Source organism: Streptococcus ictaluri 707-05 (assembly GCF_000188015.2).
GTDB classification, from domain to species: Bacteria; Bacillota; Bacilli; order Lactobacillales; family Streptococcaceae; genus Streptococcus; species Streptococcus ictaluri.
Genome location: NZ_AEUX02000006.1, coordinates 288,357 through 346,027, shown reverse-complemented (window position 1 = coordinate 346,027; position 57,671 = coordinate 288,357). Strand labels below are relative to the sequence as shown.

The 57,671-nt window shown below is 37.3% G+C and carries 50 protein-coding genes, 10 pseudogenes and 1 riboswitch; of the genes and pseudogenes, 47 read left to right on the top strand and 13 right to left on the bottom strand.

Going from position 1 to position 57,671, the window contains the following annotated elements; all coding sequences use genetic code 11:
• The first annotated feature begins 359 nt into the window (after nt 1-359).
• Both STRIC_RS06780 and pbp3 read left to right on the top strand, forming a co-directional pair.
• Nucleotides 360-560 (top strand): CsbD family protein, encoded by a 201-nt coding sequence (locus STRIC_RS06780; protein ID WP_008089059.1) that lies wholly within the window; start codon nt 360-362, stop codon nt 558-560.
• 144 nt (nt 561-704) lie between these two features.
• A complete protein-coding gene (gene pbp3 / locus STRIC_RS06775) occupies nt 705-1,973 on the top strand; it encodes a D-alanyl-D-alanine carboxypeptidase PBP3 (RefSeq protein WP_234944199.1) in 1,269 nt (422 codons plus the stop codon).
• A 72-nt stretch (nt 1,974-2,045) separates the two neighbouring features.
• Here pbp3 and STRIC_RS06770 read toward each other — a convergent pair whose 3' ends face one another.
• On the bottom strand, nt 2,046-2,999 hold the full coding sequence (locus tag STRIC_RS06770) for a polysaccharide deacetylase family protein (protein ID WP_008088725.1): 954 nt from the start codon (nt 2,997-2,999) through the stop codon (nt 2,046-2,048).
• Between the two features lie 228 nt (nt 3,000-3,227).
• On the opposite strand from STRIC_RS06770, the gene STRIC_RS06765 reads away from it, so the two are divergent.
• The 10 genes from STRIC_RS06765 to STRIC_RS06720 all read left to right on the top strand — a co-directional run bounded on the left by STRIC_RS06765 (nt 3,228) and on the right by STRIC_RS06720 (nt 11,627).
• Complete coding sequence (locus STRIC_RS06765) at nt 3,228-4,484, top strand: bifunctional folylpolyglutamate synthase/dihydrofolate synthase (protein WP_008088955.1); 1,257 nt, start codon at nt 3,228-3,230, stop codon at nt 4,482-4,484.
• A 43-nt stretch (nt 4,485-4,527) separates the two neighbouring features.
• On the top strand, nt 4,528-5,094 hold the full coding sequence (folE, locus tag STRIC_RS06760; RefSeq protein WP_008089444.1) for a GTP cyclohydrolase I FolE: 567 nt from the start codon (nt 4,528-4,530) through the stop codon (nt 5,092-5,094).
• Between the two features lie 10 nt (nt 5,095-5,104).
• Nucleotides 5,105-5,905, top strand: a complete 801-nt coding sequence (gene folP / locus STRIC_RS06755) for a dihydropteroate synthase (protein WP_008088715.1) — start codon at nt 5,105-5,107, stop codon at nt 5,903-5,905.
• Nucleotides 5,906-5,911: 6 nt separating this feature from the next.
• Nucleotides 5,912-6,271 (top strand): dihydroneopterin aldolase, encoded by a 360-nt coding sequence (gene folB / locus STRIC_RS06750; protein WP_008089127.1) that lies wholly within the window; start codon nt 5,912-5,914, stop codon nt 6,269-6,271.
• Entirely contained in the window at nt 6,268-6,762 is a 495-nt protein-coding gene (gene folK / locus STRIC_RS06745; RefSeq protein ID WP_008089505.1) for a 2-amino-4-hydroxy-6-hydroxymethyldihydropteridine diphosphokinase, read from the top strand. The genes folB and folK overlap by 4 nt, the downstream gene beginning before the upstream one ends.
• A 158-nt stretch (nt 6,763-6,920) precedes the next feature.
• Nucleotides 6,921-7,808 carry a UDP-N-acetylmuramate dehydrogenase gene (gene murB, locus STRIC_RS06740; protein ID WP_008088927.1) on the top strand — a complete coding sequence of 296 codons (888 nt, stop codon included), beginning with the start codon at nt 6,921-6,923 and terminating at the stop codon, nt 7,806-7,808.
• Between the two features lie 47 nt (nt 7,809-7,855).
• The gene (locus STRIC_RS06735) at nt 7,856-9,010 is read left to right on the top strand and encodes an ABC transporter ATP-binding protein (RefSeq protein WP_008089064.1); all 1,155 of its coding nucleotides are present in this window, start codon (nt 7,856-7,858) and stop codon (nt 9,008-9,010) included.
• Nucleotides 8,994-9,788: an ABC transporter permease gene (locus STRIC_RS06730; protein ID WP_008089503.1), complete on the top strand. Its 795-nt coding sequence runs from the start codon at nt 8,994-8,996 to the stop codon at nt 9,786-9,788. The genes STRIC_RS06735 and STRIC_RS06730 overlap by 17 nt, the downstream gene beginning before the upstream one ends.
• Entirely contained in the window at nt 9,785-10,561 is a 777-nt protein-coding gene (locus STRIC_RS06725; RefSeq protein WP_008088892.1) for an ABC transporter permease, read from the top strand. Before STRIC_RS06730 ends, STRIC_RS06725 begins: the two co-directional genes overlap by 4 nt.
• Nucleotides 10,554-11,627: an ABC transporter substrate-binding protein gene (locus tag STRIC_RS06720; protein ID WP_008089559.1), complete on the top strand. Its 1,074-nt coding sequence runs from the start codon at nt 10,554-10,556 to the stop codon at nt 11,625-11,627. Before STRIC_RS06725 ends, STRIC_RS06720 begins: the two co-directional genes overlap by 8 nt.
• Nucleotides 11,628-11,661: 34 nt before the next feature.
• Here STRIC_RS06720 and STRIC_RS06715 read toward each other — a convergent pair whose 3' ends face one another.
• Together STRIC_RS06715 and STRIC_RS06710 are read right to left on the bottom strand one after the other, a co-directional pair.
• Entirely contained in the window at nt 11,662-12,339 is a 678-nt protein-coding gene (locus STRIC_RS06715; protein WP_008089158.1) for a response regulator, read from the bottom strand.
• 1 nt (nt 12,340) lies between these two features.
• Nucleotides 12,341-13,810, bottom strand: coding sequence for a Spo0B domain-containing protein (locus tag STRIC_RS06710; RefSeq protein ID WP_008088690.1), 1,470 nt, complete (start codon nt 13,808-13,810; stop codon nt 12,341-12,343).
• Nucleotides 13,811-13,971: 161 nt separating this feature from the next.
• On the opposite strand from STRIC_RS06710, the pseudogene STRIC_RS06705 reads away from it, so the two are divergent.
• From STRIC_RS06705 to STRIC_RS06685, 5 pseudogenes are all read left to right on the top strand, one after another.
• Nucleotides 13,972-14,346 (top strand): annotated as a pseudogene (locus STRIC_RS06705) (2-hydroxycarboxylate transporter family protein); the annotation flags it as partial.
• Between the two features lie 77 nt (nt 14,347-14,423).
• A pseudogene (locus STRIC_RS06700) lies at nt 14,424-15,288 on the top strand (IS982 family transposase).
• Nucleotides 15,289-15,297: 9 nt separating this feature from the next.
• Nucleotides 15,298-16,275: pseudogene (locus STRIC_RS06695) on the top strand (2-hydroxycarboxylate transporter family protein); the annotation flags it as partial.
• A gap of 33 nt (nt 16,276-16,308) precedes the next feature.
• Nucleotides 16,309-17,437, top strand: a pseudogene (locus tag STRIC_RS06690) (NAD(P)-dependent malic enzyme).
• Nucleotides 17,438-17,726: 289 nt separating this feature from the next.
• Nucleotides 17,727-18,752, top strand: a pseudogene (locus STRIC_RS06685) (ClC family H(+)/Cl(-) exchange transporter); the annotation flags it as partial.
• A gap of 55 nt (nt 18,753-18,807) precedes the next feature.
• Here STRIC_RS06685 and STRIC_RS06680 read toward each other — a convergent pair.
• A pseudogene (locus STRIC_RS06680) lies at nt 18,808-19,830 on the bottom strand (IS30 family transposase).
• Nucleotides 19,831-20,163: 333 nt separating this feature from the next.
• Between STRIC_RS06680 and STRIC_RS06675 the strand changes: the two are divergent.
• From STRIC_RS06675 to radC, 3 genes are all read left to right on the top strand, one after another.
• A complete protein-coding gene (locus STRIC_RS06675) occupies nt 20,164-20,778 on the top strand; it encodes an SGNH/GDSL hydrolase family protein (protein ID WP_008089428.1) in 615 nt (204 codons plus the stop codon).
• A 125-nt stretch (nt 20,779-20,903) separates the two neighbouring features.
• Nucleotides 20,904-22,034 (top strand): AI-2E family transporter, encoded by a 1,131-nt coding sequence (locus STRIC_RS06670; RefSeq protein WP_008088790.1) that lies wholly within the window; start codon nt 20,904-20,906, stop codon nt 22,032-22,034.
• Nucleotides 22,035-22,075: 41 nt separating this feature from the next.
• Nucleotides 22,076-22,756 carry a RadC family protein gene (radC, locus tag STRIC_RS06665; RefSeq protein WP_008088756.1) on the top strand — a complete coding sequence of 227 codons (681 nt, stop codon included), beginning with the start codon at nt 22,076-22,078 and terminating at the stop codon, nt 22,754-22,756.
• 87 nt (nt 22,757-22,843) lie between these two features.
• On the opposite strand, the gene STRIC_RS06660 is transcribed toward radC, so the two are convergent.
• From STRIC_RS06660 to STRIC_RS06640, 5 genes are all read right to left on the bottom strand, one after another.
• Nucleotides 22,844-23,488, bottom strand: coding sequence for a redox-sensing transcriptional repressor Rex (locus STRIC_RS06660; RefSeq protein WP_008089027.1), 645 nt, complete (start codon nt 23,486-23,488; stop codon nt 22,844-22,846).
• A gap of 184 nt (nt 23,489-23,672) precedes the next feature.
• Nucleotides 23,673-24,020 carry a DUF1831 domain-containing protein gene (locus tag STRIC_RS06655; RefSeq protein WP_008089060.1) on the bottom strand — a complete coding sequence of 116 codons (348 nt, stop codon included), beginning with the start codon at nt 24,018-24,020 and terminating at the stop codon, nt 23,673-23,675.
• A 1-nt stretch (nt 24,021) separates the two neighbouring features.
• On the bottom strand, nt 24,022-25,146 hold the full coding sequence (locus STRIC_RS06650; RefSeq protein ID WP_008089231.1) for a cysteine desulfurase family protein: 1,125 nt from the start codon (nt 25,144-25,146) through the stop codon (nt 24,022-24,024).
• A gap of 5 nt (nt 25,147-25,151) precedes the next feature.
• A complete protein-coding gene (locus STRIC_RS06645; protein WP_008089072.1) occupies nt 25,152-26,120 on the bottom strand; it encodes a ribose-phosphate diphosphokinase in 969 nt (322 codons plus the stop codon).
• A 145-nt stretch (nt 26,121-26,265) separates the two neighbouring features.
• On the bottom strand, nt 26,266-26,835 hold the full coding sequence (locus STRIC_RS06640) for a CYTH domain-containing protein (RefSeq protein ID WP_008088802.1): 570 nt from the start codon (nt 26,833-26,835) through the stop codon (nt 26,266-26,268).
• Between the two features lie 93 nt (nt 26,836-26,928).
• On the opposite strand from STRIC_RS06640, the gene STRIC_RS06635 reads away from it, so the two are divergent.
• The 5 genes and pseudogenes from STRIC_RS06635 to STRIC_RS06620 all read left to right on the top strand — a co-directional run bounded on the left by STRIC_RS06635 (nt 26,929) and on the right by STRIC_RS06620 (nt 31,155).
• The gene (locus STRIC_RS06635) at nt 26,929-27,600 is read left to right on the top strand and encodes a GTP pyrophosphokinase (protein WP_008088705.1); all 672 of its coding nucleotides are present in this window, start codon (nt 26,929-26,931) and stop codon (nt 27,598-27,600) included.
• Nucleotides 27,575-28,411, top strand: a complete 837-nt coding sequence (locus STRIC_RS06630; protein ID WP_008089052.1) for an NAD kinase — start codon at nt 27,575-27,577, stop codon at nt 28,409-28,411. Before STRIC_RS06635 ends, STRIC_RS06630 begins: the two co-directional genes overlap by 26 nt.
• Nucleotides 28,408-29,310, top strand: a pseudogene (locus STRIC_RS11855) (RluA family pseudouridine synthase); the annotation flags it as partial. The gene STRIC_RS06630 and the pseudogene STRIC_RS11855, both read left to right, overlap by 4 nt.
• 6 nt (nt 29,311-29,316) lie before the next feature.
• Complete coding sequence (gene pta / locus STRIC_RS06625) at nt 29,317-30,312, top strand: phosphate acetyltransferase (protein WP_040832239.1); 996 nt, start codon at nt 29,317-29,319, stop codon at nt 30,310-30,312.
• Between the two features lie 78 nt (nt 30,313-30,390).
• Complete coding sequence (locus tag STRIC_RS06620) at nt 30,391-31,155, top strand: SDR family NAD(P)-dependent oxidoreductase (RefSeq protein WP_008089264.1); 765 nt, start codon at nt 30,391-30,393, stop codon at nt 31,153-31,155.
• A 34-nt stretch (nt 31,156-31,189) separates the two neighbouring features.
• Here the strand turns inward: STRIC_RS06620 and STRIC_RS06615 are convergent, their stop codons facing one another.
• The gene (locus tag STRIC_RS06615; protein ID WP_008089054.1) at nt 31,190-31,873 is read right to left on the bottom strand and encodes a hypothetical protein; all 684 of its coding nucleotides are present in this window, start codon (nt 31,871-31,873) and stop codon (nt 31,190-31,192) included.
• Between the two features lie 224 nt (nt 31,874-32,097).
• On the opposite strand from STRIC_RS06615, the gene STRIC_RS06610 reads away from it, so the two are divergent.
• The 6 genes and pseudogenes from STRIC_RS06610 to STRIC_RS06585 all read left to right on the top strand — a co-directional run bounded on the left by STRIC_RS06610 (nt 32,098) and on the right by STRIC_RS06585 (nt 38,055).
• Nucleotides 32,098-32,535, top strand: coding sequence for a MarR family winged helix-turn-helix transcriptional regulator (locus tag STRIC_RS06610; protein WP_008089447.1), 438 nt, complete (start codon nt 32,098-32,100; stop codon nt 32,533-32,535).
• Complete coding sequence (locus tag STRIC_RS06605; RefSeq protein WP_008089252.1) at nt 32,535-33,263, top strand: ABC transporter ATP-binding protein; 729 nt, start codon at nt 32,535-32,537, stop codon at nt 33,261-33,263. The genes STRIC_RS06610 and STRIC_RS06605 overlap by 1 nt, the downstream gene beginning before the upstream one ends.
• Nucleotides 33,256-34,784 (top strand): annotated as a pseudogene (locus tag STRIC_RS06600) (ABC transporter permease/substrate-binding protein). The gene STRIC_RS06605 and the pseudogene STRIC_RS06600 overlap by 8 nt, the downstream one beginning before the upstream one ends.
• A gap of 202 nt (nt 34,785-34,986) precedes the next feature.
• Nucleotides 34,987-35,970: a GMP reductase gene (guaC, locus tag STRIC_RS06595; protein ID WP_008088870.1), complete on the top strand. Its 984-nt coding sequence runs from the start codon at nt 34,987-34,989 to the stop codon at nt 35,968-35,970.
• A 55-nt stretch (nt 35,971-36,025) separates the two neighbouring features.
• Nucleotides 36,026-36,121, top strand: a riboswitch (purine riboswitch).
• Nucleotides 36,122-36,199: 78 nt separating this feature from the next.
• Nucleotides 36,200-36,781, top strand: a complete 582-nt coding sequence (locus tag STRIC_RS06590; protein ID WP_008088736.1) for a xanthine phosphoribosyltransferase — start codon at nt 36,200-36,202, stop codon at nt 36,779-36,781.
• A pseudogene (locus STRIC_RS06585) lies at nt 36,781-38,055 on the top strand (nucleobase:cation symporter-2 family protein). The gene STRIC_RS06590 and the pseudogene STRIC_RS06585 overlap by 1 nt, the downstream one beginning before the upstream one ends.
• Before the next feature lie 78 nt (nt 38,056-38,133).
• On the opposite strand, the gene STRIC_RS06580 reads toward STRIC_RS06585, so the two are convergent.
• Both STRIC_RS06580 and STRIC_RS06575 read right to left on the bottom strand, forming a co-directional pair.
• Entirely contained in the window at nt 38,134-39,072 is a 939-nt protein-coding gene (locus tag STRIC_RS06580; protein WP_008089042.1) for an FAD:protein FMN transferase, read from the bottom strand.
• A 52-nt stretch (nt 39,073-39,124) separates the two neighbouring features.
• Nucleotides 39,125-39,310 carry a 4-oxalocrotonate tautomerase gene (locus STRIC_RS06575; RefSeq protein WP_008088682.1) on the bottom strand — a complete coding sequence of 62 codons (186 nt, stop codon included), beginning with the start codon at nt 39,308-39,310 and terminating at the stop codon, nt 39,125-39,127.
• A gap of 202 nt (nt 39,311-39,512) precedes the next feature.
• Between STRIC_RS06575 and STRIC_RS06570 the strand changes: the two genes are divergently transcribed.
• The 11 genes and pseudogenes from STRIC_RS06570 to STRIC_RS06520 all read left to right on the top strand — a co-directional run bounded on the left by STRIC_RS06570 (nt 39,513) and on the right by STRIC_RS06520 (nt 51,217).
• Nucleotides 39,513-40,106, top strand: coding sequence for a thymidine kinase (locus STRIC_RS06570; RefSeq protein WP_008088952.1), 594 nt, complete (start codon nt 39,513-39,515; stop codon nt 40,104-40,106).
• Nucleotides 40,107-40,136: 30 nt separating this feature from the next.
• Nucleotides 40,137-41,216: a peptide chain release factor 1 gene (gene prfA, locus STRIC_RS06565; protein ID WP_008088722.1), complete on the top strand. Its 1,080-nt coding sequence runs from the start codon at nt 40,137-40,139 to the stop codon at nt 41,214-41,216.
• Complete coding sequence (gene prmC, locus STRIC_RS06560; protein WP_008088836.1) at nt 41,216-42,046, top strand: peptide chain release factor N(5)-glutamine methyltransferase; 831 nt, start codon at nt 41,216-41,218, stop codon at nt 42,044-42,046. Before prfA ends, prmC begins: the two co-directional genes overlap by 1 nt.
• Nucleotides 42,039-42,632: an L-threonylcarbamoyladenylate synthase gene (locus STRIC_RS06555; protein WP_008088872.1), complete on the top strand. Its 594-nt coding sequence runs from the start codon at nt 42,039-42,041 to the stop codon at nt 42,630-42,632. Before prmC ends, STRIC_RS06555 begins: the two co-directional genes overlap by 8 nt.
• 53 nt (nt 42,633-42,685) lie before the next feature.
• Complete coding sequence (gene glyA / locus STRIC_RS06550; protein WP_040832237.1) at nt 42,686-43,945, top strand: serine hydroxymethyltransferase; 1,260 nt, start codon at nt 42,686-42,688, stop codon at nt 43,943-43,945.
• Between the two features lie 3 nt (nt 43,946-43,948).
• Nucleotides 43,949-44,926, top strand: a complete 978-nt coding sequence (locus STRIC_RS06545; protein ID WP_008089392.1) for a nucleoid-associated protein — start codon at nt 43,949-43,951, stop codon at nt 44,924-44,926.
• Nucleotides 44,923-45,525, top strand: coding sequence for a lysozyme family protein (locus STRIC_RS06540; RefSeq protein ID WP_008089285.1), 603 nt, complete (start codon nt 44,923-44,925; stop codon nt 45,523-45,525). Before STRIC_RS06545 ends, STRIC_RS06540 begins: the two co-directional genes overlap by 4 nt.
• Before the next feature lie 9 nt (nt 45,526-45,534).
• Entirely contained in the window at nt 45,535-47,259 is a 1,725-nt protein-coding gene (locus tag STRIC_RS06535) for an ABC transporter ATP-binding protein (protein WP_008089107.1), read from the top strand.
• Nucleotides 47,259-48,986, top strand: a complete 1,728-nt coding sequence (locus STRIC_RS06530; RefSeq protein WP_008089044.1) for an ABC transporter ATP-binding protein — start codon at nt 47,259-47,261, stop codon at nt 48,984-48,986. Before STRIC_RS06535 ends, STRIC_RS06530 begins: the two co-directional genes overlap by 1 nt.
• Nucleotides 48,987-49,228: 242 nt before the next feature.
• Nucleotides 49,229-50,596 carry a H2O-forming NADH oxidase gene (gene nox / locus STRIC_RS06525; protein ID WP_040832110.1) on the top strand — a complete coding sequence of 456 codons (1,368 nt, stop codon included), beginning with the start codon at nt 49,229-49,231 and terminating at the stop codon, nt 50,594-50,596.
• 113 nt (nt 50,597-50,709) lie between these two features.
• Nucleotides 50,710-51,217, top strand: a pseudogene (locus STRIC_RS06520) (dihydrofolate reductase family protein).
• Nucleotides 51,218-51,230: 13 nt separating this feature from the next.
• Here the strand turns inward: STRIC_RS06520 and STRIC_RS06515 are convergent.
• Nucleotides 51,231-52,214, bottom strand: coding sequence for an L-lactate dehydrogenase (locus tag STRIC_RS06515; protein WP_008089442.1), 984 nt, complete (start codon nt 52,212-52,214; stop codon nt 51,231-51,233).
• Nucleotides 52,215-52,404: 190 nt separating this feature from the next.
• Here STRIC_RS06515 and gyrA point away from each other — a divergent pair, with 190 nt between their 5' ends.
• From gyrA to STRIC_RS06490, 5 genes are all read left to right on the top strand, one after another.
• Complete coding sequence (gyrA, locus tag STRIC_RS06510) at nt 52,405-54,909, top strand: DNA gyrase subunit A (protein WP_008089421.1); 2,505 nt, start codon at nt 52,405-52,407, stop codon at nt 54,907-54,909.
• 4 nt (nt 54,910-54,913) lie between these two features.
• Nucleotides 54,914-55,663, top strand: a complete 750-nt coding sequence (locus STRIC_RS06505; RefSeq protein ID WP_008089295.1) for a class A sortase — start codon at nt 54,914-54,916, stop codon at nt 55,661-55,663.
• Between the two features lie 85 nt (nt 55,664-55,748).
• On the top strand, nt 55,749-56,162 hold the full coding sequence (gloA2, locus tag STRIC_RS06500) for an SMU1112c/YaeR family gloxylase I-like metalloprotein (protein ID WP_008088782.1): 414 nt from the start codon (nt 55,749-55,751) through the stop codon (nt 56,160-56,162).
• Between the two features lie 98 nt (nt 56,163-56,260).
• Nucleotides 56,261-57,196, top strand: a complete 936-nt coding sequence (locus STRIC_RS06495) for a metal ABC transporter solute-binding protein, Zn/Mn family (RefSeq protein ID WP_008088674.1) — start codon at nt 56,261-56,263, stop codon at nt 57,194-57,196.
• Nucleotides 57,193-57,642 carry a pneumococcal-type histidine triad protein gene (locus STRIC_RS06490; RefSeq protein ID WP_008088998.1) on the top strand — a complete coding sequence of 150 codons (450 nt, stop codon included), beginning with the start codon at nt 57,193-57,195 and terminating at the stop codon, nt 57,640-57,642. The genes STRIC_RS06495 and STRIC_RS06490 overlap by 4 nt, the downstream gene beginning before the upstream one ends.
• Nucleotides 57,643-57,671 lie beyond the last annotated feature (29 nt).

Sequence of the window (57,671 nt, the reverse complement as noted above, 5' to 3'; positions counted from 1 at the left end):
TTAAGAAAATTATAACCCTTTGTTTTGAATATCTATTTATTATTTATCGTTTAAATTAAGGAGGCTGCTTTAAAAGCTTTATCATTAGCCTTCAATGTTTATCACTGGCAAAAAGATGAACTGGAGGTCTATGTCTACAACTATAAGGCTTTCTCCCTTTATCAAAAAATTGGTTTTACAATAGAGGGTAAACGAAGAAATGCCTGTTTTTTAAATGGTTCTTATCATGACTCTTGTTTGATGGGAATACTACGTCAAGAATTTCAGCCTCACTTAGAGTGAGTTTTGGGATTCTATTTTCCTTTTACTTGCTATGTTTTTTCTTAAGTGCTAGTATAAAAGAAAAAGGAGGTTTTCTTATGTCAGAAGAAAAACTAAAAGCAAAGCTCGCGCAAGTCAAAGGTGGTCTTAAAGAAGGTGCAGGCAAGGTTTCGGGTGATAAAGAACTTGAAGCTAAAGGTTTTATGGAAAAAACGCTTGCTAAGGGAAAAGAACTGGCTGAGGAAGCTAAAGAAGCAGTAGAGGACGCTTTTGATCATGTCAAAGATAAAATGAAGTAAGTTTTCTTCATTACATCTATCAACCCCATATTTTCCTAAAATGGAAAGTATGGGGTTTTAGTTATTTTTTGAATATAGTAACATAGTGCTGTCTAGGAAAATATTGTTTTAACAATTGCAGCTGAATTTGATATAATACTTCTTATGAAAAGAGTATGGATGCAAGGATTTTTAGTCAATAAATTACTATGTTTAGGTATGGTCTTAGTTTTATCGTTTGGATTTATGCCAAAGGTAGGTGCTGATGAGTTTCAAGTCGGTGCTAAGCATGTTATTGCCGTAGAGGTAGGGACAGGAAGAGTGCTTTATGAAAAAGAAGCACAAAAAAGAGCTGCTATTGCCTCTTTAACAAAATTATTGACGGCTTATCTCGTATTGGAGAAAGTGGCTTCAGGCGACGTTCAGTTGACTGATTCGGTTACCATCTCTGATTACGCCTATGGATTAACTTCTGATGCTAGCTTAAGTAATGTTCCCTTTGAAAAACGTGACTATGTCTTGAAGGATCTTTTGGCAGCTTGTCTGGTTGCCAGTTCTAATAGTGCGGCAATTGCGCTTGCTGATCATGTCTCTGGAAGTGAAGCAGCCTTTGTGAATCAAATGAAAGAGCAATTAGTAAAATGGCATATAGAAGATTTTAAACTGGTTAATGCCTCGGGTTTGCCAAATGAGCTACTGGGGTCTTCCGTTTATCCTGGTTCTGGTCCTGATGATGAAAATGAGTTAAGTGCAGAAGCGGTGGCTTTGATTGCCATGCATCTTGTAGAAAATTTTCCAGAAGTGCTTGAAATTACTAAACAAGCACAGATTGATTTTGACGGGACAACAGTTAAGTCCTTTAATCAATTGTTGCCTGGAATGCCACATGCTAGATCCTCAGTGGATGGCTTGAAAACTGGTACAACAGAAAAAGCGGGGCACTGTTTGGTAGCTAGCTCTGTTGAAAATGGCATGCGAGTCATCACTGTGCTAATGAATACAGACCATTCTGAACAAAATTCTGCTGCTCGTTTTGAAGAAACAGATAAGCTTCTTAACTATATTAAAGAGGAGTACAGGACTTATCAGTTAGTAACTAAAAATAAGGCGCTTTCTCAAAAAGAATTAGCTGTCATTGATGGCAAAAAAGACCATGTATCACTGATTCCCCAAAAGGATTTTAAGGTAGTCGTTCAAAAAGGAGAGAAGCTTCCAAAGATAACTGATATGAATTTGTCGTCAAAATCTATTCAGGCTCCTGTGACAAAAGGTCAGCTTGTTTCTTCTCTTTTGCCACTAAAACACCAGGATGTTAGTGTTAGATTTCTAAAAGAAGGAGAAGCTATCCCACTTAAGGCAAAAGAAGCTATCGCTGTAAAACCATCTCTTGTGCAATCCTGGTGGGAATATATCATGGAATGGTTTAAGGCATGATTTTAATGACATCAAAAAACTCAAGTTTATCCACTTTGTTAAAGGTAGCAAAGGGGTAACTTGAGTTTTTCTTTATTGGTGAGACATAGCTGATAGTAAAGCTTCGGCAGTGGTTGTTGGAAGAATTCTAAGTCGATTTAAAGAAAGAAGACCATCTTGAGCACTTGCCAAGCCTTCATTGGTGGTGACACCAAGCTTATAGTTGAGCTCTTGTGCAATGGTAAGGGTATTGTCATTATAGCGACCGGCAGGATAAGCGATGGCAATCGTTTCTTGTTGTAAGGACTTATCGAGGTAGTCTTTCGAATCTTTCATTTCAGCTTTTTGTTGATCAAGACTTGATTGTGATAAGTCAGGATGGTTGACCGTATGGTCTTGGAAGGACATACCAAAAGCTTTCATCTCTTTCATTTGTTCTAGCGTCAAATTGGCAGGGCTAGCGGCTTCCGTTAATCCAGTAATGACATTATTGGTGGCCTTGGCTTTGTATTTTTTAAGCAGTGGAAAGGCGACATTATAAAAGTCAATCATGCTATCATCAAAGGTTAGCCAAACCACTTTTTGTGCGGGTAGTTCATTTTGGCTAAGTGCTCGGTAAGCTTCCTCTGGCGTTAAGAAATAGTAACCTGCCTCTGTCATTGCTTTAAGCTGACTTTCAAAAAGGGCAGGATCTACGATTAAATTAGCGCTAGCAGCCTCTTCTGGTGCCATGACATGCACAGCATGATACATTAAAATGGGGATGTGAACGGCTTGCTCTTGCTTAGCCCATTGAAGGCTTTCTTCTTTTTTGGTAATGTCTTTTTGTTCAGCTGTAACCTTTGGTTTAGTCGTTTTTTTAGGAGAGGACTTGGAAGCAAAGGCTGTTTGTAACGTGTTTTGCGAAAAATTGGGAAGGCTAAAATGGCGATGTCCCTGATATAAAAAGATAATTGTTCCAATTCCCATAGCACAAGCTAAAAGCAGTAAGGAATTGAGAATAGTGAAGAATTTTCTTTTGTGGCGTCGTTTGCTTCGTTCTTTCATCGGATACTCCTTATGTTTTTCTCACTCTATTGTAACACTTTTTCTAAAGAGTTTAGCTTTCTGGCTAAAAATTTCCCTAATAAGTCCATTAGAAATAAGTAGCTATTTCGTTTAAACTGGTAACGTCAGTAAATTTTTGAGGGGTTAAAAATCCATCTAAGGGTGGCTTCCTAGCTTTTACTTTAGGTGGAATGTGGTATACTAGTTATAGATTTTGTGAGGTGACTAATGACTTATCAAGAGATGCTAGACTGGATTCACGGACAGTTGAGATTTGGGATTAAACCAGGGCTTGAGCGCATGCTTTGGGTCCTTGATCAACTAGGAAATCCTCAAGAAAAACTCAAAGCTATTCATGTTGTTGGAACCAATGGTAAGGGTTCGACAGTTAATAATTTACAACATATTTTTTCGGAAGCTGGTTATGAAGTAGGGACTTTTACATCACCCTATATTATGGATTTTAGAGAGCGCATTAGTGTCAATGGTGATATGATTTCAAAAGAAGCTATTGTCAGTGCTGCTAATCGGATTCGACCTTTAGTTGAACGCCTCACTATTGAAACAGATTTTGGCCAGGCGACAGAATTTGAAATCATTACCTTAATCATGTTTCTTTATTTTGGTGAGATGCATCCTGTTGATATTGCTGTGATTGAAGCGGGACTTGGTGGATTGTACGACTCTACCAATGTTTTTCAGGCTATGGCAGTGGTATGTCCTTCAATAGGACTTGATCACCAAACCATTTTAGGTGATACTTATGCTGAGATTGCAGCACAAAAAGCAGGGGTTTTAAAAGGCCAAGAAGCTTTAATTATAGCTGTTCAGGAAGAAAGTACAAGAGCTGTTTTTCATGACAAGGCTTCTGAAGTTGGGGCTAATCTATGGGAATGGCAAGAAGCTTTTGATTTAACCAAAAGTGGTGAAAGTTATCAGTTTACCAGTTCCTTAGGTGATATTAGTGAGCTTCAGTTGGCAATGCCAGGTCAACATCAAGAGTCCAACGCAGCGCTAGCTATTATGACTAGTCTCTTGCTAAAAAAAGAGTACCCTAAGCTATCTAAAGAAGCGATAACAATTGGTTTATCAAAGAGCTACTGGATGGGCCGTACCGAATTACTTGCCCCAAATCTCATGATTGATGGGGCTCACAATAAGGAAAGTGTAGCAGCTTTGGTGGCACTGTTAAAAAGTAAATACGCCAACAAGAAAAAACACATTCTTTTTGGAGCCATTGATACCAAACCTATTGCTGATATGTTATCACAGTTAGAAGAGATTGGAGAGCTTGAAGTGACCAGTTTCCATTATCCTAATGCTTATCCAATAGCAAAATACCCTGATCGTTATAGAAAACTTGACGATTTTAGATCCTTTATTGCTAGAGCAGCGGATGCAGATGAAGATGATTTTTTCATCATCACGGGTTCACTTTATTTCATCTCAGAGGTGAGACAGTATTGGAAAAAGGAACACCTGTAATTGTCCTTGTTTAAAGTAGTAGAAAAAAAGAAGAGGAAGACCATTGTCTATTAACAAAGAAAAAGCAGAAGCAGCCATTTATCAGTTTTTAGAAGCCATTGGAGAAAATCCTGATCGTGAAGGTTTACTGGACACACCTAAGCGTGTTGCCAAGATGTATGCCGAAATGTTTTCAGGACTTGAAAAAGATCCCAAGGAAGAATTTACAGCTGTTTTTACAGAGCACCATGAGGATGTGGTTATTGTCAAGGACATTCCTTTTTATTCCATGTGTGAACATCATCTAGTTCCTTTTTATGGCAAAGCACATATCGCTTATTTACCAAGTGATGGACGAGTGACTGGTTTAAGTAAACTAGCAAGAGCTGTAGAGGTTGCCAGTAAAAAGCCGCAACTGCAAGAACGTTTAACGTCTCAAGTGGCCGATGCTCTGGTAGAGGCGCTTAATCCCAAAGGAGTGTTTGTGATGATTGAAGCTGAGCACATGTGTATGACCATGAGGGGAATCAAAAAACCTGGAAGCAAGACCATTACAACTACAGCTAGGGGTCTCTATAAAGAAAATAGAGAAGAACGTCGTGACATTATGGATTTAATCCTTCATCGTTAGGAGAAATAGTATGCAAATTGGAAAACACGTTATTGATGGTAATGCTGCCATTATGGGTATTTTAAATGTGACTCCCGATTCTTTTTCAGATGGGGGATCATACTTGTCTATCGAGAAAGCTCTAGATCAAGTAGAAAAAATGATTTCCCAAGGTGCTAAAATCATTGATGTTGGCGGAGAATCAACACGACCGGGACATCAATTTGTCGACGTGGAAGAAGAAATTAAGCGCGTCGTTCCTGTTATTAAAGCCATCAAAGAAAAGTATGATGTTTTAGTCAGTATTGATAGCTATAAAACCCCAACAGCAAGAGCTGCTTTAGAAGCTGGCGCAGATATTTTAAATGATGTTTGGGCAGGCTTATATGATGGAGATATGTTAGCTTTAGCTGCACAATATCAAGTTCCTATTATCTTAATGCACAATCAAGAAGAAGAAGTCTATACAAATGTTACTCAAGATGTTTGTCGTTTCTTAAAAGAAAGAACTGAGGCAGCACTTGAAGCAGGAGTTGCTAAGGAAAATATTTGGATTGATCCTGGTTTTGGTTTTGCTAAAAATGTCGCTCAAAATATGGCTCTTTTGAAAGGCCTTGACCAAGTTTGTCAGTTAGGCTATCCGGTTTTATTTGGGATTTCAAGAAAGCGTGTTGTTGATGCACTTTTAGGGGGACAGACTAAGGCAAAAGATCGAGACGGTGCCACTGCAGCTTTGTCTGCTTACGCTATTAATAAGGGCTGTCAAATAGTCAGGGTTCATAATGTTGCTGCCAATAAAGAGATTGTAGCTGTTTTGGGTCAATTAATGTGAGGAAAAATGGATAAGATACTCTTAGAAAATTGTCGTTTTTATGGTTATCACGGTGCTTTCCAGGAAGAGCAACGTTTGGGTCAAATTTTTCGAGTGGATTTAGAATTATCGGTTGATTTGAAGGCAGCCTCTCTTTCTGATCAACTAGAGGATACGGTTCATTACGGAATGGTCTTTGAAACCGTTAGAGACTTGGTTGAGACTAAGAAATTTACTTTAATTGAACGCTTAGCAGGAGCTATTTGCGAGGCTTTGTTCCAAGAATTTCCGCCCATTCAAGCCATTAAGGTTGCTGTCAAAAAGGAAAATCCACCTATTGCAGGCCATTATAAGGCTGTCGGTATTGAATTGGAGAGAAAACGATGACTAGTGTTTACCTCAGTTTAGGAGCAAATATGGGGGATAGGGAGGCTTATTTTAAAAAAGCTATCCAAGAACTATCACAAATCAGAGAGACAGAGTTGATAAAGCAATCCTCTTTGTATGAAACAGCTGCTTGGGGCAAAGAAGATCAGGCTGATTTTCTTAACATGGCTTGTCAGTTAGAAACATCTTTAAGTCCAGATGCTTTATTAGAAGCTACGCAAGCTATCGAAAGAGATTTGGGTCGGGTTCGTCATGAAAAATGGGGACCAAGAACCATTGATATTGATATTTTACTTTTTGGTGATAGGATTGAGCAGATTGAGAGCCTCACGATTCCTCATCCTTATATGACGCAGCGGTCATTTGTACTGATTCCGCTTTTAGAAATCAATCCGAAACTGACTTTGCCCCCACTTATGACTGAGCTTTCCTTATATTTGAAGGATTTAAATCAGAGTGACGTCAAATGGTACAAGAAGGCATTTGACTAAGTCTTTTTCTATGATTTTTATCTAGAATTTCTCATTAAGTAAAAAGCCAATTAAGGAATTTTAGTTAGATAAGTTTTGTCAAAATTTGATATAATGATATTGGCTCTTTGCCGATTTTTTTGACTCGTATGAGAAGTGATATAAGAAAGAAGACTATTATGATTGCTGAACTTGAAGGGATTGATATTCGTGACAATGAACCCCTAAAACATTACACCTATACTAAGGTAGGTGGCCCAGCTGATTTTCTAGCATTTCCTAGAAATCAGTATGAATTGTCGCGTTTGGTTCATTATGCTAATAATCATCAAATCCCATGGATGGTACTTGGTAATGCCAGTAACCTGATTGTTAGAGATGGGGGAATTCGGGGCTTTGTCATTATGTTTGACAAGCTAAAAACCGTTCGCCTTAATGGCTATACCTTGGAAGCAGAAGCTGGTGCTAATCTGATTGAGACCACTAAAATTGCACGCTTTCATAGTCTAACAGGTTTTGAATTTGCTTGTGGGATTCCAGGAAGTATTGGCGGAGCTGTTTTTATGAATGCTGGTGCTTACGGTGGTGAAATCTCTCATATCTTTTTATCAGCTAAAATACTGACTCCAAAAGGAGAGATCAAAACCGTTTCGGCAAGAGAAATGGCCTTTGGCTATCGTCATTCTGCTATTCAGACCAGTGGTGATATTGTGATTTCAGCCAAGTTTGCTTTAAAACCTGGCAATTATGACAGTATTTGTCAAGAAATGAATCGCTTAAATCATTTGCGCCAACTCAAGCAACCTTTGGAATTTCCATCTTGTGGTTCTGTTTTCAAACGCCCACCAGGTTATTTTGCTGGCCAATTAATTATGGAAGCTGACCTTAAAGGATTCCGAATTGGTGGGGTTGAGGTCTCGCAAAAGCATGCTGGTTTTATGATTAACGTAGCAGATGGTTCTGCTCAAGATTATGAAAACTTGATTGCCCATGTGGTGACAACTGTAGAAGATCATTCTGGTGTTAGGCTTGAACCAGAAGTACGTATTATTGGAGAAAGCCTGTAATTAATCTGTTATCAAAAAAAGAAAATACCGTGGAGGATTTATGACAATTGACTAAGCCAATTATCACATTTAACAATGTTTCAAAGACATTTGAAGATAGCGACACACAAGTTTTAAAAAATATCAATTTTGAACTTGAAGAAGGTAAATTTTATACATTATTAGGGGCTTCAGGTTCTGGAAAATCAACCATTTTAAATATTATGGCTGGTTTATTAGATGCTAGTAGTGGTGATATTTATTTGGATGGTGAACGTATTAATGACTTGCCAATCAACAAGCGTGATATTCATACCGTATTCCAAAATTACGCCCTTTTCCCGCATATGACTGTTTTTGAGAATGTAGCCTTCTCTTTAAAATTAAAAAAAGTTGATAAAAAGACCATTGCTGAGCGTGTTAAAGAAGCCTTGAAAATGGTGCAGTTAGAAGGTTATGAAAAACGTTCTATTCAAAAATTATCAGGTGGACAGCGTCAGCGCGTTGCTATTGCCCGTGCTATCATCAATCAACCGAGAGTTGTCTTGTTAGATGAACCTTTATCGGCTTTAGACTTGAAGTTGAGAACGGAAATGCAATATGAGCTGCGTGAATTGCAACAACGTTTAGGGATTACTTTTGTCTTTGTCACCCATGATCAAGAAGAAGCACTTGCTATGAGTGACTGGATTTTTGTTATGAATGAAGGTGAAATTGTGCAGTCAGGAACGCCAGTAGATATTTACGACGAACCTATTAACCATTTTGTAGCCAACTTTATTGGTGAGTCTAATATCCTTAACGGAACCATGATTGAAGACTACCTTGTTTCTTTCAATGGCAAGACCTTTGAATCCGTAGATGGTGGGATGCGTCCTAATGAACCTGTTGAAATTGTCATTCGCCCTGAAGATTTGCAAATTACTCTACCTGAAGAAGGTAAGTTGCAAGTTAAGGTAGATACGCAACTTTTCAGAGGTGTTCACTATGAGATTATTGCCTATGATGAGCTAGGTAACGAATGGATGATTCACTCTACTCGTAAGGCTATCGAAGGTGAGGTTATTGGCTTAGACTTCACACCAGAAGACATTCATATCATGCGTCTCAACGAAACTGAGGAAGAATTTGACGCACGTATTGAAGAGTATGTGGAAATTGATAATCCAGAAGATGGTTTGATCAATGCCATTGAGGAGGAGCGTAATGAAGAAAACCTCTAGTCTCTTTTCTATCCCTTACTTTTTATGGATTGTCTTTTTTGTCATCGCACCCGTTGCTCTTTTGTTTTACAAATCCTTTTTTGATATTGAAGGGCATTTTACACTAGCCAATTATGAGACTTTTTTTAGTTCATGGACTTATTTGCGAATGAGCTTTAATTCGATTTTGTATGCGGGGATTGTTACCCTGGTGACCTTACTTATTTCATACCCTACGGCACTGATTTTAACGCGTTTGAAGCATAAGCAGCTTTGGTTGATGTTAATTATTTTACCAACGTGGGTTAATCTCTTGTTAAAAGCTTACGCTTTTATGGGGATTTTTGGTCAGCATGGTGGGATTAATAGTTTCTTGACCTTTATGGGCTTAGGACCACAACAAATTCTTTTTACCGATTTTTCCTTTATTTTTGTGGCTTCTTATATTGAGCTGCCTTTTATGATTTTACCTATTTTTAATGCTCTGGATGATATTGATGGCAATGTTATCAATGCAAGTAGAGATCTAGGAGCTAATGAATTTCAAGCTTTTTCTAAGGTGATTTTTCCCTTATCCTTAAATGGTGTTAGAGCTGGTGTTCAAGCTGTCTTTATTCCAAGTTTGAGTTTATTCATGTTGACACGACTTATTGGAGGAAATCGAGTGATCACACTTGGTACAGCCATTGAACAACACTTTTTAACCACTCAAAACTGGGGAATGGGATCAACCATTGGTGTTGTCTTAATTCTTACCATGGTTGCGATTATGTGGCTAACAAAGGAGAGAAGTAAATGAAAAAATTTGCCAACCTTTACTTAGCAGCGGTCTTTATTTTGCTCTATGTGCCGATTTTCTATCTCATTGTTTATTCCTTTAACAAAGGTGGTGATATGAATGGCTTTACCGGCTTGACTTTAGCTCATTATAAGAGCATGTTTGAAGATAGTCGTTTGATGGCTATCTTATTAGAGACATTTATCCTTGCTTTTAGTAGTGCTTTAATAGCAACAGTTATTGGAACTTTTGGAGCTATTTTTATTCATCAATCGAGAGAAAAATACCAAAACGCTATTTTGTCGACCAATAATGTCTTAATGGTATCACCTGATGTGATGATTGGTGCCTCATTCTTGATTTTGTTCACGTCATTGAAATTTCAACTAGGTATGTTTTCAGTCTTGTTGAGCCATATTGCTTTTTCCATTCCTATTGTGGTATTGATGGTTCTTCCAAGTTTAAAGGAAATGAATCAAGATATGGTTAATGCAGCTTATGATTTAGGGGCTAACCATATTCAAATGTTGAAAGAAGTGATGCTGCCCTATTTGATACCAGGAATTATTGCTGGCTATTTTATGGCATTCACCTATTCTTTGGATGATTTTGCAGTTACCTTTTTCTTAACAGGGAATGGCTTTACCACTCTTTCAGTTGAGATTTATTCGCGTGCTCGTCAGGGGATTTCCTTGGAAATTAATGCCCTTTCGACCATAGTTTTCCTATTCTCAATCGGCTTAGTGATTGGCTACTATTATATATCACAGGATAAGGAGGAAAAACATGCGTAAGTTATATTCCTTTTTAGCAGGTGTCATTGGTATTGTCCTTGTTTTAACAAGCCTTTCCTTTGTTTTACAAAAACAATCGGGCTCTGCAAGTCAGTCTGAAAAGTTAGTTATTTATAACTGGGGAGATTATATTGATCCTGCCCTATTAAAAAAATTCACTAAAGAAACTGGCATCGAAGTTCAATATGAGACTTTTGATTCCAATGAAGCCATGTACACTAAAATCAAACAGGGAGGCACAACTTACGATATTGCTGTTCCTAGTGATTACACTATTGATAAGATGATTAAGGAAAATCTTCTAGTCAAATTAGACAAGTCAAAATTAGTTGGCATGGATCAAATTGGAAAAGAATTTTTAGGAAAAAGTTTTGATCCCAAAAATGATTATTCCATCCCTTATTTCTGGGGGACAGTGGGGATTGTTTATAATGATAAATTAGTAGACAAAGCTCCCTTACATTGGGAAGATTTGTGGCGTCCAGAGTATAAAAACCAAATCATGTTAATTGATGGGGCGCGTGAAATGCTAGGAGTTGGTTTAACCACTTTAGGTCACAGTGTTAACTCTAAGAATCTAGACCATTTACAGGCTGCAGAGAAAAAATTGCAAGCATTGACGCCAAATGTTAAAGCCATTGTAGCTGATGAGATGAAAGGTTATATGATTCAAGAGGATGCAGCTATTGGTATTACCTTCTCTGGTGAAGCAAGTGAGATGATTGATAGTAATGAGCATTTGCATTATGTTGTCCCATCAGAAGGATCCAATCTTTGGTTTGATAATTTGGTTTTACCAAAAACAATGAAGCATGAAAAAGAGGCTTATGCTTTTATCAACTTTATTAATAAAGCTGAAAATGCTGCGCAAAATGCTGAATATATTGGCTATGCGACACCAAATCAAAAAGCCAAGGCCTTGTTGCCTGATGAAATCAAACAAGATCGCGCTTTTTATCCTGATGATAAAACGATTCAAAAACTTGAGGTTTATGATAATCTAGGTTCTCGCTGGTTAGGCATTTATAATGATCTGTATTTGCAATTCAAAATGTATCGTAAATAATGAAAAAGGTAGTGAGCTTAGAGCTCCTACCTTTTTAGTTTTCTTTTTTATAATAAACCCGATATGGTCGGCCAACCTTAGTATAAATCTGCTGACTATCTAGCTGTTTTTTCTCTTCTAAATAAGCAATGTACTTTCTGACAGAAACATGCGATAGATGTGTTGCTTGACACAAATCTTGAATCGTAAAAGCATGCTTAAAAGCAGATATGGTAGCTAGAATTAAGGCTAAGGTATCTTCAGATAAGCCTTTTTCTAGCAGCTGTGATTGATGTTCTTGCTTGGCTTGTCCAATGCTCTTAAGTTGATCAATCTGAACTTGCTGTAGTTCTTTATGGGCTAATTGAGAACGGTGGGCTAAAAACTGTTGAATACTTTCTTCAAAACGCTCGAAGGTAAAAGGTTTAATCAAATAATCAATAATACCTAAGTGAAAGCCATCTCGAATGATATGGCCATCATTAGCCGCTGAAATAATAATGACTTCAGAAGGTTGATGTCTTGTTCTCAAATCTTCCAAAAATGCAATGCCATTACCGTCTTTAATATGAATATCTAATAGAATCAAATCGATTGTAAAATCTGAAAGAGCTGACCAAGCTTCCTTTAAACTCTCACTAGAAATAATGCTATCAAAAAGGGCTAATTTTTCAAGATAGTTACGGTGTATAAAATCCACCATGGGATCATCTTCGATAATTAATACATTCATGTTAATCTCCTATGTAAGGTGTTCTTAAAATCAATTCAAGTTTAGAATCACTTATCATATGATGGAAGTCTGCCTTTGTATCTTTCAATAATTGCTTAAAATAGGGGTGTTCAAAGGCTTCTTGAAAGTGATTTGGGTGAGGAGACGGTAAATTTAGCTGGTAGTGACTTGTTAAAAAGTGATTGTCGTGTTTCAGCTGTATTGTGAAAGCGATTGGTTTTATATTGTTTAAAATGGTGCTGTGAATGAAACGATAAAGCATCAAGCAATTGTTTAGCTGATTTTTGGTGATTGAGTGGGGAATTTCACTATTAATATCAATCTTAAGGGTCATATTAAGTTCTTGGCATTTTTCTTGTTCACCAATTAAAAAACTAGCTAGCAAGGGTTCTTTTACTAAGACAGAAAGACTTGTAATCGTTTCGTTTTCAGCTTCTAAAAGACTATTAAGGTAAATCTTTAATTGATCATAATAAGCAATGTCAACCAAGCCATAAATCACATGCAATTGATTCATAAATTTATGGGTTTGAGCTTGGAGTGCAGAAGCATAAGCAGTTGTATAAGCTAATTGATCTAGAGTATCAATGGCCTTAGCAGCTTCTCGCATAAAAATAATATAGCCTCTATGGTCATTTTTTACAGTAATAGGAGAGACAGATAAAAGGTAATCTTCTTCTTGATAGCGAAAGAGCTGTTCGTGCTCTCTTTGAAAATCCAATTGCGCAAACTGGGGGAAAAGCTGATGAAAGGCTTGCCCAAAGCGATCGACTTTTTGGACATTTTTTTCAATAAGTTCTTTTGCGGCCTGATTACATAATTGAAGTTTTCCCGTTTTATTAATGACAAAAACGGCTGCTTCCATTTGATCAAGCATGGCATTTCTTTCTTCTAATAGCTGATAGATTTCACTAGGTTCAAGATTATGGAGTTGTCGTTTTAAGCGGATGGACAAAAGGCTAGTTCCTAGCAGACTAATTAAAAGACAAAATAAGAGAGAAAGTGTGTAGTTTCGCTTTGAGGTAAGTGCCACTTCATTGAGTGTTGTGAGCTTAATCCCTACTGCCAAGGCACCAATTTGTTTTTTGCCATCAAAAACAGGAACCAGGTAACGAAGGGACTTGCCCAAACTCCCTTTTGCCGTTGATAGCACTTCCTTACCCTGAAGGACATCTTTTTCATCGCCACCTTCAAAAGGTTTGCCAATTTTTTCAGGCATAGGATGTGTCAATCGAATACCTGACATATTCATCACTACCACATAGTCCAAGTGATAAATAGCTGCAATTTGGTTACTATATTTTGTGATTTCAGTCTTTGGGTGATTTTTCCTGAGTAATGCTTTGATTTCCTCATTTTGAGCTAGCATTTTACCTGTGGCTGTTAACAAATGACTTTCTTGTTGCTTGATGGACTGATGGGTTTCGTGCAACATGATGACGTAAAAGATGGAAGTTGTCAGAATAATCATGGTTACTAGAATTATGGAAAGGCTCTTCAGTTAAGAAAAGACAAGCTAGCTTAAATTAATTAAAAAAGTTAAATTAGTTAAAGTACTTAAAGAAATTAAAGAATGTATTCTTTCTTAGGCAGCTCCTTTATACTGAAGGTAATTAAAAAAGGAGGTTGTTCATGGAAACAATGGGAAAAAAAGGGAGATCAGATTTCCCTTTAACTAATAGTAAGAGGCAGTGGCGGTCTGCAAGGATAGGATCCGTCCCTTTGCCTGTTTATACTGTGTTGGCGCTACTTATTATTATTACGGCTTATTTGCAGCAACTGCCGGTTAATATGTTAGGTGGATTTGCCATTATTCTTACGATGGGCTGGCTTTTAGGAACTATCGGTGCTAATCTGCCAGGGATCAAGCATTTTGGTGGTCCAGCCATTTTATCTTTATTGGTTCCCTCTATCTTGGTTTTTTTTAATCTCCTAAATCCCAATGTCTTAGAGGCGACCCATGTTTTGATGAAGGAAGCTAATTTCTTATATTTTAACCCGTGGTGCTAGTTAATCTCAAAATACAATAAAAAGCCCAAAAGGACTATACTGTAAGTGCCTACACAAACAGGAGGTTAGTCCAAATGAGCCACTTACAGTATACAGCTAAATCCCATCACTTACAATGGAATATGCGTCAATTATCAAAAATTTGTTCTCAGTTTTATCAGGATTATTGTCCGGAAGACTTCAAACACCGTCGTAACGTCTGTCTGTCCAAAGTTTCAGACCAATCTCTTCTAGTTTTACTGCTATTACAAGCTGAACTAGGTATTAAATCACAACGTCACTTTTATAGGATTTGTCAGCTATTTCCCTGCGGTACATTACTAGAAAGAAGTCGCTTTTATAGGCGTGCAAGACAGTTGATTTGGCTGGTTCAAGTGATTCGTCAGGCAATGAACACTCAAATTTCTCCCAATACCATTGTTATTATAGACAGCTTTCCTTTGCCACTTTGTCAATCTATTCGTAACCACAGGTTCAGACTTTTCAATGGGATAGCTAATATTGGTTACACCGCCTCTAAACATATGTGGTTTTACGGTTTTAAGGTTCACATGCTAGTGACCTTATCAGGCTACATTCTGAATTATGTTGTCAGCCCAGCCTCTGTTCATGATATTAAGGCAGTTTACGAGTTGCTAGAAAGGTGTGAACAATCCGTCATTTTAGCAGACTTAGGTTACCTTAACCGTGAGCTGAAAGATGAGTTGAAGCAAAATGGCTATCACCTCTGGACTCCCTTGCGTCAAAATATGGAAGGGGCTAAACAGCATAATCATTGGAAACTAATGGCTATGAGACGAACCATTGAGACTAGATTTTCAGAACTTTGTTCCCTTTTTGATATGGAACGAACACTGGCTAGGGGGCATGACAGGGCTGCAATTGAGGATTGAACAAATCATACTAGCTTACAATTTGAGATATTTTGAAATTAACTAGCACCATGGGTATTTTTATATTGCCTGTCTGGTTTGCGGTAGTATTTTAGGGATGAACCGTAAAATTTTGATTCAAGGTTTGTTTCGAATGATCATTCCGATGTTACTTGGCATGGTGTGTTCTATGGGAGTTGGGACCTTAGTTGGTCTCCTCTTGGGACTAGAATGGCAACATACCTTCTTTTACATTGTGACACCTGTTCTTGCAGGAGGAATAGGTGAAGGTATCCTTCCTTTATCTTTAGGTTATAGTGCCATTACAGGAGTTGCTAGCGAGCAATTGGTGGCTCAATTAATTCCAGCTACTATTATTGGAAACTTCTTTGCCATTTTGTGTACAGCATTATTAAGTCGTTTTGGTGAAAAACACCCAGACTATTCTGGTAAAGGTCAGTTAGTCAAAATAGGGCATGAAGAAGATATGTCTGATGCCCTAAAAGATCAGTCTGGTGAATTGGATGTTAAATTGATGGGTGGAGGTGTCTTAACAGCTTCTTGTCTTTTTATCGCTGGTGGGCTATTACAACATTTAACTGGTTTCCCAGGGCCAGTCTTGATGATTATTTTGGCTGCTTTCTTGAAATACGTCAATGTCATACCTCAAGAAACCCAAAATGGTGCTAAACAACTTTATAAATTTATTTCAGGAAACTTTACCTTTCCTTTAATGGCTGGTTTAGGATTGCTTTATATTCCCTTAAAGGATGTGGTAGCAACCCTTAGTTGGCAATACTTTCTTGTTGTTATCAGTGTGGTATTTACAGTGGTCAGTGTTGGATTCTTTGTGTCTCGCTTTTTAAATATGCATCCTGTTGAAGCAGCTATCATTTCTGCTTGTCAAAGTGGAATGGGTGGTACTGGGGATGTAGCCATTCTTAGCACAGCTGATCGGATGAATCTCATGCCATTTGCTCAAGTAGCAACACGTCTTGGTGGTGCTATAACAGTAATTACCATGACAGCGATTTTACGAATTATCTTCCACTAATAATCAGTTTAAATTTTAGAAAAGAGGTCTTAAATGGAAAATATGTTAGGTCAATTAGCATTAGAACAAGCCAAAGCATTTGGTGGAAAGTTGGAAGTGAATCCTAAAGTAACGATTTTAAATAAACATGATTTAAGTATTGCTTATACTCCAGGTGTTGCTAGTGTGTCATCAGCTATTGCTGAAGATAAGACTTTAGCTTATGATTTGACGACAAAGAAAAATACAGTAGCTGTTGTTAGTGATGGGACTGCTGTTCTTGGCTTAGGTGATATTGGTCCTGAAGCGGCTATGCCTGTGATGGAAGGAAAAGCAGCCTTGTTTAAACAATTTGCAGGTGTTGATGCTGTGCCTATTGTCTTAGACACTAAAGATCCTGAAGAAATTATCCAAATAGTTAAGGCCATAGCACCAACCTTTGGTGGTATTAATCTTGAAGATATTAGTGCTCCAAGATGCTTTGAAATCGAACAACGATTGATTGAAGAATGTGATATTCCTGTCTTTCATGATGATCAACATGGAACAGCAATTGTTGTTTTGGCGGCGGTCTTCAACAGTCTAAAATTGGTATCCAAAACTTTAGAAGATGTTAAAATTGTTGTCAATGGTGGTGGTTCAGCAGGTCTTTCTATCACCCGTAAACTAATAGCTGCAGGGGCAACAGATGTTATAGTAGTTGATAAGTTTGGCATTATTAATGAAAAAGAGGCGGATCAGCTTCAAAGTCATCATTTCAGGGACTTTAAAAGAAGCCTTGGTTGGAGCTGATATCTTTATTGGTGTTTCTGCTCCTGGTGCTCTAAAAGAAGAATGGATAGCAGAAATGTCAGATAAGCCAATTATTTTTGCCATGACAAATCCAATTCCAGAAATTTTCCCTGATCAAGCAATTGCAGCAGGTGCTTATATCGTCGGAACAGGTCGTAGTGATTTTCCAAATCAAATCAACAATGTTTTAGCTTTTCCAGGTATTTTTAGAGGAGCTTTGGACGCGCGTGCTAAAAGCATCACCATTGATATGCAAATTGCAGCTGCAAAAGGAATTGCTAGTTTGATTTCTGATGACGACCTTTCAAGAACTCATATTATTCCCGATGCCTTCCAAGAAGGTGTGGCAGAGATTGTGGCTAAAAGCGTTAGTTCTGCAGTTACAGAGTAATCACTTAGATTGGTAGACAAGCCCTGTTCCTAGATTAAAAGGATAAGGAGCTTTTCTAGGGTATTAGTAAATATCCTGTTTATTCCAGCGACAAACAAAGTAGCCAAAAGTGACTTTTGCTTCAAGTTGATCGCTTTTTCCTTAATTTCTTACATCCATCAGAGAGCTTTGTAGAGATGACAAGGTTCTCTTTTTTATCTTTTTCTATTTCAGTCGACTAGAAACTTATCATAGACTTTGATACAATAGGTCTAGTGCATTTAAAAGAAAGAGAGGAAAAAATGGAAAATCATATGTTTGGCGTGGGATTCTGGTAGGGGTTATTTCAGGAGTGGTGGTTAGTCTATTTCGCTTATTAATTGAGATTCTTGCTGAAAGGGTAGTTGATGTTTACCACCAATCACATAGCAATCCTTTTTTATTATTGCCAATTTTAGTAGTCAGTTTACTGATTATTCTTTTTGTGGGTTATCTGGTCAAATCTGACCCAGATATCAAGGGTTCTGGTATCCCGCACGTAGAAGGTGAGTTAAAGGGCCTTATGTCTCCTAATTGGTGGAGTGTCTTATGGAAAAAATTTCTAGCGGGAACCTTAGCTATTTCAATGGGCTTTATGCTAGGAAGAGAAGGTCCTTCCACTCAATTAGGTGCTATGTCAGCTAAAGGCTTGGCAAAAGCTTTAAAATCTAGTGGATTGGAAAAAAGGGTGCTGATTGCAAGTGGTGCAGCAGCTGGTTTATCTGCAGCTTTTAATGCCCCTATTGCAGGTTTGTTATTTGTTGTTGAAGAAATTTACCATCATTTTTCACGATTAATTTGGATTACAGCCTTAGTAGCTAGCCTTGTTGCTAATTTTATCTCATTGCATATTTTTGGGCTCAGGCCAGTACTAGCTATGCCAAAAGCAATGCCTTTTCTAGGATTAAATCAATATTGGCTGCTCTTATTGCTAGGTGTTTTTCTGGGAATTTTAGGCTATGTGTATGAATGGGTTATTCTGCGTTTTCATCTTATCTATGACTTTTTAGGAAAATACTTAAAAATAACTCCCGCTTTTTATGGGATCTTAACAGTACTGGTTATTCTACCTGTTGGCTATTATTTTCCTCAATTGTTAGGTGGGGGCCATGGTTTGATTATTTCTCTTTCACAAGTAGAGTTACCACTTGTGACCATTGCTTTGTATTTATTCATTCGGTTTATTGTTAGCATGTTTAGTTACTCTAGTGGTTTACCTGGAGGTATCTTCCTTCCAATCTTGACCTTGGGTGCCTTGTCTGGAACTTTATTTGCCTTATTCTTTAAGCAAATTGGTTCGCAAGTTGTCAAGTCAAGTGCAACCAGTTCATAGATAACTAGAGTTCCAGATGTTAAGCTGTTCGGGATAGCTCAAACAGGAATTTTGAGGATTGATATTGAAGAAGTCGTCTTGGGCGCTCATTGATGGCAGTAATATAATTGTCAAGTTCTTCAGAGGTTAGTGGATTAAGTGAGACTCCTTTAGGGACATATTCTCTGAGGAGGCCATTGAAGTTCTCGTTTTTTCCTCTCTCATGTGAAGAATAGGGATGTGCAAAGTAAACTTCAACAGCTTCTAAGTTTGAGAGTAAACTAAACTCAGAACCATTATCCGCTGTGATGGATGCAATAGGATACTGACTGATGAGATGCGTGACAGCTCGGTTAATGGTTTGGGACTGCTTGTCTTCTAGCTTAACTCCTAGTGCATAGCGTGTCTGGCGCTCTACCAAAGTCAACATAACAGCTTCACCTTTGGTTTTCTTGCCGAGAACCAAATCAATCTCCCAATGCCCAAATTCAGAACGATCATTAATATATTCTGGACGTTCTTCGATAGATTTACCTAAAGTCTTCTTATTCGTCTTCATGACTTTCTTATAACGTTTTCTGATACTAACCATCTTAGGCAAATCGATAGGTTTAATAGCTGATACCCCCTCTCTGATATAACGATAAATCGTTTTGGTAGAGGGGACGACTTCTTCCGGATGGTTCACTTTGTAAGTCTGAACAAAACTATCCACACTATGGAGACGAATGTTAGCCGTCAAGGCAGATTCTAATTGTTCAATGAACCTAGCGGAGCAGTCATTCAACTAGAGATAAGAACTCTATTGACAATAGGTTTTAGAGACATGTTGCCCACTATCAGCGAAATAGGCGTTGAAGAAGGTTTGTTTTCCACTCTTATCCATTACCTGTTTTATTGAACCACGTATTATTGCTGGGCAGATTGTAGAAAGGTGACGACCCCAGAGTCGAGCAATCTCAGCGGGTTTCTTTCCCATTGTCAGATAAGCAGCAATTTCACCCCGTTCTGTGGCTGAAAGATGAGAATAGGATGATTTTCTGGTAGAATTAATGTTGGACATGTTCATCTGCTTTCCATACTGAATTGGGGAATTCTAGTATATCAGACGAACATGTCTTTTTTGTTGCACTTCATTTTACAACGCGGGTAACACTTTATTGTTGTCAGGTGCAACAATTTTCTTAGTCGTCAATGAAGCTGACACTGGCTTTGTAAGGGAAGTTTTGATGTAAGCAAGTTGATGATAATATGTTATTTCAAAAAGTTGCAGGTGCTTTTTCATAAAGACCAGCAGCTTTTTTAGTTATAAAAGGTTTACTTTGTCTCAAAAATCCTTTTGCTGCCTTGTCTGATTCTTTTTTGATATACTGGAAGTTAGAAAAAGGAGTCAATCATGTTAGAAGTTATTTCAGAAGAATTATTACAATACCAACAAAATAAACTAGCTGATTATCAGCTCAAAAATAAAAAAGTAGCAGATGGTGGAGTAGTCATAGCTGGAGATTCCATTATTGAGTTTTACCCTATCAAAAAATATTTCGGTCAAGACTTTCCTCTTACAAATAGAGGAATCGCAGGAACAGATAGTCAATGGTTATTGGATCATGTGGATACCCAGGTTAATGACCTTAATCCTGAGCATGTTATCTTGTTAATAGGATGCAATGATATTGGACTAGGCTTTGACAAGGCGCATATCTTGTCTAACATTGTCGATATTATTGGTCAGATTCGTAGCCACTCTATTTATTGTCAGATTAGTTTGTTATCTTTGGTACCTGTTTCTAAAAATCCTATCTATCAAAAGACGGTTAAAGCAAGGACAAACCAAGCCATCGATGAGATTAATCAAGATCTAGCCATGATTCCAGCGATTAATTTTATTGATATCAATAGTATCTTGAAAAATGAACAAGGTGGATTGGCTGATGAGTATACTTTAGATGGCATGCATTTGAATTTTTTGGCTTACAGTAAAATTTCAGAGATAATCAAAACCTACTTATGATAAGATAGAATCTTTGCTTATAACCAATCACCTAAGAAAGAGTTATCTTAAGATAGCTTCTTTTTTAATCCCAGCTCCGTAAGATTTTAGATGATTTAGTGTATAATAGATAAAAAGGAGTTAATATGAAATTTGAAAAAAAACAAGTCTTCTATATCGTACTTGCTTTTGTTTTATGCTATGCTATTCAAGCTAATTGGAATGGCGGTGCAGATATTGTTCAGACCATTTACAAAACCAGCTTACCGTTTCTCTATGGAGCAGCAGTTGCTTACATTGTGAATATTGTGATGAATGCTTATGAAAAGGCTTATTTATATGCCTTTTCTCACTCTCAAATTGCTTTAAAGTTAAAGCGTGGAATTTGCATGCTTTTAGCCTATTTGACCTTTATTATTTTATTTACATGGATAATCTCCATTGTGATTCCTGATTTGATAGCTAGTATCAGTACTTTAACCAAGTTTGATACGTCTACTATTAAACAGGTAGTTGAAGACTTAAGTCATAACAAATTAATTGCGAGAATGATTCGATATATTGGTGGGGATGCTAAATTAACCGAGACAATCACTAATTACAGTCAGCAGCTATTAAAACAGTTTATTGGTGTTTTGAGTAATATCTTAAGTTCAGTAACAGTTATTGCTTCAGCCATTATTAACCTCTTTATTAGTTTTGTCTTTTCATTGTATGTGTTAGCCAGTAAAGAAAGCTTGTGTCGTCAAGGAAACATTCTAGTGGATACCTATGCTGGTAAATACTCACAAAGAATTCATTATTTGGTTGATTTATTACATCACCGTTTCCATGGTTTTTTTGTTAGTCAGACCTTGGAAGCTATGATTCTAGGGGCCCTAACAGCTGGTGGGATGTTTTTATTGCAATTACCATTTGCAGGAACAATTGGTGTCCTAGTAGCATTTACCGCCCTTATTCCTGTTATTGGAGCCTCTATTGGTGTGGCAGTCGGCTTTATTTTGATAATGACCCAATCCATGAGTCAAGCCCTTGTCTTTTTAGTCTTTTTGATTATTTTACAACAAATTGAAGGAAACTTCATTTACCCTAGAGTAGTAGGAGGGTCTATTGGTTTACCAGCTATGTGGGTCTTGATGGCCATTACTCTAGGAGCCTCTCTCAAGGGAATTGTAGGGATGATCATTGCGGTACCTTTAGCTGCAACCTTCTATCAGGTCATTAAGGATCATATTTATAAAAAACAAGCCATACAAAAAAAACAGGTTTCTAACTAGAAACTTGTTTTTTAACGAATAGAATTGGTGGAGGTAACCGTATGTATTCCATCAAAGTGGATCAGAAAAGTCTGATGCCAAGAGAACGCTTAATACAACAAGGTGCAGAAGCCTTAAGTAATCAAGAATTACTGGCTATTTTGTTACGAACTGGAAACAAAGATAAGCGTGTATTAGAGCTGTCTTCCTATCTCTTATCACTGTTAGATAGCTTAGCAGATTTTAAAACCTTATCTCTTCAGGAGTTACAGCAACTAGCAGGAATTGGAAAAGTAAAAGCTATTGAAATTAAGGCCATGTTAGAATTCGCCAATCGTATTCAATTAGCTGATCAATCAATTTCCAGACAAATTGTATCTAGCAGTCAGGTCGCAAAACAATTGATGTTAACCCTAGGACATAAAAAGCAAGAACATTTGATGGCGATCTATCTGGATACCCAAAATAGAGTCATTGAAGAAAAAATAATTTTTATCGGGACAGTCAGACGCTCTATTGCGGAGCCACGTGAAATTTTATATTATGCTTGTAAAAATATGGCTACTAGTTTGATTGTTGTTCATAATCACCCGTCGGGGACGACATCGCCAAGTGACAATGATTACCGTTTTACAGAAAAAATAAAAGAGTCCTGTGATTATTTAGGTATTATTTGCCTTGATCATATTATTGTTAGCAAGACTGGTTATTATAGTTTTCGAGAGAAGACAGACTTATTTTAACACTAAAAAATCCTGCCAGACAAAATCTGTGACAGGATCTTTTCTATGTATCGCTAAAAACAAGCATTTTCAATGATAAGGGGCATCTTAATCCATTTGGTTTTGATTCATAAAGTAAAGTAAGGTCTGTAACTCACTAGTTAAATCAACTGACTGAACAATAATCCCTTTAGGAACTTGTAAATGAACGGGTGCAAAACTTAAGATGCCTCGGACACCAGCGTCAATGAGTTGTTCCGCAACTTCTTGAGCTTGGACACTCGGAACAGTCAAAATAGCTGTTTCAATATTGGTATCTGCCAATTGTTCTTTAATGGTTGAAATACCATAGATGGGAATGCCATCAGCTGTCTTTGTTCCAACAATAGGATTGTCATCAATATCAAAGCCCATTGCAATTTGCATTTTATTACGATCGTGGAAGCGGTATCGCAATAAAGCACGCCCGATATTACCACAGCCGACTAAAACCACATTAGTAGTCGAATGATCGTTGAGTAAATCTGCAAAGAAATTCATTAACTTAGAAACGTCATAGCCAAAACCACGACGACCTAATTCGCCGAAGTAGGAGAAGTCGCGACGTACAGTTGCAGAGTCGATTCCCATAGCATCTGCAATTTGTTTAGAGCTTGCTTTTTCGACTTGATCAGCATGAAAACGTTTGAAAATACGGTAGTAGAGCGATAAGCGTTTAGCAGTCGCCTTTGGAATAGATTTGTCAATAACCACTTTTATTGCTCCTTAAATGATATTTTTTCTCTTTTAATCTGTAACCATTGTAACAGAAACTTTGTGAAAGTTGCAACTATTTGATTATTTTTTTACACATAAAAATGAATAGTCTGATTATTTATTAAAAATGAGATCAAAAGAAAAAGTTATGACTAATCGGTCACAACTTTTAAAGAGAATGTTATTGTTCTTTTTTGATAAAAACATCTCTTTCCACTAAACTATCCATTAAGAAATAAAACTTATCTTGTAGTATTTTATTGTCTTCGGATTTGAAAATGTTTACCATGCGTAGTCCACTTTTATCTGTAATAGTGAGTTTAAAGGCATCTAAATCTTTATTAATAGTGATTTTTAATGGAAAGCCTTCGCCAGAATTGGGAACTTTTTCCAAAAGTCTAGTTAACTGATAATGTCCAATTTTAGTTTGAACGAAAGTAGTATCACGTAAAGTATACTTTTTGATATTGGGACTGATTTGGTAACTGTATTGACAGTCTTTAAGGCTAATTTCTTTTTCAAACGCCATCTTAATCTCCTAGAATTTTTGTTAAAATTTTTGCTAAATAGAATACTTCTTCTTGGGTGTTTTGATCTGAAAAACTGATACGAATAGAATCTTTTAAGCGACTAGAATCCTTACCATAATAAGCCGATAGGACATGACTTGGCTCCACTGTTCCAGCGGTACAGGCAGAACCAGTCGAAACAGCTATATCTTCTAAATCCAATTGGGTTAATACGATACTGTTTTGATGATTTGGAAAGCTGAGGTTTAAGACATGAGGAAGATAAGCCTTACTTCGGCCATTGATGTGAAAATCTAAAGACGTAAGCTCTTCTTGTAACAATTGTTCTAATTGTTCAACATGAGAAAAATTTTGGGAAAGGTGAGAAAAGGCATCATCAAGAGCAGCAGTCATTCCCACAATGCCTATCATATTCTCAGTACCTGCACGTCTTTTTTCTTCTTGTTCGCCACCTTGAATTAAGCTATCAAATTTGAGGCCTCTGTTATAGAGAAAGCCAACACCTTTAGGACCATGAAATTTGTGCGCTGATGCAGACATTAAATCAATGCCGTAGTCATCGGGATGAAGTGCTATTTTTCCTACAACTTGAACAGCGTCAACATGAAAAGCAGCTTGATGATGCTTGAGCAAGTCCCCAACTTCTTTAATAGGTAACAAATCCCCGGTTTCATTGTTAGCAAACATCATACTTACTAAGATCGTATCTTCTCTTAGGAGTGATTGAAATTGCTTCATGTTTATCTGACCATCACAGACATCTAAATAACTGACTTCAAAGCCAAAACGCTCTTCTAAGTAAGCCATAGTATGTAAGACGGAGTGATGTTCAATTTTAGTAGTAATAAGGTGTTTGCCTTTATGTTGGTGCGCTAAAGCATAACCTTTTATAGCATTGTTGTTACTTTCTGATCCACCTGAAGTGAAGGTGATTTGATTTTCTTTACTAGCAAGATGTTGTGCGATGCTTTGACGACATTCTCTTAAAATTTTGTTAGCTTGTCTTCCCATGTGATGAATGCTAGATGGATTCCCAAAGTTTTGGCTGGTTATCCATTTTGTCATAGCATCAATAGAAGCTGCATTAAGAGGAGTAGTGGCAGCATTATCAAAATAAATGGTCATGAGTATTACCCTTTTGGATGGTAAGAAAAGAGCGGGCTTAAAGGTCTTCTTTCATGGATACGGATAATAGCTTCAGCGATAAGCTCGCTAGCACTCAAGTAAGTCACATTTTCTGGCACACGATTTTTTGTTTTCACAGAATCAGTTACAATGATTTCTTGAATAGGCGCTGCTTCAAGAACGTCGGCAGCACCTCCAGCAAAGAGCCCGTGGCTAGCTACGGCATAAATCTCAGTTGATCCGGCGCGTTCAAGTATTTTAGCTGCTTCAGCAAATGTTTTACCTGTGTTTAAAATATCATCAATAAGAATCGCTTTTTTCCCAGAAACTTCACCAATAACATAGCCTTCTTCACGCTCAGCATCATCTTGAGCGTAGTCAATAATAGCAAGTGGTGAGTTTAGGTATTCTGCTAAACTTCTAGCACGTTTTATACCAGAATTTTTAGGACTAACGACAACGGTATCAGGACCTTTAAGACCTAAGCTCGCATAATGTTCAGCAAAAAGAGGAACAGTAAATAAGTTATCAACGGGGATATCAAAGAATCCTTGTACTTGGACAGCATGCAAATCCAAGGTGACCACGCGATCAATCCCAGCCTTAGTTAGCATATTAGCTACTAATTTTGCAGTAATAGGTTCGCGTGATTTAGCCACTCGGTCTTGACGTGAGTAGCCAAAGTAAGGCAGTACAACACTAATAGAATTAGCGCTGGCACGCTTACAAGCATCAATCATAATGAGTAGTTCCCATAAATTGTCATTGACTGGGAAACTAGTTGATTGAATGATGTAAATATCATCACCACGAACTGTTTCTTCGATATTTATCATAATCTCACCATCAGAAAATTGTCGAGAGGAAATTTTTCCAAGTGGAATTCCGGATGCTTTTGAAATTTTTTCAGCAATAGGAAGGTTTGAGGTGAGTGAGAACAGTTTGATTTGCTTATCAGCATATCGTTCAGTCATGATAGATTTAGCTCCTTACATTACAAAAAATAGAATAGAAAACGGAAAGGATGATTCCATTTTATTCATAGTTATCAATTGACATTTCTATTTTAACAAAAAAACAGAAAAATTGCAGTTTTTCTGTTGCTTTTATCAGGTAAAACTATGATTTCTTAAGGGTTTTGCTGAAACGTGCTACCTTACTTTTGGCATACTTAAATGAGATATCATTTTCTAGGAGAAAACTCTCGAAGTCTTCTTTCCCCTTGATGGCATCGGTCACTTCTAATTCCAGTTCATAATCTTTGATATTTGCATATTGATTATAATCTAAGGCAAGTTTACCAATAGTGGTATCGGCTTCACGGCGGATTGTTGTTAAATAGCCAAACGTCGTTAACTGTGAGTCGCCTAGTCCAATTTTTTTGATAATATCAAGCGCTGAAGATTCCGGGAGTATGCCTGTTTTAATAATCTCTTTAGCACTTTTTAAATCAAGATGTAAATTGTATTCGCGATTACCCACTTTCTCAGGAACTTTTAGGGTTAATTCAGCGCTATCTGTAAAGGTCCTAATACGTAGTGACATTTTATGAGCTTTTAAATCAAAATCTTTAGTATCAATATAATAGTTGGTTTGTGTTACTGGTGGAATATGAGTCATTTGTGACAAGAGTCGTTTGTACTCTTCTTTTGTCAGTAGGGTCTTATATTCAATCTCAAGGTTGGTCATATGAAATTCCTTTTGAACCTTTTCTATGATATAATAAATTGTTATTTCAATTTTATATTAATATCCTAGCTTTGACAAGAAAGGAGATATCAGGTGGCTATAGATTGGGAAGTTTTTTTGGATCCTTACATTCAAACAGTAGGGGAACTTAAGATTAAATTGCGAGGTATTCGCAAGCAATTCCGGAAACAAAATCGTTATTCGCCTATTGAGTTTGTGACGGGTAGGGTTAAGTCGGTTGAAAGTATCAAAGAAAAGATGTTTTTGCGTGGTGTCTTAGAAGAAAATATTGCTCAAGACATTCAAGATATAGCTGGCCTTAGAATTATGGTTCAATTTGTAGATGATGTGGAAGAGGTTTTGTCACTTCTGCGTCAAAGACAGGATATGACAATTGTCTATGAACGTGATTACATTCGTAACATGAAATCAAGTGGCTATCGATCATATCATGTTGTGGTAGAGTACCCTGTTGATACCATTGAAGGACAAAAAAAAGTATTAGCAGAGATTCAAATTCGTACCTTAGCCATGAATTTTTGGGCGACCATTGAACATTCATTGAATTACAAATACGGGGGAAAATTTCCAGAAGAAATTAAAAAGCGCTTGGAAGTCACAGCAAAAATTGCCTTGGAACTGGACGAAGAAATGCGAAAAATTCGTGAAGATATTCGTGAGGCACAATTGCTGTTTGATCCAGAGAGCCGAAAATTAAGTGATGGTGTAGGAAACAGTGATGACACAGATGAATTATACAGGTAAGGTAAAGCGAGTTGCTATTATTGCAAACGGCAAATACCAGAGCAAGCGAGTTGCTTCAAAGCTATTCTCCGTTTTTAAAGATGATCCCGATTTCTATCTTTCAAAGAAAAATCCGGATATTGTGATTTCTATAGGTGGAGATGGCATGCTTTTATCTGCATTTCACATGTATGAAAAAGAATTAGATAGGGTCCGTTTTGTAGGTATTCATACAGGACATCTTGGCTTTTATACAGATTATAGGGATTTTGAAGTTGATCAATTAATTGCAAATTTGAGAAAAGATAAGGGAGAACAAATTTCTTATCCGATTTTGAAGGTAAAAATTAGCTTGGAAGATGGACGAGTTATTAAAGCCAAAGCCTTGAATGAGGCTACCGTTAAGCGTATTGAAAAAACAATGGTGGCAGATGTGATTATTAATCATGTCAAATTCGAGAGTTTTAGAGGAGATGGGATTTCAGTTTCAACACCCACAGGAAGTACAGCTTATAATAAATCGTTAGGAGGAGCTGTTTTACATCCTACAATTGAAGCCCTTCAATTAACGGAAATTTCAAGTTTAAATAACCGTGTTTTTAGAACGCTTGGTTCTTCAGTTATTATTCCTAAAAAAGATAAGATCGAGTTGGTTCCAAAACGTCTGGGTATCTATACTATATCCATTGATAACAAAACCTACAATCTTAAAAATGTTAGCAAAGTCGAATACTTTATCGATGATGAAAAGATTCATTTTGTGGCATCAGCCAGCCATACTAGCTTTTGGGAAAGGGTCAAAGATGCCTTCATGGGAGAAGGTGAATCATGAGATTTGAATTCGTTGCTGATCGTAGAGTAAAAGTCAAAACTTTTTTAAAAGGACATGATATTTCAAAAGGGTTACTAGCTAAAATCAAATACAAAGGTGGCAATATATTAGTAAATGGTATTGAACAAAATGCCATTTATTTATTGGATATTGGAGATGTGGTGACCATTGACATCCCTAGAGAGGAACCTTTTGAGAAATTAGAGGCTATCCCCTTTGATCTTGATATTATTCATGAAGATGATCATTTTTTAGTCCTTAATAAACCAGTGGGATTTGCTAGTATTCCAAGTGCCATTCATTCCAATACCATTGCTAATTTTATCAAATCTTATTACATTCAAAAAGATTATGAAGATCAACAAGTCCATATTGTCACGCGATTAGATAGAGATACTAGCGGTTTAATGCTTTTTGCTAAGCATGGCTATGCTCATGCCCGCTTGGATAAAAAGTTGCAAAAAAGAGCTATTGAAAAGCGTTATTATGCTTTAGTTTCTGGTCAAGGGTCACTTCCCGATCAAGGAGAAATCGTTGCCCCTATTGGTCGCTCAAAAGATAGTATTGTTACAAGGGCTGTTGACCCAATGGGCAAGTATGCTAAGACCAGTTATCATGTTGTGGCACGTTATGCAGAAAATGTGCATTTAGTGGATATCAAATTGCATACTGGTAGAACCCATCAGATCAGAGTTCATTTTTCCCATATTGGTTTTCCTTTATTAGGAGATGATTTTTATGGAGGGCGATTAGATTTGGGGATAACCCGTCAAGCCCTGCATTGTCACCATATCGCTTTTTATGATCCATTTACTGAAAATGAAAGCATTCATACAATAAATTTGACAGATGACTTTGATAACGTTATCAAAGATTTACGAAAAAATAGAATGAGGTATACAAAAATGGGTATTAGAAGTTTGTTTGGTAGCTTAAGAGAGAAAGTAGCTGGCCAACATGTTAAAATCGTTTTCCCAGAAGGAAATGATGAACGTGTGGTTCGTGCTGCAGCTCGTCTTAAATTTGAAGGATTAGCTGAGCCTATTATCTTAGGTAAAGCTGACGAAATCCGAGGCCTCCTTACAAAATTAGGATTTGCTGATCAAGATTACACAATCATTAACCCTGATGATTATGCTGATTTTGAAAAAATGAAAGCTGAGTTTGTTGAGATCCGTAAAGGTAAAGCAACTATGGAAGATGCAGACAAACTTCTTAGATACGTCAACTATTTCGGTGTTATGTTGGTTAAGATGGGACTTGCTGAAGGCATGGTTTCAGGTGCTTGTCACTCTACAGCAGACACAGTTCGTCCTGCTTTGCAAATCATTAAGACTAAACCAGGTATTTCAAGAACATCAGGTGTTTTCTTGATGAACCGTGAAAACACAAATGAGCGTTATATCTTTGCTGACTGTGCTATTAATATTGATCCTAATGCACAAGAACTTGCTGAGATTGCAGTCAACACTGCAGAAACGGCAGCTATTTTTGATATTGATCCAAAAGTAGCAATGTTAAGTTTCTCAACCAAGGGATCAGGTAAAGCACCACAGGTTGATAAAGTAGCAGAAGCAACTAAAATTGCTAAAGAATTAAACCCTAGCCTTGCTTTAGATGGTGAATTACAATTTGATGCTGCCTTTGTTCCTGAGACAGCTGCTATTAAGGCTCCAGATTCTGACGTTGCTGGTCAAGCAAATACTTTTGTTTTCCCTGATTTACAATCTGGAAACATTGGTTATAAGATTGCACAACGTTTAGGGATGTTTGATGCCATTGGCCCAATCCTCCAAGGTTTGAACAAACCTGTTAACGATTTGTCACGTGGTTCAAGTGCTGATGACATTTACAAATTGGGTATTATTACAGCTGCACAAGCTTTAGGTACTTTAGATTAATGAGAGTAAGAGTGGAAGGGTGACCAAAAGGTCATAACTTTCGCTCTTTCTTTTTAGCTTAAGAAATGAGGTCAAAAAATGAATTCAAAAATTGCTTTAGTTACAGGTGCTTCAGCTGGTTTTGGAAAAGCTATTGTTGCACAATTGATCGAAGATGGCTTTAGCGTTATTGGAGCTGCCAGACGTCTAGAAAAATTACAGGCCTTAGAGGAATTATATGGTAAAGAAAACTTTTTAGCTTTACCTATGGATGTGTCTAACCCAAAAGAGATTGATTTGGCCTTAACCAAAATTCCTAAAGAATGGCAGAGTATTGATCTTCTTATCAATAATGCTGGCCTAGCTTTAGGACTTGATAAAGCCTTTGAGGCGGACTTTGCTAATTGGATGACCATGATAAATACCAACATTATTGGATTGACTTACCTAACACATCAATTGTTACCGGACATGGTTAAACGAAATAGTGGCATGATTATTAATATGGGATCTACAGCAGGAACCATTCCATACCCAGGAGCTAATATCTACGGTGCAAGTAAAGCATTCGTTAAACAATTTTCACTAAATTTAAGAGCAGATTTGGCAGGTACTAAAATCCGAGTTACCAATATCGAACCAGGATTATGTGAAGGGACTGAGTTCTCTAATGTACGCTTTAAAGGAGATCGTGACCGTGTAGAAGCCATCTATAAAGGAGCAAATGCCATTCAAGCCAAGGATATTGCAAATACTGTTTCTTGGATAGTGAACCAACCTCCACATGTCAATATTAATCGCATTGAAATAATGCCCGTTTCCCAAAGTTATGGTCCACAACCGGTTAGTCGAGAAGATGTCTAATAAAAAAAGCAAGTTGAGAATACAACTTGATTTTTTAAAAGCTATCGGAAATAGATGGGCCGGAGGTTACATCCGACCAGCCAACAATGGCTTGACCTGTTTCCTCAAGGTATTGACTAAGTATGGGTTTGAAATCTTGAACATTATCATAAATTCCAATGAAATTTCCTGAAGCATCATAAAGGGCTTGGTAATGTTGGATATAGATATGATCTAAAGAGGCCGAGGGAATAAAGTAATATTTCTGATGATACGCATTAGCTTTTAACTCATGCAGGAGCCATTCTTCTAATTTCGTTTCTTGATCAGCAAAAAAACTACCATTGAACTTATGATTGTTATAGATGATATTGCCGTTTTGATCAGATAGACGCGCTTGCAGTGGAAGGTGTTCTAGGAAATTACCTTTTAGAGCATAGTAAAAGTTGGTAACCACCTTACCAATTTCTAAGAGTAAGGTAGGTTTCTTCTGAAGGATTTCAGTCAGTGTTTCCTTCTGAAAAGAGATATGCTTGGCAAAAAGAAGAAGAGGAAGCGAGCTTTCTATGGTATCAAAAGCAAAAACAGCTTCATAAGGCTTGAAGTTGATAGGGTCATTTTTACTGATAATGGTAATATCAAAAAAATCCTTGGAGTTATTAGCGATGAGCTTGAAAAAGGCGTTTTCTTCTTGCGGTGTTTGCCCAGTGATGGCTAAAATCTTAATTAGTTTTGTCATACTGGTATCATAGCGATTATTGCTCTAAAAGGCAATCATTCTGTATTTTATTTTAGATAGCAGTGAAGAAATCCAATATTAATTAAAAATTGCAAAAACCTTATTAAAACGGACTTTGTAAGCGAAATCAGTCAAAAAAATTGACTTCTCTCGTCATTATTTTTATAATAGTCAACAATAGATGAATCCTTATAAGAAGCACAGGTAGATAGTGAGATAATAAGATGCATCCTTTAAAAGAAATAGTTAAGCAATATAATCATTTGTTTGATCAACAAATGAGTTTATTTGAAAAATATGCTCGACAAAATGGTTTACAAGGTAACAGTTTTCAACTTTTATTATGGATTTACTATAACCCTCAAGGCATGACACAAACCTCTCTTTGTCGGAAGACGAGATGGAGTAAACAGCTAGTGCATGCGACAATAAAGAGTTGGTTACAAAAAGATTATGTCTATCTTTTGGAATCGCCAAAAGATAAACGAGTGAAGTTAATTTTGTTAACAAAAAAGGGGCTCAAGCTAAGTAAAGAGATTATTAAGCCCTTTGAGAAAAGACAGACTAGAGCACTTTCTACTCTCAGTGAAGACGAAAGAGTAGAGTTGCTTCAGTTGATGAGTAGATATACAAGCTCCCTTACAGAAGAATTGGAGAAATAATGATACGTTTTAATAATGTTTCGAAGACCTTTGGTCAAACACAAGTCTTACAGGAACAAAGTTTTCAAATTGAAGATCGTGAATTTTTTGTATTAGTGGGACCAAGTGGCTCTGGAAAAACCACTCTGTTAAAAATGATAAATTGTTTAATTGAACCAAGCTCTGGTGATATTCTCTTGAATGGGACCCCTCAAAAAGAGCTTGATTTGAGAGAGATGCGCTTGTCTATTGGCTATGTTTTACAACAAATTGCTCTTTTTCCTAATTTAACAGTTGCAGAAAATATTGCGATTATTCCTGAGATGAAAGGCTGGTCGCAAGAGGAGCTTTTAGTCAAAACTAAGGAATTACTTCAAATGGTAGGGTTACCTCCAGAAGATTATCTTAATCGTTATCCCAGTGATTTATCAGGAGGAGAGCAACAACGTATTGGAATTGTTCGAGCTATTATCTCTCATCCTAAGGTGCTATTAATGGACGAGCCTTTTTCTGCCCTAGATCCCATCTCACGTAAGCAATTACAAGAGTTAATGATTAGCTTGCATCAGGAATTTGATATGACCATTGTATTTGTTACCCATGATATTGATGAGGCGATTAAGCTGGGTGACCGTGTAGCAGTTTTAAATGAAGGTCATATCGTTCAATTAGATAAACCTGAAGTTATTATGGCTGAGCCTGCTAATGACTTTGTAGCCAATTTGTTTGGAGGTGACAAAGATGCCTAGTTTAGTTGTTACTTTTCAAGAACGATTTGGAGATTGGACCAAGGCTCTTGGTGAGCATCTTCAAATTTCGCTACTCTCTTTAATGATTGCTTTGTTAATTGGTATTCCTTTGGCAGCTTTACTCAGCCAAAGTAAACGCTGGTCAGATGTGATGCTTCAAATAACAGGTGTCTTTCAAACCATTCCGTCATTAGCCTTGTTAGGGCTCTTTATTCCATTAATGGGAATAGGGACCTTGCCAGCCATGACGGCTCTGGTCATCTATGCGATTTTTCCGATTTTACAAAATACCATTACAGGTTTAAATGGTATTGATCCTAGTTTAGTAGAGGCAGGAACGGCCTTTGGAATGACCAAATGGGAACGGCTTAAAACATTTGAAATTCCCATTGCTATGCCAGTCATTATGTCTGGTGTGAGAACTTCTGCAGTTATGATTATCGGAACTGTACCCTAGCAGCTTTAATTGGTGCTGGTGGATTAGGGTCATTTATCCTTTTAGGGATTGATCGTAATAACCCTAATTTGATTTTGATTGGGGCGATTTCCTCAGCTTTATTAGCTATCATTTTTAACAGCTTGATTCAATATTTGGAGAAAGCATCACTTCGTCGTATTCTTGTTAGTTTTATTATCACTTTACTAGCCTTATTAGCTTCTTATGCACCTATGGTAATCGGTCAATTTTCTAAAAATAAGGACAAAATTGTTATTGCTGGAAAATTAGGAGCAGAGCCAGATATTCTGATTAATCTTTACAAAGAGCTTATTGAAGAGAATTCTGATTTACGTGTTGAATTGAAGTCTAATTTTGGTAAAACAAGCTTTTTATATGAGGCACTTAAGTCGGGTGATATTGATATTTACCTTGAGTTTACAGGTACCATCACCTCTAGTCTCTTAAGGGAAAAACCAAAACTCTCTAACGATCCTGAAACAGTTTATCAAGAGGCTAAGAAGGGAATTGCCAAACAAGATCAGCTAAGTCTTTTACAACCTTTTGCCTATCAAAATACCTACGCTGTAGCAGTTCCTGAAAAAATCGCTAAAGATTATGGTATTTCTAGTATTTCTGATTTGAAAGCTCATGAAGGACAATTAAAAGCAGGCTTTACTTTAGAATTTAAAGATAGAGAAGATGGGTTTAAGGGAATGCAAAGAGTCTATGATTTAAAAGACTTAAGTGTTGCTACGATGGAACCTGCTCTTCGTTATCAGGCGATACAATCAGGTGATATTCAGGTAACAGATGCCTACTCTACAGATGCAGAAATTACCAAGTATCATCTACAAGTTTTGAAAGATGACAAGCATCTTTTTCCACCCTATCAAGGTGCCCCATTGATGAAGAACTCACTACTCAAGAAACACCCTCAACTTAAAGAAATTTTGAATCGTTTAGCAGGAAAAATAACTGAAAAAGAGATGCAGGATATGAATTACCGTATTTCTGTAAAAGGAGAAGATGCTCAAAAAGTGGCGCATGATTATTTAGTAAAAGAAAAACTTCTTTCTAATTAAACTAAAAAGCTAATCCTCGGATTAGCTTTTTATAGTCATTTTTGAATTAAAATCCGAACATTTTTATTTTAAAAAGATAAAAAATTGACAAAACAAAAACAAAGTTTTATAATTTTCCAAGGGAAGGTAAGTTTTTACCTAGCGATGCCTTTGGAAACAAAGGTTATAGGAAGGTCATCTTAATAAAAAGAGGTATCCACCTATGTTTAACGATATTCCTGTATTCGATTATGAAGATATTCAATTAATTCCTAATAAATGTATGATAAGTAGTCGTTCACAAGCTGATACGACAATCACCTTTGGTAACCACCAATTTAAGCTCCCTGTTGTTCCAGCTAATATGCAAACGATTATTGATGAAGGAGTAGCAGAAAAGTTAGCAAGAGATGGCTATTTTTACATTATGCACCGTTTTGATGAAGCGAGTCGTCGTCCATTTATCAAGCGTATGCATGATGCGGGTCTAATTGCCTCTATCTCTGTTGGGGTAAAAGAAGCAGAGTATGACTTTGTATCTACTTTAAAAGATGATGCCCCAGAGTACATTACTATTGATATCGCACATGGCCATGCTGAATCCGTCATCAAAATGATCAAACACATTAAAGCTGAATTGCCTCAAACATTTGTCATTGCTGGAAATGTTGGAACTCCAGAAGCGGTTCGTGAGCTAGAAAATGCTGGTGCTGATGCGACAAAAGTTGGAATTGGGCCAGGAAAAGTATGTATCACCAAAGTTAAAACAGGCTTTGGGACTGGTGGTTGGCAATTGGCAGCTCTTCGCTGGTGTGCCAAAGCAGCTTGCAAACCGATTATTGCTGATGGTGGCATCAGAACTCACGGAGATATTGCTAAATCAATCCGATTTGGAGCAAGTATGGTAATGATTGGCTCTTTATTTGCTGGTCATATTGAGAGCCCTGGGAAACTAGTTGAAGTTGACGGTCAATCCTTTAAAGAATATTATGGATCGGCATCGGAATATCAAAAAGGTCAACATAAAAATGTTGAAGGAAAAAAACTCTTACTCCCAACCAAAGGGCATTTATCAGATACCCTAAGAGAAATGCAAGAAGACTTACAGTCATCCATTTCTTATGCTGGTGGTAATGACCTAGAAAGTCTTCGACGTGTGGATTATGTCATCGTTAAAAATTCAATTTGGAATGGTAACAGCATTTAAATTTCTTGTTGAAAAAAATCATATTCGTGATACAATAATAACATTATTACTATAATAACTATCATATTGTCATACTTATTTATACTGCGAATTGGCGCAGTGTCTCTACAAGACACCTTAATGTCTAACAATAAGTAAGCTTTTAAGCTTGCTTGGTTTTTACCTAGCAAAGGAATTTTTGTGATTCCTTTGCACAGCAGGCTTTTTTTCTTTTTTCAAGAGGGGTTTTATGCAATTACTGGAAGATCGTATAATAAAGGATGGTAATATCCTTGGTGAAAATATTTTAAAAGTTGATAATTTTTTGACTCATCAAGTGGATTATCGTTTAATGAAAGAAATTGGGAAGGTTTTCGCAGCAAAATATGCGAACGCAGGAATTACCAAAGTTGTTACCATTGAGGCATCTGGTATTGCACCTGCAGTTTACGTTGCAGAGGCTTTAGATGTCCCTATGATTTTTGCTAAAAAACACAAAAACATTACCCTGACAGAAGGTATTTTGACAGCAGAAGTCTATTCTTTCACTAAACAAGTGACTAGTACTGTGTCAATCGCAGGCAAATTTTTATCAAAGGATGACAAAGTCTTGATTATAGATGATTTTCTAGCCAATGGTCAAGCAGCAAAAGGATTAATTGAGATTATTAGACAAGCCGGAGCAGAAGTAGCTGGTGTTGGTATTGTGATTGAAAAATCTTTCCAAGATGGCCGTCAAGTTCTCGAAAATCTAGGGATGGAAGTGACCTACCTTGCTCGAATTAAAAATTTTGAAAATGGGAAATTAAACTTTTTGGAGGCTGATGCCTAATGACTCACTCAAGTAAACAAGAACATAGCCATTCGCAATCGGCTATTTTAGGCCTTCAGCATCTTTTATCAATGTATGCAGGTTCCATCTTAGTCCCTATTATGATTGCAGGTGCACTAGGCTATTCTGCGCGTGAATTAACCTATTTAATTTCAACTGATATTTTTATGTGTGGTGTGGCAACCTTCTTACAGTTGCAATTAAACAAACAATTTGGAATTGGTTTACCAGTAGTCCTAGGTTGCGCCTTTCAATCCGTTGCACCTTTATCTATCATTGGTGCTCAGCAGGGATCAGGAGCAATGTTTGGCGCTTTGATTGCATCAGGCATTTACGTTATTTTAGTAGCGGGATTTTTCTCAAAAATTGCCCGTTTCTTTCCAGCTATCGTAACAAGTTCTGTCATTACTACTATAGGCTTAACCTTAATCCCTGTAGCCATGGGGAATATGGGAGATAACGCCACCAAACCAAGTCTACAGAGCATGATTTTGGCCTTAATGACAGTGGCTATCATTTTAGCGGTTCAAAAGTTTGCCACAGGTTTTATTAAATCAATAGCTATTTTAATTGGCTTGATTGTGGGAACTATTATTGCAGCCTTTATGGGCTTGGTGGACATGTCAGTTATTTCCTCAGCACCTTGGTTACACGTTCCGACGCCATTTTATTTTGGAGCACCTCAATTTGAAATCACGTCAATTATCATGATGTGTATCATTGCCACCGTCTCAATGGTAGAATCAACCGGTGTTTATTTGGCCTTATCAGATATTACCAAAGATCCGTTAGATAGCACACGTCTTCGTAATGGCTATCACTCAGAAGGGATTGCGGTCTTATTAGGAGGTATTTTCAATACTTTCCCTTATACTGGTTTTTCCCAAAATGTTGGTTTAGTGCAATTATCTGGCATCAAAACACGTCGACCTATTTATTACACAACTCTATTCTTAGTCATTATTGGATTGCTTCCTAAATTTGGAGCTATGGCTCAAATGATTCCAAGTCCCGTTCTTTGAGGCGCAATGCTAGTCTTATTTGGTATGGTAGCACTGCAAGGGATGCAGATGCTTAACCGAGTTGATTTTGCAGGAAATGAGCACAATTTTATTATCGCAGCAGTATCTATTTCAGCAGGCATTGGCTTTAACGGCACCAATCTTTTTGCCAGCTTACCAGCCACTGCAAATATGTTTTTAACAAATGGTATTGTGATTGCGACAGTTTCTGCGGTGCTTCTTAACCTATTCTTTAATGGAAAGAAAAAATAGACAAAGCGTTTGAACACAAAAAACTACCTAAATCCTCCTTTTTTCGGCTGGGTTTAGGTAGTTTTTCTTAAGGATGGATTAGTGATATAAGAGCTGGCATTTTCCTTCAAGCCCTCGTGAAAATAGCACCTGCTTATCTTTGGTAATAATGATGCCTTCGATACCATCGAGTTGATTTAAGGTATCATAAACCTTTTTGAGAGATAAGCCAAAGAGTCTTGTAGTCCAAATCTCACAATCTAAAGAGGACTTAGCGACAATAGTAAGACTAGCCATTTCAGTCTCAATTGGGTAACCCGTCTGGCAATCAAAGATATGATGATAATCAACATTATTAATCGTTAAATACCTCTCATAAATACCAGACGTAACAACGGATTGGTTATGGGCTTTTAGGATAGCCATATTCTGACCTCTTGCTTGTCCAGGTTCTTGAATGCCTATATAATAAAAGCCGTCTGGTCTGTTAGGGTTGATGCCATGTACAAGCACATTTCCACCTAAATTAATGAGAGCAGAATCAATACCATCTTGAATGAGATAAGCCATGATTTTATCGGCGATGTAGCCTTTAGCAAGTGCCCCTAAATCAACGGTCATGCCCTCTTTTTCCAGAAAGACACTTTGTGTTTTGGAGTTTAAATGGATTAGTCTAGGTTGACTTAATGCCAATTTTTGCCTAATGATTTCTTGGGAAGGTTTGTTAGCGTCTGGAAAACCAATACGCCAAGTTTGTACCAAAGGTCCAATGGCGATATTTAGGTTACTTGGTTGCGCTAAACTATGCTCTTTTCCAATGTGAATGAGCTCAAATAAGTCTGGATGAACAATAAGGGGCTCAACGCCTGCTTGGTGATTTATGGCCATTAACTCAGAGTCATCATCATTAGCCGAGAAACGGTTCTTATAAGTGATTAAGAGCTCACGAGCCATTTGTAGCTGGGTGTCAGCCTTGTCAGAGATGATTTGTAAATCGATGACGGTTCCCATGAGCTTTATGCGATCGGTAGCTAGCATATCTTCCTCCTAACTAAGAAAAACTCTCACCCAAGGAAGGTGAGAGTAGTCATTATGATTTTTTCTTTAGTTCCCCTTGAGGGTAATAGCTTCCCTCTGGAAGGTCTTTGATAATGACATGAATATTTTCTTTAGGTGCTTTAGCGATGCGAGAAACAACTTCCGTGACTTCATGCGCTAGCTCAATTTTTTGTTCTTGGCTACGCCCTTCAAAAAGATCAATGGTAACAAACGGCATAATAATCTCCTTTTTTCTGATAATTCTATTTTATCACCTTCTTATCTAAAAGCCTATCAATAATGGGATTTTCTGAAACTTTTTCAAAAGGAATTCGACAGATTTTGGTCTTCAGACTTTCTTTTTCAAATAGGGCAATCGCCAAAGAAGAATAAATGTGATAAAATAGATAGGATAAAAAGAGAAGGTAGGAATTTCCAGTTTGGCTCAATTATACTATAAATATGGGACAATGAACTCAGGCAAGACCATTGAAATTTTAAAAGTGGCACATAATTACGAAGAGCAAGGTAAGCCGGTCGTTATTATGACAAGCGCACTAGATACCCGAGATGGTTTTGGTATTGTGTCTAGTCGTATTGGAATGCGTCGTGAAGCTATACCTATTACTAGTGACATGGCTATTTTTGAGTATATTGAGCAATTAGATGTTAAACCCTACTGTGTTTTAATTGATGAATGCCAATTTTTAAGCAAAAAAAATGTTTATGATTTGGCGCGGGTGGTGGATCATTTAGATGTGCCAGTTATGGCTTTTGGTCTTAAAAATGATTTCCAAAACGAATTATTTGAAGGCTCTAAATACCTTCTTTTGCTAGCAGATAAGATTGATGAAATCAAAACGATTTGTCAATTTTGTAGCAAAAAGGCGACTATGGTACTCCGAACAGAAGATGGCAAACCTGTCTATGAAGGTGCTCAGATTCAAATTGGAGGAAACGAAACTTATATTCCTGTTTGTCGCAAACATTATTTTAACCCACCCATCATAGAAGAAAAAACAAGTCAACCATAATAGAGAGCAAAAAGGAGCCCATTAAACCTCATGAATATTTATGATCAACTACAAGCTGTTGAAGACCGATATGAAGAACTTGGGGAACTCTTAAGTGACCCTTCCGTTGTTTCAGATACTAAGCGATTTATGGCCTTATCAAAAGAAGAAGCTAGCACTCGTGATACCGTAACGACTTATCGTCAATACAAAGCCATCATTCAATCCATTAGTGATGCTGAAGAAATGATTAAAGAATCTGGTGGCGATGCTGAGATTGAAGAGATGGCTAAAGAAGAACTAAAAGAAGCCAAAGCTGCCAAAGAAGATTATGAAGAAAAACTCAAGATTCTGTTATTACCAAAGGATCCTAACGATGATAAGAATATTATTTTAGAGATTCGTGGTGCTGCAGGTGGTGATGAAGCAGCCCTTTTTGCCGGCGATTTATTGAGCATGTATCAGAAGTTTGCAGAGAGTCAAGGTTGGCGCTTTGAAGTCATGGAAGCGTCTTATAATGGCGTTGGTGGTATCAAAGAAGTAGTTGCAATGGTCTCTGGCCAATCTGTTTACTCTAAATTAAAATATGAATCAGGTGCTCACCGAGTTCAGCGTGTGCCAGTAACAGAGAGTCAAGGACGTGTTCATACCTCAACGGCAACGGTTCTCATCATGCCTGAAATTGAAGAAGTTGAGTATGATATTGATCCGAAAGATTTACGTGTTGATATTTACCATGCCTCAGGAGCAGGTGGACAAAACGTCAATAAGGTTGCGACCGCTGTGCGTATCGTTCACTTACCAACAAATATCAAAGTTGAGATGCAAGAAGAGCGTACCCAACAAAAGAACCGTGATAAGGCCATGAAAATTATTAGAGCGCGTGTAGCGGACCACTTTGCTCAAATTGCTCAAGATGAACAAGATGCCGAACGTAAGTCAACTGTAGGTACTGGAGATCGCTCAGAGCGTATCAGAACCTATAACTTCCCTCAAAATCGTGTGACTGATCATCGTATTGGATTAACCTTACAAAAATTGGATACCATTTTGTCAGGAAAAATGGATGAAATTGTAGATGCCTTAATCATGTATGATCAAACCCAAAAATTAGAATCCTTAACAAACTAATGAATTACGCTAAGACATTTAAGTTCTATGAAGAACAACTAGAAAAGATAGGTGAGGATCGCGAAAACCTCACCTATGTTTTTAAAGAATTAAAAGCATGGACAACTTTGGATTTTTTGCTTCATCAAAACCTATTACCTTCAGAAGAAGATAAGATACTGATAAAGCAAATTTATGAGGATTTGTGCCAACACCGCTCCCCTCAATATATTACAGGAAAAGCTTACTTTAGAGATCTGGTCTTACAGGTGGACCAAGGGGTTTTAATTCCAAGACCTGAAACAGAAGAATTGGTTGACTTGATACTGGCGGAAAATCAACAATCAAATTTGACAATGTTAGATATTGGAACAGGAAGTGGTGCCATTGCGATTGCCTTGAAAAAAGAACGACCTGATTGGACGATTAAGGCTGTCGATATTTCTTTAGAGGCACTATCAGTCGCTAAAAGTAATGCTAAAGCTCATCAAGTTGAGATTGACTGGAGTCATTCGGACGTCTTTAGTGCTGTCAGTGGTTCTTTTGATATTATTGTATCAAATCCACCTTATATCGACTACGCCGATAAAGATGAGGTTGGTTTGAATGTTTATAGCTCCGAACCACATCTAGCTCTTTTTGCGGATGAAAATGGATTAGCCATTTACCGGAAAATTATTGAAGAAGCATCTTCTTATTTAAAAGAAGATGGAAAGCTATATTTTGAAATTGGCTATAAGCAAGGCGATCAGGTGAAGAATTTAGTCACGAAAAATATTCCCAAGAAACGTGTTAGGGTATTGAAGGATTATTTTGGAAAAGAAAGGATGCTAGTAGCTGATAATGGATAAGTTAATGAAGGTAATTGAATCAGGAGGAGCAGTTGTTTTACCAACTGAGACCGTTTATGGTATCTTTGCTAAAGCTTTGGATGAAGAAGCCGTTAATCGTGTTTACCAACTAAAAAAACGTCCAAGAGAAAAAGCCATGAACCTTAATGTGGCTGATTTTGATAGCATATTAGCTTTTGCAAAGGAAGTTCCAGATTACTTAAAAAAACTCTATGATCACTTCCTACCGGGTCCTTTGACCATTATTTTAAAAGCAAATGACCAGGTACCAGAGTGGATTAATTCTGGTATGACGAGTGTTGGCTTTCGCCTTCCCAACCATCCTGTAACAGCTAACATTATTCAAAAAATAGGTCCTTTAATTGGACCATCTGCTAACCTTTCAGGGTCGGAAAGTGGTAAGACTTTTGAAAATATTTTAGAAAGTTTCAATAACCAAGTGACTGGCTATCAAGATGATGCAGCCCTTCTTGGCGTTGATTCGACCATTTTAGATTTGTCTGGAAAAGAAGCAAAGATTTTAAGACAAGGTAGTATTACTAAGGAAATCTTGTTAGCCGAGGTTCCTGAAATCCCTTTTCCTTAATAGTAACAGAGAAGGAAAAAACTTGTGAAACAGTGAGGTAACAATTAATGACAATGCTATTTAATAACGATCATTTTGACGAATATGATAAGGCATTATGGAATGCTATAAAAGCAGAAGAAGACAGACAAGAGCATAATATTGAACTAATTGCTTCTGAAAATATGGTATCAAAAGCTGTCATGCAGGCTCAAGGTTCTGTTTTGACTAATAAATATGCTGAAGGTTATCCAGGTAAGCGGTATTATGGAGGAACTGAATGCGTTGACATAGTCGAAAATCTAGCTATTGAACGTGCTAGAGAGTTGTTTCAGGCTTCTTATGCCAATGTTCAGCCACACTCAGGAAGTCAAGCCAATGCTGCAGCGTACATGGCTTTGCTTGAAGCTGGTGACACAGTGCTTGGTATGGATTTAGCTGCAGGTGGTCATTTAACTCATGGTTCTCCAGTCAATTTTTCAGGAAAAACTTATCATTTTGTAGGCTATTCTTTAAATCAAGAAACAGAAATGTTAGATTACCAAGCTATTTTAGAGCAGGCCAAGGTTGTTAAACCAAAACTGATTGTAGCAGGAGCTTCAGCTTACTCTAGAACTATTGATTTTGCTAAGTTTCGTGCCATTGCTGATCAGGTTGGGGCCTATTTAATGGTTGATATGGCTCATATTGCTGGATTAGTAGCTGCTGGTTTACATCCCAATCCAGTTCCTTATGCGCACATTACCACATCAACTACCCATAAAACCTTAAGAGGTCCACGAGGGGGCTTGATTTTAACCAATGACGAACAATTAGCAAAGAAAATTGACTCAGCTATTTTCCCAGGATTACAAGGTGGTCCATTAGAGCATGTCATTGCTGCTAAAGCAGTTGCTTTTAAAGAAGCCCTTGATCCTAGATTTAAAGACTATGCTCAGAAAGTTATTGACAATACAGCAGCAATGGCGACCGTTTTTGCTAAAGATGACCGTTTTCGCTTAATCTCAGGTGGTAGTGACAATCATGTCTTCTTAGTGGATGTTACGAAAGTCATTTCAAGTGGTAAAGCGGCCCAGGATTTATTAGATGAGGTCAATATTACTCTCAATAAAAATGCCATTCCTTTTGAAACACTCTCTCCTTTCAAAACATCTGGTATTCGTATTGGCTGCGCAGCCATAACCAGTCGAGGCATGGGAGTTAAAGAATGTGAAGCCATTGCTGAGTTGATTATTAAAGCGCTTGTTAATCACGATCGAACAGAGATACTAGATGACGTACGCCAAGAAGTTCGTGCGATAACAGATGCCTTTCCTTTGTATAAAACTAAATAAACTATGTTAGATATCTATTTAAAACGTTTGGTGATTCACCAATTTTCACCCACTGATACTGAGCTTTTCTTGTCTGAGACTTTGACGACGATGACTCCAAGAATTGATGCTTATTTTCGTAAGAAATTAAGCAAAGTCTTTTCTGAGGATGCTAAACGAGGTCAGTTTGAGGCTGGAAATGACTTTTTTGCTCAAATTACAGATGATTTGCTAGAAACATCTTATCGCATGGCTAAGCTATGGAAAGAAGCTTTTGTGGTTTCTGAGGACCAAAAAACCAATGATTTAGTCTTTATTCAGTTTGATAAAGAAGGTCAAGAACATCTGGCATTTTTAAGAATTACCTTAAAAGAAAATTTTGCTCACCTGGCCAATGATCTTGACAATCCTATTACCATTACTCAAAATAACTTTCCAAGTGCAGCTCAAGCTCCAGATGAAGCACTCGTTATGAATGTTAAGACGGGTCATTATTATTTAATTGAAAAAAGAGTCAAACACAATGGTAGTTTTGCCAACTATTTTTCCGAAAATCTCTTAAAGGTTAAGCCAGAACAATCCGTTAAAAAGTCTATCAAAATGATTGAGCAGACTGCTCAAAAGATCGCTGAGAACTTCAACCAAGATGATTTTGCCTTTCAATCTAAAATGAAATCAGCTATTTTTAAAAATCTTGATGAAGAGGCGGAATTATCTCCTGAACGTCTTGCGGATCAATTATTTGATAATAATTTAACAGCTCGCTTAACTTTTGTAGACCAAGTCAAAGAAGCGATACCGGAACCTATTCAGGTCAGTGATATTGATCATTCTAGACAAATAAAAAAACTAGAAAGTCAAAAACTATCACTGTCAAATGGGATTGAACTGATAGTGCCAAATGCTATCTACCAAGATGCAGAATCTGTCGAGTTTATCTTAAATGATGATGGGACTTATTCTATCTTAATCAAAAATATAGAGGACATTAAGAATAAATGATTAAATTTTTCAGACGTGTCATTTTCTTAGCTTTCTTGATTTTTTGTATCTATCAAGGATTAGTGATTCATCGCAATGTTCAACGGGTTTTAAGATACAAGCCTTTAGTGGAAAAAACCTTAGCAGAGAATGATACCAAAGCTAATGTTGATTTGGTTTTAGCTATGATTTACACCGAAACAAAAGGTGGAGAAGCAGATGTCATGCAATCCAGCGAGAGCAATTCTGGGGTTAAAGATTCCATTACAGACAGTCAAACTAGTATTGAACATGGGGTTGATCTCCTTTCTGAAAATCTAGCCTTAGCAGAAGAAGCGAAAGTAGATTCCTGGACAGCTGTTCAAGCCTATAATTTTGGCACAGCCTACATTGATTATGTTGCCAAAAATGGGGGGAAAAATACCATTAAACTGGCCGATACTTATTCAAGGGATGTTGTTGCCCCAAGCCTTGGAAATAAAACTGGTCAAACCTATTTTTACTACCATCCATTAGCATTGATTTCAGGTGGAAAGCTGTACCAAAACGGGGGGAATATCTATTATTCTCGTGAAGTTCACTTCAACCTTTACCTGATTGAAGTGATGAGTCTTTTCTAGAAAGTCATTATGAAACGATTACGACCATATATCAAGGGGGACCTAAAAGAAATGATTTTAGGTCCCCTTTTTAAATTATTGGAAGCATTATTCGAGTTACTGGTCCCCATATTACTAGCCAAAATGATTGATACCTATATTGTCACTCATAATAAAACAGGTGTTTTAATGGTAGTACTACAATTGGTGGGTTTGGCAGGATTGGGGTTATGCTTCTCCCTAACGGCTCAATTTTATTCTTCAAAAGCTGCTGTTGGCTTCACAAAAGCAATGACAGATAGTCTTTTTGCCAAAATTATGGCATTGTCTCAAAGTCAACAGAATAAAATAGGAGCTTCCAGCTTACTATCGCGCCTAACAAGTGATAGTTTTCAAGTGCAAACAGGAATCAACTTGTTCTTGAGGCTCTTTTTGCGAGCCCCAATTATTGTATTTGGCGCTATTATCATGGCTTATCTGATTAGTCCAACTCTAACGTTAATCTTTTTAATAATGGTTTTGATTCTTTTTGTCATCATTGTTGTCTTATCAATCTATCTAAATCCGCTCTTTTTAAAAGGACGTCAATTCACAGATCAACTGGTTAGACTCACCAGTCAACAATTAGAAGGTATTCGAGTTATTAAAGATTTTGGGCAAACCTCTCGCGAAATTGAAGCATTTAGTCAAAAAAACAAGGAATTGAGTCTACTGCAAATACAGATAGCTAAAATTGCCAATTCATTGAATCCATTAACCTTTTTAGTTGTAAACCTTTCCTTAGTTGTTTTAATTTGGCAAGGTTCCATTGATATCTCAAATGGCCTTATCAGTCAAGGGATGCTAGTTGCTTTAATCAATTATTTAATGCAAATTCTTGCAGAACTCTTAAAAATGACCATGTTAGTGGCTAATATTAATCAAAGTGTGACCTCTGCTAAACGGATTTCTCAAATTTTTGAATTAAAAGATGAGAATTTTTATTTGCAAGAAACCTTAAGCAGTTTGAATCAAGCTCACCTACTAGAAGTTAGTCACCTAAACTTTACCTATCCAGGTGCGTCTAGTTATAGTCTTAAGGGAATTCACTTTTCAGCAGATAAAGGAGAATGGCTTGGTATTTTGGGAGGCACAGGATCTGGAAAGTCAACTTTAATTGATTTAATATGTCATCTCTATCCCATTAAAGAAGGAAATCTGAGTCTTTATCTTGACGGACATACCCCTACTTCTCAAAAGGAATGGCGACAGCAAGTGGCTCTAGTGCCGCAAAAAGCACAACTATTTCAGGGAACGATTCGTAGTAACCTCCTTCTAGGACAGTCAGAAGCTATTACTGATGAGTGCCTTTGGAAGGCTCTTAAAATAGCACAAGCCAAATCATTTGTCACTCAGCTACCTGAGCAATTAGAAGCCAAAGTAGAAGCCTTTGGAAGAAATTTCTCTGGTGGGCAAAGACAACGTTTGGCAATAGCCAGAGCACTTGTAGTGCCAAAACCGACTCTGATTCTAGATGATGCTAGTTCCGCCTTAGATAATATAACAAGTGCAAAGCTGTTTAAAGCATTAAAGGCTGTTTATAAGGATGCATTAGTCATTGTGGTAACACAGTCAACAAGGCTCATACCCTATTTAGACAAGATTTTACTTTTGGAAAAAGGGAAACAAGTAGCTTTTGACAGACCCGACAAGCTAAAAGTGACCAACAGTTTCTATCAAGAATTGTTGGCGCTACAAGATGAGGAGGACATGTGATGCAAACAAAAGCTAAAAAATTTGTATTCAAACGATTACTTTTGGACTTGTTCAACAAGCCCTTCCTTTTAGTTTTTTTAATCTTTATCAGTTTAATACAAGTTGCATTAAGTGTTTATTTACCTGTCCTAATAGGAAAGGCAGTGGATGCCAGTCTTTCTACTGCACGACTTGAGAGTTTAAAGTCTATTTTGTTTCAGGTGCTTGTCATTATTACTCTTAATACGGGTATTCAGTGGTTAACTCCGATTTTATATAACAATCTCTTATACCAATTTAGCCAACAGATAAAAGATCGTGTCATCAAAAAACTTCACCAGATGCCTCTTGCTTACATTGATCGTCAAAGTATCGGTGACATGGTTAGTCGTGTGACGACAGACAGCGAGCAGCTGACCAACGGCCTTCAGATGGTCTTTAGTCAATTTACGATTGGTTTTTTGACAATTAGTTTTACGATTGTAGCAATGGCTCGAATTGATTGGTTGATGTTAGGTATTGTTTTATTATTAACTCCAAGTTCCTTATTGTTAGCGAGATTTATTGCTAAGAGAAGTTTCCATTACTATCAAGCACAAGCTAAAAGTAGAGGAAAACTTTCTCAATTTGCAGAAGAGGCTTTGAGACAAGAAAAGGTGATACACATTTTTAATGCGCAAAAAGCAGTTGTTACTCAGTATCATTCTTTAAATAAGACTTATGCTGATTATTCGCAACAAGCCATTTTTTATGCTTCTATAGTAAACCCCACCACACGTTTTATTAATAGTCTTATCTATGCTTTATTGGCAGGATTGGGAGCTATAAGAATTATGACAGGATCTTTTACAGTGGGCCAGCTCACAACTTTCTTAAGTTGTGTGGTGCAATACACCAAACCTTTTAATGACATGTCATCAGTTTTTGCTGAAATGGAAAGTTCACTTGCTTGTGCTCAAAGGCTCTACGCTATTCTTGATGAAAAAGTTCCGGTTAAAGAAGAAGGAAGAGAGCAACTAGGGCATATCAAAGGTCAAATTGACTTTAAGTCGGTTTCTTTCAGTTATGATAAGACAAAACCCTTGATTCAAAATGTTAGTTTTTCGGTTTCTGAAGGGGATAGGGTTGCCATTGTTGGACCAACAGGTGCTGGTAAATCAACTTTAGTTAATCTTTTGATGCGATTTTATGACTTGGATTCAGGACAAATTACCTTGGATGGGAAAGCAATTGACTCTTATTCTCTTGAAGAATATCGACAAGTGACAGCTATGGTTTTACAAGATACCTGGTTAAAAGACGGTACCATACATGATATGATTGCCTACGGCAGTCAACACGCCAGTCGATTAGAAGTCGTTCAAGCTGCTAAGGCAGCAAGAGCCCATTTTTTTATAGATCAACTTCCTGATGGATACAATACTTATTTAAATGCGGCGACCGAGAGCTTATCACAAGGTCAAGCCCAATTAATCGCTATTGCTAGAGTTTTTCTTAAAAAGCCCAAAGTACTGATTTTAGATGAGGCTACCTCCTCTATTGATAGTCTAACTGAAAAACAGATTCAAGAGGCTTTTGAAGAATTGATGAGAGGAAGAACCAGCTTTATCATCGCTCATCGCTTGAAAACCATTGAAAAGGCAGATTTCATTTTAGTTATGGATAAAGGACAATTGGTTGAGTGGGGAACGCATCAAGAATTAATGTCAGCTCAAAGATTTTATTATCGCTTACAAAAAAGTCACTAATATTCGTTTCTTATTTTAGAAACTGTCTTATAACAGTAGAGAGGATTGTAAAAAACGAACAATTAGGCTTTGATATCGTTTAAATGTTTTGAGTAAAACGCTTTAAAAATTAAGAATAGGGAAAAAATAAAATAAGTAGCTATAAAAAAATGAGGAAAGTGAGCATTATATTTGGAAGCTATTTTTTCCTGTGATATAATAGATCCCTAACTTAAATATTGTGAAAAGAGGAACAAATTAATATGAGTAAAATCGTTGTTGTTGGTGCAAACCACGCAGGTACAGCATGTATCAAAACTATGTTATCAAACTACGGAGATGCTAACGAAATTGTTGTATTTGACCAAAACTCTAACATCTCATTCTTAGGATGTGGTATGGCACTATGGATTGGTGAGCAAATTGCAGGTCCAGAAGGATTGTTCTACTCAGATAAAGAAGAGTTGGAATCAATGGGTGCTAAAGTTTACATGGAATCACCAGTTCAATCAATCGATTACGATGCCAAAACAGTAACAGCTTTAGTTGATGGTAAAGAACATGTTGAGTCATACGAGAAACTTATCTTTGCGACGGGTTCTCAACCAATCTTACCTCCTATTAAAGGTGCTGAAATCAAAGAAGGCTCATTAGAATTTGAAGCAACTTTAGAAAATCTTCAATTTGTTAAATTGTATCAAAACTCTTCAGATGTTATTGCTAAACTTGAAAACAAAGACATCAAACGTGTTGCGGTAGTTGGTGCTGGATACATTGGTGTTGAATTGGCAGAAGCTTTCCAACGTAAAGGTAAAGAAGTTGTCCTTATCGATGTTGTAGACACTTGTTTGGCTGGTTACTATGACCATGACTTGACTGACATGATGGCTAAAAACATGGAAGAACATGGTATCCAATTAGCATTTGGTGAAACTGTTAAAGAAGTAGCTGGTGATGGTAAAGTTGAGAAAATTATCACTGACAAAAATGAATACGATGTTGACATGGTTATCCTTGCTGTTGGTTTCCGTCCAAACACAGCATTAGGTAACGGTAAAATTGAATTGTTCCATAACGGCGCTTTCCTTGTAAACAAACATCAAGAAACGTCTATTCCTGGTGTATACGCAATCGGTGACTGTGCGACTATCTATGATAACGCAACACGCGACACAAGCTATATTGCACTTGCTTCAAACGCTGTTCGTACTGGTATCGTAGCTGCTCATAACGCTTGTGGTACTGATTTAGAAGGTATCGGTGTTCAAGGATCAAACGGTATCTCTATCTATGGCTTGCACATGGTTTCAACTGGTTTAACACTTGAAAAAGCAAAACGTCTTGGTTTTGATGCAGCTGTAACAGAATATACTGACAATCAAAAACCAGAATTTATCGAACACGGTAACTTCCCAGTAACCATCAAAATTGTTTATGACAAAGATTCTCGTCGTATTCTTGGTGCACAAATGGTTGCTCGTGAAGATATCTCAATGGGTATCCACATGTTCTCTCTTGCTATCCAAGAAGGGGTCACTATTGAGAAATTGGCATTGACAGATATTTTCTTCTTGCCACACTTTAACAAACCTTACAACTACATCACAATGGCAGCACTTGGTGCAGAATAAGTTATTTGAAGACATTGTAAGTTACTAAGAAAAAGGTGGTTTCCTCACATGAGGAAACCACCTTTTTTGATAATAGGATGGGTATTATGTGACAAGTTACTTTAAATATTGCCATGAGTTTAGATGGATACACTGCAAGGTTAGATGATAGTTATGATTGGATTGTTGGTCATGGAACCAAGTCTTATGATACTGAGAAGCAGTTTGATAACACAGCTTTTTTCAGGTCCTGTGGCATTGTGATAATGTGAAGAAAATCATTTGAGACCTGTCCAATCCAGGATATTGAAGGTTATGAAGATAAATTATTTTATGTCATTAGTCATGATAAAAAGAAAAGCCCTTATCCGAATGTGATTTTTACCAATGATCCTATTTCCCTTTTAGAGAGTTTAAAAGAAGAAAATCGTGGAAATATATGGTTGTTTGGTGGCGGAGAATTAGTGAGAACCTTGTTGGCACAGCAACTTATCGACCACTTTATTATTGGGTTTATTCCAACTATTTTAGGGGGAGGGAAAGGCTTTATTCACCATAAATAGAGATGAAATCCCATTAACATTAATAGAGTCCACAGTAACAGATGGAATTGCTATGTTACGTTATAAACCGAGAAAATAAGATAAAAAATGAATTAGTTTTTAGCTGCGGAAGCAAATTCTTCTTTTGAGAGAGCTTCGTCAATGATAGCTTTTAATTGGCTTGCAGAAGCTTGCATTTTTTGAAGTTCAGCATCGTTAAGCGGGATATTAACAGGACGAACAATACCGTAAGCACCAACGATAGCAGGTTGACCAATATAGCAGTCTTCAACACCTTGGTATTGACCTTCTTGGAAAACAGAAAGTGGAAGCACCGCATTTTCATCGTCTAAGATAGCTTTAGTGATACGTGCAAGAGCAACTGCGATACCGTAGAAAGTTGCTCCTTTTTTGTTAATGATAGAATAAGCAGCGTCACGAACGGAGATGAAAAGATCAACTAAACCTTGTTCGTCGATATCACGGTTAGCTTGTAACCATTCGTAAAGCCCAACTCCAGCAACGTTGGCATGTGACCAAACAGCAAATTCAGAGTCACCGTGTTCACCCATGATATAAGCGTGGACAGAACGAGCGTCAACGCCGATTTTAGCAGCAAGTGCCTGACGGAAACGAGCTGAATCAAGTGAAGTACCTGAACCGATAACACGTTCTTTAGGGAATCCTGAGAATTTCCAAGTTGAGTAAGTCAAAACATCAACAGGATTAGCTGCTACAAGGAAGATACCATTAAAGCCTGAGTCAACAATTTGAGTAACGACTTCTTTATTGATACGGAGGTTTTTTTCAACTAAGTCAAGACGTGTTTCACCTGGTTTTTGAGGAGCACCAGCTGTTAAAACAACTAGGTCAGCATCATGACAATCAGAGTAGTCTGCTGCATAGATTTTTTTAGGTGATGTGAAGGAAAGTGCGTGACTTAAGTCTTCAGCGTCTCCTTGAGTTTTTTCTTTGAAGATATCAATAATACCAAGTTCTTGAGCGATATTTTGAGTTACCAATGCGAAAGCATATGATGACCCAACGGCACCGTCGCCGACCAAAATCACTTTTTTATGTTGTTTAGTTGCAGTCATTTCCAAACATCTCCTTAATTTTATTAGAGCTGTCGCTCATACGACTTTATTTTAACATAATGTATTTTGTTTGTCATGAAATTCAAGAAAATAATGAAAATAGTTTTCCGACAGCGTTTCCATAGGGAAAAAATAAGGATTTTATGCTATAATGAAAAAGAGTATTGACTAGAAAAGGAGCATTCCTTAAATGCAAGATAGAAATTTAATTGACATCAATCTGACAAGTGAGATGAAGACTAGCTTCATTGATTATGCCATGAGTGTTATTGTCGCTAGGGCCTTGCCAGATGTTCGTGATGGGCTTAAGCCGGTTCACCGTCGTATTTTATATGGCATGAATGAACTTGGTGTGACACCTGACAAGCCTCATAAAAAGTCTGCCCGTATTACCGGTGATGTTATGGGTAAATACCACCCACACGGAGACTCCTCAATTTATGAAGCAATGGTTAGGATGGCCCAGTGGTGGAGTTATCGCCATATGTTGGTTGATGGTCATGGAAATTTCGGTTCGATGGACGGTGATGGTGCCGCTGCACAACGTTATACTGAAGCACGTATGAGTAAAATTGCTCTAGAACTCCTGCGTGATATCAATAAAAATACAGTTGATTTTCAGGATAACTATGACGGTAGTGAGAGAGAACCTCTGGTGTTACCAGCTCGTTTCCCTAATTTACTGGTTAACGGTGCAACGGGAATTGCTGTTGGAATGGCAACAAATATCCCACCACATAATCTTGCGGAGTCTATCGATGCTGTTAAAATGGTGATGGAAAATCCTGATTGTAGTACACGTGATTTGATGGAGGTCATTCCTGGACCAGATTTCCCAACGGGTGCCATGGTTATGGGACGTTCTGGCATCCATAGAGCCTACGATACAGGTCGTGGTTCTATTGTCTTACGATCACGCACAGAAATCGAAACCACAAAAACAGGTCGTGAGCGCATTGTGGTTACAGAATTCCCTTACGGGGTCAATAAAACGAAAGTCCATGAGCATATTGTTCGATTAGCCCAAGAGAAACGAATCGAAGGAATAACGGCTGTTCGTGACGAATCCAGCCGTGAAGGAGTTCGATTTGTGATTGAAATCCGTAGAGATGCCTCTGCCAATGTCACTTTGAACAACCTTTTCAAATTAACAAGCTTGCAAACCAATTTTAGCTTCAACATGCTAGCCATTGAAAATGGAGTTCCAAAAATTCTGACACTCAGACAGATCATTGATAATTATATCAGTCATCAAAAAGAGGTCATCACACGACGTACTCAATTTGATAAGGATAAGGCAGAAGCAAGAGCTCATATTTTAGAAGGCTTACTGATTGCCTTAGACCATTTGGATGAAGTCATTGCTATTATTCGTAACAGTCAGACGGACGTGATTGCCCAAGCTGAATTGATGAGCCGCTTTGACTTATCTGAACGTCAAAGCCAAGCCATCTTGGATATGCGACTTCGCCGATTGACAGGATTGGAAAGAGATAAAATCCAGTCTGAATATGATGATCTACTAGCTTTAATTGCTGATTTGACGGATATTTTAGCTAAACCTGAACGTGTAGCAACCATTATCAAAGAAGAAATGGACGAGATTAAGCGGAAATACGCTAATCCACGTCGTACGGAATTAATGGTTGGTGAAGTCTTGTCGCTAGAAGATGAAGATTTGATTGAAGAAGAAGATGTTCTTATCACTTTATCTAATAAAGGTTACATCAAACGTTTAGCTCAGGATGAATTTCGTGCCCAAAAACGTGGTGGTCGTGGGATTCAAGGTACAGGTGTCAATGACGATGACTTTGTACGCGAATTAGTTTCTACTAGCACTCATGATACCTTACTCTTTTTCACTAATTTTGGTCGTGTTTACCGCCTGAAAGCCTATGAAATTCCTGAATACGGTCGTACAGCTAAAGGGCTCCCAATCGTCAATTTATTGAAGTTGGATGAAAATGAGACCATCCAAACCATCATTAATGCGCGTAAGGAAGATATCAAAGACAGTTATTTCTTCTTTACCACGCAACAAGGTATTGTTAAGCGAACCCAAGTTTCAGAATTCAACAATATTCGACAAAATGGTTTAAGAGCTTTAAATCTTAAAGAGGGTGATCAGTTAATTAATGTCTTACTGACTAATGGTAGTGACGACATTATTATCGGGACAAAATCAGGCTACTCAGTCCGTTTCAATGAAGATAGTATTCGTAACATGGGACGTTCAGCAACTGGTGTTCGGGGTGTCAAACTTCGCGAAGAAGATCGAGTTGTTGGAGCTTCTCGTATTACCGATGACCAAGAAGTACTTATTATCACTGAAAACGGTTATGGTAAACGTACAAGTGCCACAGAATACCCAACCAAAGGTAGAGGTGGTAAAGGGATTAAAACAGCTAATATAACGACGAAAAATGGCCAATTAGCAGGTTTGATGACAGTCAATGGTCAAGAAGATATGATGGTCATTACCAATAAAGGCGTCATTATTCGAACTAGTGTGGCTAATATTTCTCAAACGGGACGCTCAACACTAGGTGTTAAAGTCATGAAACTAGATCAAGATTCTAAAATTGTGACCTTTGCTTTGGTTGAAGTAGAAGAAGACATCGCTCCATTGCAATCAATAACTGACAATGAGGAACTAGTTAGTCATAAGCAAGACAATGAGCTTAGAGAGGAATAGATAAATGTCAAGGCATAGACGAAAACCAAATTGGAAAGCTAGTGCTTTCATCAGAGCTTTTCTGATTCTTATTCTCTTAATAGTTTGTTTGGCTCTCTTATTTAATAAACCTATCCGTAATAGTCTTATTGCGCACAATTCAAACAAGTACCAAGTCACCAAAGTCTCCAAAAAAGTGATTAAAAAGAATAAAGAGGCGAAATCCAGCTTTGATTTCAAGGCAGCGGAACCTGTGAGCACAGAAGCGGTTTTACAAGCGCAACTGGATGCTCAGCAGTTACCAGTTATAGGAGGTATTGCAATACCAGAACTTGGTATTAATCTACCTATATTTAAAGGGTTAGGAAATGTTGAATTAATCTATGGTGCAGGGACTATGAAAGAAGAACAAGTTATGGGAGGGGAAAATAATTACTCTCTAGCAAGCCACCATATTTTTGGTATGGTAGGTTCTTCTCAAATGTTGTTCTCACCTCTTGAGCGTGCCAAAGATGGCATGGTGATTTACTTGACTGATAAAGATCGTATCTATGAATATGTCATCGATGAGGTTTCTACAGTGACACCAGATAGAGTAGATGTGATTAATGATACTCCCGGTCTTAAGGAAGTAACACTTGTTACTTGTACCGATTTTGAAGCGACTGAAAGAATCATTGTTAAAGGTCAACTAAAAACAGACTATGATTTTCATGCTGCACCAAAAGAGGTTTTAGAAGCTTTCAATCATTCTTATAACCAAGTATCCACTTAAGTAAAGATTTTCCTTTTGAAAATTGAATGCCCAAAAAAGTAGAACAAGTCTCTTGTCTCTACTTTTTTAATAGAAAGGACTGACAATGAAATTAGATGCTATTCACCACGTAGCTATTATTGTTTCTGACTATTATTTATCTAAAGATTTTTATGTCAATAAACTAGGATTTAACATCATTCGAGAGAATCATAGACCTGAACGACACGACTATAAACTCGATTTAAAATGTGGGTCTATTGAGTTAGAAATTTTTGGCAATTCAACATCAGATCCAGCTTACCAAGCCCCTCCCAAACGGGTTGGAAGACCAGAGTATGATCGTGAGGCTTGTGGCTTAAGACACTTAGCTTTTCATGTAGATCATATTGAATCCTACATAGAAGAGTTAAAAAAAGAAGGAATAGTTGTTGAACCATTACGTTACGATGATTATACCGGCAAAAAAATGACTTTCTTTTTTGATCCTGACGGGCTACCAATAGAATTACACGAATAGATGATTTGATGGAAGTACTTGATTTTTCCCTTTATTGACAAGTATCATAAAGGATGCTATGCTAGATATTATTAACTAGTTAAGGAAGTTATTTGTTAATGTTTAAACAATTGAGAAGATTATTAGCGGGGATGGTAGTGTGCTTGTCAATGCTTCTTTTCTTAAGCGCTTGCCATCAAGCCAAAGAAGAAGAAAAGGGACTTACCATAAAAACTAGCTTTTACCCTATCTATGCTATGACAAAAGAGATATCAGGTAGTCATAATAAAGTTGAAATTGTCACGAAAAATACCAGTATTCACTCATTTGAACCTAGTCCTACAATGGTGGCTAAGCTTTATGATGGAGATGTGTTTATTTACCATTCGGCAATCTTAGAAGCTTGGGCTTCTGATCTTGCTCCTCAGCTGGAAGCAAAAGGAGTAGCTGTTTTAGAGGGGGCTAAACATTTAAAGTTAGAACGGGTCCAGGGTTTAGAGCATCTTAAAGTGAAAAAAGGCATGAATGCAAATGCTCTGTATGATCCCCACACATGGACAGATCCCATATTAGCTGCTGATGAGGCTGATGCCATTGCGGCTTTATTAGGAGAAAAAGATCCTAAGCATCAAAAAGACTATCAGGCAAATGCTAAGCGATTTAGAAAAGACGCAGAAAAACTGGTCAAACAATATCAGAATAAATTTGATGGGCTATCTCAAAAAACATTTGTCACACAACACACAGCTTTCTCTTATTTAGCCAAACGGTTTGGCTTAAAGCAACTAGGTATTGCGGGTATTTCGCCTGAGCAAGAGCCAAGTCCACGTCAACTAGCACAAATGGATCGTTTTATTAAAAAATATGATGTCAAGACAATTTTTGTGGAAGAAAATGTTTCTGATAAATTGGCCAAAACATTAGCTAAGAGCAGTGGGATCGCACTGAAACAACTAAGTCCACTAGAAACAGTACCTCATAATCAAAAGACTTACTTAGAGAACATAGCCATAAATTTAGACACCCTTTATCAAGTTTTGGAGAATGAAAAATGAAGAATAAGCTAGCCTTATTGATGGGTATCTTTTTGTCCTTAGGACTATTAACAGCCTGTCATACAAAAAAAACAACTACCTCTAGACCAATGGATGAAAAATCCATCCAATCCAGTCAGAAATCAAAAGAATTGAAAGAAGAGGTCGACAAGACTCCTGATCAGATTGAAAAAGAAGAAGGCATTGCAGCAGAACAGATTGTTGTGTCCATTTCTGATGATGGTTTTGTAACCTCTCATGGTGATCACTATCATTTTTATAATGGAGAAGTTCCTTATGATAGTCTCTTTTCTTCAGATGTCTTAGCACCCGAAGGCTATCAATTTGATCAAAGTCATGTTCTTTATGAGGTGAAGAATGGTTATATTGTCAAAGTAGATGATCAGTTTTGTTTCTACCTTAGTGACCCTGAGCATAAAGATAATTTAAGAATCGAAAAAGAGTGATGTGAGACACATCACTCTTTTAATCGTCT

Excerpts from the sequence above, each read along its gene's own strand:
- STRIC_RS06780 (WP_008089059.1), top strand. The coding sequence starts at position 360 with ATGTCAGAAGAAAAACTAAAAGCAAAGCTCGCGCAAGTCAAAGGTGGT.
- pbp3 (WP_234944199.1), top strand. The coding sequence starts at position 705 with ATGAAAAGAGTATGGATGCAAGGATTTTTAGTCAATAAATTACTATGT.
- STRIC_RS06770 (WP_008088725.1), bottom strand. The coding sequence starts at position 2,999 with ATGAAAGAACGAAGCAAACGACGCCACAAAAGAAAATTCTTCACTATT.
- STRIC_RS06765 (WP_008088955.1), top strand. The coding sequence starts at position 3,228 with ATGACTTATCAAGAGATGCTAGACTGGATTCACGGACAGTTGAGATTT.
- folP (WP_008088715.1), top strand. The coding sequence starts at position 5,105 with ATGCAAATTGGAAAACACGTTATTGATGGTAATGCTGCCATTATGGGT.
- folB (WP_008089127.1), top strand. The coding sequence starts at position 5,912 with ATGGATAAGATACTCTTAGAAAATTGTCGTTTTTATGGTTATCACGGT.
- folK (WP_008089505.1), top strand. The coding sequence starts at position 6,268 with ATGACTAGTGTTTACCTCAGTTTAGGAGCAAATATGGGGGATAGGGAG.
- murB (WP_008088927.1), top strand. The coding sequence starts at position 6,921 with ATGATTGCTGAACTTGAAGGGATTGATATTCGTGACAATGAACCCCTA.
- STRIC_RS06730 (WP_008089503.1), top strand. The coding sequence starts at position 8,994 with ATGAAGAAAACCTCTAGTCTCTTTTCTATCCCTTACTTTTTATGGATT.
- STRIC_RS06725 (WP_008088892.1), top strand. The coding sequence starts at position 9,785 with ATGAAAAAATTTGCCAACCTTTACTTAGCAGCGGTCTTTATTTTGCTC.
- STRIC_RS06720 (WP_008089559.1), top strand. The coding sequence starts at position 10,554 with ATGCGTAAGTTATATTCCTTTTTAGCAGGTGTCATTGGTATTGTCCTT.
- STRIC_RS06715 (WP_008089158.1), bottom strand. The coding sequence starts at position 12,339 with ATGAATGTATTAATTATCGAAGATGATCCCATGGTGGATTTTATACAC.
- STRIC_RS06710 (WP_008088690.1), bottom strand. The coding sequence starts at position 13,810 with ATGATTATTCTGACAACTTCCATCTTTTACGTCATCATGTTGCACGAA.
- STRIC_RS06675 (WP_008089428.1), top strand. The coding sequence starts at position 20,164 with ATGTTAGAAGTTATTTCAGAAGAATTATTACAATACCAACAAAATAAA.
- STRIC_RS06670 (WP_008088790.1), top strand. The coding sequence starts at position 20,904 with ATGAAATTTGAAAAAAAACAAGTCTTCTATATCGTACTTGCTTTTGTT.
- radC (WP_008088756.1), top strand. The coding sequence starts at position 22,076 with ATGTATTCCATCAAAGTGGATCAGAAAAGTCTGATGCCAAGAGAACGC.
- STRIC_RS06655 (WP_008089060.1), bottom strand. The coding sequence starts at position 24,020 with ATGGCGTTTGAAAAAGAAATTAGCCTTAAAGACTGTCAATACAGTTAC.
- STRIC_RS06650 (WP_008089231.1), bottom strand. The coding sequence starts at position 25,146 with ATGACCATTTATTTTGATAATGCTGCCACTACTCCTCTTAATGCAGCT.
- STRIC_RS06645 (WP_008089072.1), bottom strand. The coding sequence starts at position 26,120 with ATGACTGAACGATATGCTGATAAGCAAATCAAACTGTTCTCACTCACC.
- STRIC_RS06640 (WP_008088802.1), bottom strand. The coding sequence starts at position 26,835 with ATGACCAACCTTGAGATTGAATATAAGACCCTACTGACAAAAGAAGAG.
- STRIC_RS06630 (WP_008089052.1), top strand. The coding sequence starts at position 27,575 with ATGACACAGATGAATTATACAGGTAAGGTAAAGCGAGTTGCTATTATT.
- pta (WP_040832239.1), top strand. The coding sequence starts at position 29,317 with ATGGGTATTAGAAGTTTGTTTGGTAGCTTAAGAGAGAAAGTAGCTGGC.
- STRIC_RS06620 (WP_008089264.1), top strand. The coding sequence starts at position 30,391 with ATGAATTCAAAAATTGCTTTAGTTACAGGTGCTTCAGCTGGTTTTGGA.
- STRIC_RS06615 (WP_008089054.1), bottom strand. The coding sequence starts at position 31,873 with ATGACAAAACTAATTAAGATTTTAGCCATCACTGGGCAAACACCGCAA.
- STRIC_RS06610 (WP_008089447.1), top strand. The coding sequence starts at position 32,098 with ATGCATCCTTTAAAAGAAATAGTTAAGCAATATAATCATTTGTTTGAT.
- STRIC_RS06605 (WP_008089252.1), top strand. The coding sequence starts at position 32,535 with ATGATACGTTTTAATAATGTTTCGAAGACCTTTGGTCAAACACAAGTC.
- guaC (WP_008088870.1), top strand. The coding sequence starts at position 34,987 with ATGTTTAACGATATTCCTGTATTCGATTATGAAGATATTCAATTAATT.
- STRIC_RS06590 (WP_008088736.1), top strand. The coding sequence starts at position 36,200 with ATGCAATTACTGGAAGATCGTATAATAAAGGATGGTAATATCCTTGGT.
- STRIC_RS06580 (WP_008089042.1), bottom strand. The coding sequence starts at position 39,072 with ATGCTAGCTACCGATCGCATAAAGCTCATGGGAACCGTCATCGATTTA.
- STRIC_RS06575 (WP_008088682.1), bottom strand. The coding sequence starts at position 39,310 with ATGCCGTTTGTTACCATTGATCTTTTTGAAGGGCGTAGCCAAGAACAA.
- prfA (WP_008088722.1), top strand. The coding sequence starts at position 40,137 with ATGAATATTTATGATCAACTACAAGCTGTTGAAGACCGATATGAAGAA.
- prmC (WP_008088836.1), top strand. The coding sequence starts at position 41,216 with ATGAATTACGCTAAGACATTTAAGTTCTATGAAGAACAACTAGAAAAG.
- STRIC_RS06555 (WP_008088872.1), top strand. The coding sequence starts at position 42,039 with ATGGATAAGTTAATGAAGGTAATTGAATCAGGAGGAGCAGTTGTTTTA.
- glyA (WP_040832237.1), top strand. The coding sequence starts at position 42,686 with ATGCTATTTAATAACGATCATTTTGACGAATATGATAAGGCATTATGG.
- STRIC_RS06545 (WP_008089392.1), top strand. The coding sequence starts at position 43,949 with ATGTTAGATATCTATTTAAAACGTTTGGTGATTCACCAATTTTCACCC.
- STRIC_RS06540 (WP_008089285.1), top strand. The coding sequence starts at position 44,923 with ATGATTAAATTTTTCAGACGTGTCATTTTCTTAGCTTTCTTGATTTTT.
- STRIC_RS06535 (WP_008089107.1), top strand. The coding sequence starts at position 45,535 with ATGAAACGATTACGACCATATATCAAGGGGGACCTAAAAGAAATGATT.
- STRIC_RS06530 (WP_008089044.1), top strand. The coding sequence starts at position 47,259 with ATGCAAACAAAAGCTAAAAAATTTGTATTCAAACGATTACTTTTGGAC.
- nox (WP_040832110.1), top strand. The coding sequence starts at position 49,229 with ATGAGTAAAATCGTTGTTGTTGGTGCAAACCACGCAGGTACAGCATGT.
- STRIC_RS06515 (WP_008089442.1), bottom strand. The coding sequence starts at position 52,214 with ATGACTGCAACTAAACAACATAAAAAAGTGATTTTGGTCGGCGACGGT.
- gyrA (WP_008089421.1), top strand. The coding sequence starts at position 52,405 with ATGCAAGATAGAAATTTAATTGACATCAATCTGACAAGTGAGATGAAG.
- STRIC_RS06505 (WP_008089295.1), top strand. The coding sequence starts at position 54,914 with ATGTCAAGGCATAGACGAAAACCAAATTGGAAAGCTAGTGCTTTCATC.
- gloA2 (WP_008088782.1), top strand. The coding sequence starts at position 55,749 with ATGAAATTAGATGCTATTCACCACGTAGCTATTATTGTTTCTGACTAT.
- STRIC_RS06495 (WP_008088674.1), top strand. The coding sequence starts at position 56,261 with ATGTTTAAACAATTGAGAAGATTATTAGCGGGGATGGTAGTGTGCTTG.
- STRIC_RS06490 (WP_008088998.1), top strand. The coding sequence starts at position 57,193 with ATGAAGAATAAGCTAGCCTTATTGATGGGTATCTTTTTGTCCTTAGGA.